The following is a 57,535-nucleotide window of genomic DNA, read 5'->3' as shown; positions in this document are numbered from 1 at the left end:
GCTGCGCGACATCGAACGCGTGCTGTACTTCGAAGCCTACGTGATCACCGACCCCGGCATGACCCCGCTGAAGAAGTTCGGCATCATGTCCGAGGACGACTACGACGCGAAGCGCAAGGAATACGGCGATGAGTTCATCGCCAAGATGGGCGCCGAAGGCATCAAGGACTTGCTGGAAGGCATCGAGCTCGACAGCGAGATCGAAAAGCTGCGCGGCGACTTGACCGGTTCCGAAGTCAAGGTCAAGAAGAACTCCAAGCGCCTGAAGGTGCTGGAAGCTTTCCGCAAGTCCGGCATCAAGCCCAACTGGATGGTGCTCGAAGTTCTGCCCGTGCTGCCCCCGGACCTGCGTCCGCTGGTGCCGCTGGACGGTGGCCGCTTCGCGACCTCCGATCTGAACGACCTGTATCGCCGCGTCATCAACCGCAACAGCCGCCTGCGCCGCCTGCTCGAACTGAAGGCGCCGGAAATCATCGCGCGCAACGAGAAGCGGATGCTCCAGGAAGCGGTCGATTCGCTGCTGGACAACGGCCGTCGCGGCAAGGCCATGACGGGCGCCAACAAGCGCGCGCTCAAGTCGCTGGCCGACATGATCAAGGGCAAGAGCGGTCGTTTCCGTCAGAACCTGCTGGGCAAGCGCGTCGACTACTCGGGCCGTTCGGTCATCGTGGTGGGCCCGACGCTCAAGCTGCACCAGTGCGGCCTGCCGAAGCTGATGGCGCTCGAACTGTTCAAGCCATTCATCTTCTCGCGCCTCGAAGCCATGGGCATCGCGACCACCATCAAGGCCGCGAAGAAGGAAGTCGAATCCGGTACGCCGGTGGTGTGGGACATCCTTGAAGAAGTGATCAAGGAACACCCGGTGATGCTGAACCGCGCACCGACGCTGCACCGCTTGGGCATCCAGGCCTTCGAACCCATCCTGATCGAAGGCAAGGCGATCCAGCTGCATCCGCTCGTCTGCGCGGCTTTCAACGCCGACTTCGACGGCGACCAGATGGCCGTCCACGTGCCGCTGTCGGTGGAAGCGCAGATGGAAGCCCGCACGCTGATGCTGGCCTCCAACAACGTGCTGTTCCCGGCTTCGGGCGAACCGTCGATCGTTCCTTCGCAGGACGTGGTGCTGGGTCTGTACTACACGACCCGCGACCGCATCAACGCCAAGGGCGAGGGCCTGATCTTCTCCGACATCGGTGAAGTCCAGCGCGCGCTCGACGCCAGCGTGGTCGAGCTCACCGCGAAGATCGCCGTGCGCATCACCGAGTACACCAAGGACAAGGAAACGGGTGAGTTCACGCCGTCGACCTCGCTGGTGGACACGACCGTGGGCCGTGCACTGCTGTCCGAGATCCTGCCGAAGGGCCTGCCGTTCGCGAACATCAACAAGGCGCTGAAGAAGAAGGAAATCTCCAAGCTCATCAACGTCTCGTTCCGCAAGTGCGGCCTGAAAGAGACCGTTGTGTTCGCCGACAAGCTGCTGCAGAACGGCTTCCGCCTGGCGACCAAGGCCGGCATCTCGATCGCCATCGACGACATGCTCGTGCCGGCCGAGAAGCACGGCATCATCGAGCGTTCCGCCAAGGAAGTGAAAGAGATCGAACAGCAGTACGTCTCGGGTCTGGTCACCTCCGGCGAGCGCTACAACAAGGTGGTCGACATCTGGGGCAAGGCCGGCGACGAAGTGTCGAAGGTCATGATGGCCAAGCTCTCCAAGGAGAAGGCCACCGATCGCCACGGCAAGGAAGTGGAGCAAGAGTCGTTCAACTCCATCTACATGATGGCCGACTCCGGCGCTCGCGGTTCCGCCGCGCAGATCCGCCAGGTCGCCGGTATGCGGGGCCTGATGGCCAAGCCCGACGGCTCGATCATCGAGACGCCCATCACGGCGAACTTCCGCGAAGGCCTGAACGTGTTGGAGTACTTCATCTCCACCCACGGTGCCCGTAAGGGTCTGGCCGACACGGCGCTGAAGACCGCGAACTCCGGCTATCTGACGCGTCGTCTGGTCGATGTGACGCAGGATCTGGTCGTGATCGAGCAGGATTGCGGCACCCACGACGGCGCGGCGATGCGCGCCATCGTCGAAGGCGGTGAAGTGATCGAATCGCTGCGCGAGCGCATCCTGGGCCGTACCGCGGCCGAGGACGTCCTGCATCCGGAAACGCGTGCAGTGCTGGCGAAGGCGGGCGACATGCTCGACGAGGACGTGATCGAGGCGCTCGAAGCCGAAGGCGTCGACGAGGTCAAGGTTCGCACGGCGCTGACCTGCGCGACCCGCTTCGGCATCTGCGCCAAGTGCTACGGCCGCGACCTCGGCCGCGGCGGCCTGGTCAACAACGGCGAAGCGGTCGGCGTGATCGCGGCGCAGTCGATCGGCGAACCCGGCACGCAGCTGACGATGCGGACCTTCCACATCGGTGGTGCGGCGTCGCGTGCGGCAGTGGCCTCGAGCGTCGAAGCCAAGTCCAACGGCGTGATCGGCTTCAACGCCACGATGCGCTATGTGACCAACAGCAAGAACGATCTGGTCGTGATCGCACGCTCTGGCGAGATCATCATCCATGATGAACACGGCCGTGAGCGCGAACGCCACAAGGTGCCGTACGGCGCCATCCTGGCGGTGAAGGCCGATCAGCAGATCAAGGCGGGCCACGTGCTGGCCAACTGGGATCCGCTGACGCGCCCGATCATCACGGAATTCGCCGGTCAGACGAAGTTCGAGAACGTCGAGGAAGGCCTCACGGTTGCCAAGCAGGTGGACGAAGTCACCGGCCTGTCGACCCTGGTCGTGATCGACCCGAAGCGCCGCGGCGCTGCCAAGGTCGTGCGTCCGCAAGTGAAGCTGATCGACGCCTCCGGCGCCGAGGTCAAGATCCCCGGCACCGACCACTCGGTGACCATCGGCTTCCCGATCGGCGCACTGGTCCAGGTGCGTGACGGCCAGGACGTGGGCCCCGGTGAAGTGCTGGCGCGTATTCCGGTCGAAGGCCAGAAGACCCGCGACATTACCGGCGGTCTGCCGCGTGTCGCCGAGCTGTTCGAGGCGCGTTCGCCGAAGGACAAGGGCATGCTGGCCGAGATGACCGGTACCGTGTCGTTCGGCAAGGAGACCAAGGGCAAGATCCGCCTGCAGATCACCGATCCGGAAGGCAAGGTCTGGGAAGACCTCGTGCCGAAGGAAAAGAACATCCTGGTGCACGAAGGCCAGGTGGTGAACAAGGGCGAAAGCGTGGTCGACGGTCCGGCGGACCCGCAGGACATCTTGCGCCTGCTGGGTTCGGAAGAACTCGCGCGCTACATCGTGGACGAAGTGCAGGACGTTTACCGCTTGCAAGGCGTGAAGATCAACGACAAGCACATCGAGGTGATCGTTCGCCAGATGCTGCGCCGTGTCGTGGTCGAGAACGTCGGCGATACCAACTACATCGCCGGTGAACAGGTCGAACGCAGCGAGATGCTCAACACCAACGACGCCCTGCGCGCCGACGGCAAGATCCCCGCGACGTTCACCAACCTGCTGCTCGGTATCACGAAGGCATCGCTCTCGACCGACAGCTTCATCAGCGCCGCATCGTTCCAGGAAACGACGCGCGTGCTGACCGAAGCCGCGATCATGGGCAAGCGCGACGAGCTTCGTGGCCTGAAGGAAAACGTCATCGTCGGCCGCCTGATCCCCGCAGGCACCGGCATGGCCTATCACCAGGCCCGCAAGGTCAAGGACGCCATGGACGAAGCCGAGCGGCGCGCGATCGCCGAAGCGGAAGCGGCCGAACTGTCCGGTGCCAGCGCCTCAACCGACGACGCAACCACGGTCGATGCCAGCGAAGGCGCTGCGACCGAATAACTGGTTAGCATCACCGGCAATGACCGGTATCCAGCGCCCCCCTTCCGCTCGCGGATCGGGGGCGTTTTTCTTCCTGGAGCAAGAGTGAGCGGTATGCCCGAATCCTTGCCTTACTGGATCGCTGGCGCCCTTGCGCTCTTTTGGTTTGTGGGCGCTTACAACCGGCTCATGCGTCTGCGAACGGCCGCATTGCAAGCCTATGCCGCGCTCGATGCCGCCTTGGTGCGACAGCTCGAGTTTGTTCACGCGCGCGTCGCCGAGGCCGAGACTCCGGCTGCGCCGCAGCCGCCGTCGGGCGCCTCGCTTGACGCCGCGGCCAGCCAGCTCTCGATCCTGCTGGCGAAGACGCGCCTACGACCGCTCGATCCAGCAGGCATTGCCGCGCTTGGCACGGCGATGCACGTCCTCCTCGGAGCCTGGCAGCGCATGCATCCCGATGCAGTCGTCAGCTTCGAGGCCGACGGGACCCTGTCTCGTCCCGCTCCACTCGATGGCAAGGACGAGCCGTTCGATGGTGTGGCCCCGATTGCTTGGCCCGAGCCTTCCGCGGCAGCGGAAATCGCCCGCAGCCAATTCAACCTTGCCGTCGCCCAGTACAACGCGGCGATCACCCAGTTCCCGGCCTTGCTGGTGGCGTGGATCATGCAGCTCCGACCGGCGGCCCCGTTGCACTGACCCCGGCGCATGCGCGGTCACCGCGTTCCCGCCATTACCATCGACCCAAGTTGCCAGATTCTTCAGACTCCATTCCAGTTTCGCCCGGTTCGCCCGGTTCGCCGCCTCTTTGGCGCCAGTTGCAGCTCACCGCCGCAGCGCTTGCCTCGATTCGCAGCGGCGTGTCGGGCTCCGTGGCCTTCGAAGCGGTCGATCCGCACCTGCGCCCCGGCGTGCAGGCGCTCGGTTTCCAGGTGCTGCGCTGGCTCGGCCGCGCCGAAGCGCTGCGCCGTCAACTCGCCAAGCGCACGCCGCCGCCCGCTGCCGACGCTCTGCTCTGCACCGCCCTCGCACTGGCGTGGGACGCCGAGCGCTCGCCCTACGAGCCCTTCACCCTGGTCGACCAGGCCGTCGAGGCCGCCAAGCGCAATCCGGGAACCCGCGCCCAGGCGAGCTTCATCAACGCCTGCCTGCGGCGCTTCCTGCGCGAGCGCGATGAACTCGTCACCGCCACCGAGCGCGAGCCGGTCGCGCAATGGAATCACCCGCGCTGGTGGATCGAGCGCCTCAAGCGCGAGCATCCGCGCGATTGGCAGCGCGTGCTGGCGGCCGACAACACGCAAGCGCCGATGACGCTTCGGGTCAACGTGCGGAAGACCGATGTCGCGTCTTTCCGGCGTGCCCTGGAAGCGGCCAGCCTTCAGGCAGTGCCTGTCGGCGCCACCGGGCTGCAGCTGACGCGCGCGCGCCCGGTCCAGCAGCTCCCGGGCTTCCTCGACGGCGAGTTTTCGGTGCAGGATGCCGCGGCGCAACTCGCTGCCCCCTTGCTCCTCGACGGCCTTCGCGCGCAAGGACCATCGCCTATGCGGGTGCTCGACGCGTGCGCGGCGCCAGGCGGCAAGACGGCCCATCTGCTCGAATTCGCGGCCCCCGCGGCGATCGAAGTCACGGCGCTGGAAGTCGACGCCGTTCGCAGCCGGCGCATCGACGAGACCCTGTCACGGCTCGGAATGAGCGCCAAAGTCGTCGTTGCCGATGCCTCGCGCCCGGCGCAGTGGTGGGATGGCGTGCCCTTCGACGCCATCCTGCTCGACGCCCCGTGCACCGCTTCGGGCATCGTCCGCCGGCACCCTGACGTTCGGTGGCTGCGCCGGGAAAGCGACATCGAACAGCTGGCGCTCCAGCAGGCGATGCTGCTCGCGTCACTCTGGCCGCTTGTCCGACCGGGCGGCCGGCTGCTCTATTGCACCTGTTCGGTGTTTAAGGAGGAAGGTGCGCACCAGATCGAGGCGTTCCTTGCACACAACACCGATGCCCGTTTGCTGCCTTCGCCGGGCCATTTGCTACCCCAAAGCGGGGTGAATGCCCGTGGCGTCCCGGACAATCCGTTGGGTGATCACGACGGTTTCTTCTACGCGCTGCTCGAGAAGCTCTAGCTCTGACCAACCCGGTCCGGCTTGGCGGGCCGTGTTGATGATGCTTGTCGGGCTCCTGGCGTGCCTCCCCGGATGGGCAGCTGCCGACCCCCACGGGGCGGCGGTGACGCAGATGCGTCTCGAGCAGGCGGACGACGGCGTCTATCTCACCGCGCAGGTCCAGTTCGAGTTGCCGCCCTCGATCGAGGAGGTGCTCGAAAAGGGCATCGCCATCTATTTCGTGGCCGAGGCCGAGCTTTACCGGGAACGCTGGTACTGGACCGATCTCAAAGTGGCACAGGCGACCCGGCACATGCGGCTCGCGTACCAGCCTCTCAGCCGCCGATGGCGGCTCAACGTGTCCCCCGTGCCCATTACCAACGCAGGCTTCGGCGTATCGCTGAACCAGAACTTCGACACCCTGGCTGACGCCCTTGACGGCGTGCGCCGGGTGGGGCGGATGCGCCTCGGCGACGCCGCCGAGATCGGGGACGAAGGCGCCCATCCCGTGACCTTCCGCTTCAGGCTCGATACCTCCCAGCTTCCGCGCCCCTTCCAAATCAGCGCCTTCGGCCAATCGGACTGGAATATCTCCATCGAGAAGAGTGCCCGGCTGGCGCTGGAGAAGGCCAAGTGAGCACGGATTCGCGCGGTGGCAACCGGCCGCCGCAGGCGGTGCGGCGCTCCCGTGCCCGCCGCTGGGCCATCGGCGCCGGCGCAGCGCTGGTGACGGCCATCGGCCTCGTGCTCATGTTCCTGCTGGCGCAGGCCACCAACAACCGCGCCTTCTACGAGCGCAACTACGCGCGCCTCTTCGGCATCAACGTCATCGTCGCGGTGGTGCTGGTACTTGTCATCGGATGGGTGGCGTTCAGGCTCCTGCGACGTCTGCGCCAGGGCAAGTTCGGCAGTCGCCTGCTGATCAAGCTGGCCGCCATCTTTGCCCTGGTCGGCGTGGTGCCCGGCGTGCTGGTGTACGTCGTGTCGTATCAGTTTGTCGCCCGGTCGATCGAAAGCTGGTTCGACGTCAAGGTCGAGGGCGCGCTCGATGCCGGCCTCAACCTCGGCCGTGCCACCCTGGATTCGCTGTCGGAAGACCTGATGAACAAGACCAAGGCGGCCAGCGGCCAACTGGCCAACGTCTCGGACGCAGGTGCCGGCCTGGTGCTAGAGCGCATCCGCGACCAGATCGGTGCCACCGACGTCGTCCTTTGGACAGGCAACGGACAGCTCGTGGCTGGCGCGGGCCTGTCGCGCTTCCAGCTCAACCCGGAACGACCTTCGCCACAGCAACTTCGGCAAGTACGGGCCGATCGCGCCGTCGCGCATATAGAAGGACTCGACGAAACGCCCGCCCCGGGTGCCGCCGCGCCGCCACCGGCCAACGTCCGGGCGCTTGCGCTGGTTCAGCGACAAGGCTTCGAATTCAACACCGAACCGCGCTTCCTCCAAGTTACGCAGCCGCTGCCACCTGCGGTCGTGGCGAACGCGCTCGCCGTCCAGGAGGCCAATCGCGAATACCAGGAACGCGCGCTCGCCCGCGAAGGGCTGCGCCGGATGTACATCGGCACGCTCACGCTGACGCTGTTCCTGGCGGTGTTCGGCGCCGTGCTGCTGGCCGTGCTGTTCGGCAACCAGCTCGCGCGGCCGCTGCTGGTGCTGGCCGACGGTGTGCGACAGGTGGCGGGTGGGGACCTGCGGCCCACGGCCGTGCTGCAGGGCAAGGACGAACTCGGCGGCCTCACGCGCTCCTTTGCCGTCATGACCCAGCAACTGGCGGATGCGCGTGGCGCGGTCGAAAAGACCATGGGCGAGCTCGACGCGGCCCGGTCCAATCTCCAGACCATCCTCGACAACCTGACCTCGGGCGTGATCGTGCTCGACACCCGGGGCGTTATCCACTCGACCAATCCGGGCGCGACGCGCGTGCTGCGCGCGCCGCTGGCCGCTTTTGAGGGCCAGCCGCTGGCCGAAGTGCCGGGACTCGGAGAATTCGCCCAAAACGTGCAGCAGCAGTTTGAGGACTTCGAAGTCGAGCGCATGCAGCATGGGCTCGACCATTGGCAGCATGCCTTCGAGCTGCACGCTGAAGGCGACGCCATGGACCAGGACGCCATCAACATCGTGGCACGCGGAGCCGAACTGCCCGACTCTGCCAGACTCCTGGTGTTCGATGACATCTCGGAGATCGTCTCTGCCCAGCGTGCGCAGGCCTGGGGCGAAGTGGCGCGCCGCCTTGCCCACGAGATCAAGAATCCGCTGACGCCTATCCAGTTGTCGGCAGAGCGCCTCGAGATGAAGCTCTCGGGCAAAGTCGCTTCGACGGAGCAGGCGATCCTCACCAAATCCGTCAAGACCATCGTCGACCAGGTCGATGCCATGAAGCGGCTGGTGAATGAATTCCGCGACTATGCGCGCCTGCCCGCCGCCGAATTGAAACCGGTCGACCTGAACGCGCTCGTGACCGATGTTCTGCACCTTTATCCGCCCGACCACCACCCGAGCGTCGCGCTGCGTTTCGAGCTGGACGAGCGGTGCCGGCCCATTCGCGCCGATGCCCAGCAGATCCGCCAGGTCATTCACAACCTGTTGCAAAACGCCCAGGATGCGGCAGAGGTGACGGCGCATCGCTCCGGACAGCAGGGCGAAGTCGTGATCCGCACGCGGCTGTCGGATTCGGGCCAGCGCGTGCGCCTCACCGTGCAGGACAGCGGAACCGGCTTTGCCGAGCACATCCTCAAGCGCGCCTTCGAGCCCTACGTCACGACCAAGTCCAAGGGCACCGGGCTGGGCCTGGCGGTCGTCAAGAAAATCGCCGACGAGCACGGCGCGCGAATCGAACTTTCCAACCGCATCGTCGATGGGGCTGTGGCTGGGGCACAAGTCTCGTTATCATTCGCGCTTGCAGCTGAGCCGCAGGGAGCAGTCGCTCACATAGAAGATTCGAAGTCATCCGTCACCTGAAGCCCCCGTTGGGCGAGGCGATGGGCCGGCAAACGGACCTCTCACTCCATACAAGACACACGGCGCACAACTAGCAAAAATGGCAAACATCCTCGTGGTCGACGACGAGCTGGGTATTCGAGACCTGCTCTTCGAAATTCTCAATGACGAAGGCCACAACGTGGAACTCGCCGAGAACGCAGCCGAAGCGCGCGCCGCTCGACAGCGTGCCCGTCCTGACCTGGTCCTCCTCGACATCTGGATGCCCGACACCGACGGCGTGACGCTGCTCAAGGAGTGGTCCGCAGCCGGCCTCCTGAGCATGCCGGTCGTCATGATGAGTGGCCACGCCACGATCGATACGGCGGTGGACGCCACACGTATCGGTGCCTTCGCATTTCTCGAAAAGCCCATCACCTTGCAGAAGCTGCTGAAGGCCGTCGAGCAGGGCCTTGCACGCGAAAGCGCGCGCCGTGCCGCGGCCAGCGTTGTGCCGCCCGCGAGCAGCTTTGCCGCGGTGGTCACGACGGTGGGCGACAGCGCGTTGGTGCCTGCTGTGCCACCGTTGCCGGCGGCGGACCTGGGACCACAGTCCACGCAGAGCTTCGACCTGGACCGCCCGCTGCGCGATGCGCGCGACGGTTTCGAAAAGGCCTACTTCGAATTCCACCTCGCCATGGAGAACGGCTCCATGACGCGCGTCGCCGAGAAGACCGGCCTCGAACGCACCCATCTTTATCGGAAATTGAAGCAACTCGGCGTCGATCTTTCGAGAGGCCGTAGAAGCGCTGTATAATCTAAGGCTGCACACCAAGGCCCGGTAGCTCAGTTGGTAGAGCAGCGGATTGAAAATCCGCGTGTCGGTGGTTCGATTCCGCCCCAGGCCACCAGTTTTGCCCGCATGGGGCATAGAAAGCCTGCTATCAAATCGGTAGCGGGCTTTTTTCTTTGTGTCCCGCGTAGCCACAGCGTAGCCGCCGGTACCGGGTTTCCGCGCCCGAACTGCCGACGCGAAATTCCGATTTGGGTCCCATCCAGCGCGATCCTCCCGCGCAGATCGCGGGCGCCGTTGTGGGCCGTGAAGCCGGGTACAGGCTGCTATGGCAGGTTCCATCAGATCCGCCGATGGGGCGCGGGTGCCCTTGGTATGAGACACGCCTTCCAGGGCCGCAGGCTCGCGCATGGCACGCGGCAAATCAGCCTGCAGCATGCAATGCAGACCCCCCACCCCATCGGACCGGACGGCGGCTCGCGATTCTTGGCGGCGTCGGATTTCAGCGGTTGAGCGCGGTGCGCGCAATGTTGGCGATGCGCTTGAGACTATTCACCTTGACCGGGCATTCGGCGATGGCCGCGATCAGCACAGAGCGCGGTCGCTCAGCGTTCGAGCGCCTTGGTTGCCTCTCGTGAGAATAGAACGTCCCTCTCCACTCCATCTGCGGCCCGGATGCTCATAGTCGTTCGTCAGGTGCACGCAGCCAACCTGGATGCAGGACATGTCACTGCGAGTCTTCTTATCCCCAGCTCGACTTTCGGTATACGCCATTCATTCGTAGCACTCACATATTCCCGTATACGGATTCACCTCCATTGATCATCGCTCGCTCGTTGATGGCGGTGATTTCTGCGTACCGAAAAGACGATGGTCTGCTCGAGGTGTCGCGGGCGGTCGCAGGAGCGTCTTGAATGCGGACTTCATTGCTGAACACCGAAATCTCGTCCGCTTGCCAGATGACGTATACGGATAACAAAAAATCCGTGCACGGAAATCAAGGGCATGAGGAAGTTGAGTGGATACGCCAGCAACGATTCTGAGCACGCCCGAGGCAAGCGAATCGCCGCATGAAAGTGGGCGGCAACGGGAAAAGATCACATCTCCACGCCACCGCCAAGCGAGCCTCGGGTGGATCCATCGCAGGACGGCCATTTTCGATGCGCCCTGCACTGTAGGATCGCGGTCCAGGAGGCCTGATGGCACAAAAAAACGCCCGGCTGGGCAAACTGATTGATGGATTTCGCGAGGCGCCTGGTACAGAGCGCAACCTGTATGACAGTTTGAAGAAGCTGCTGACCGACGCCGCCGCTCCCACCAGATGCGAGGCCCAAAGCATCGTTATCGATTCGGCAATTCCGGGCACAGCCTGTGCACCGGATCTAACTCTGTACCTCCTCGGAGACAACGGCAAGCCCGTGGTCACCGCATCCCATGTGTTCGCCTCAATCGAGGTTAAGCGGTTCAACAGGTTAGCCAGCGACGAGGAACAGATCCTCGCCGACAAATCCAAATACATCACTTCAACCACCCGGTTCTTGTTCCTCATCGACCAAGAACAGGTCATCCGATTTGTCATCTTGCCGGGCGGCACCATTGGGCCTAGAGCATCTTGGCGCTGGTCACAACTAAAGTCCGATGTGGAGTTTGTTGCGGCCTTCGGCCCGATAAGCGCTGAACACGCGCGTGTCTCAGCAGCCATCAGCGCCTTCAAGCGCGGCGAAACAGGCTTCGCGTATGTCGGTGTGGACGACTCATCAAGGCGAGAGTTTATCGACGCAGTGCGCGTTGGAGCCGCGGCTATTCGCGAGGCTGTCCTAACGGTTCTGCTCGACGTTGTGAAGGATCAGGTCCGTGTTGCGACTGCGGAACTAAACGCGTTGGTGCCCCGGTGGGGGGTGTGGTCGGTGGAGTGGTCAGACGCGGCATTGCCCTTTGTCACGTGCTCAGGAATGGCCGACCTATCCGGCGGCGCGTTGCTTGAATACGAGAACCATGTAGACCAAGTGATGTTGGCCATTGAACCCTACGCCGCCGCCCTAAAGCTGGAGACGGTGGTCCTGCCACGGACGGCGGCTCGCATGGGGTTGGAAGGCAAGGTCTCGCTACTGCTGCCCCCCAAAGACTCGAAGAACAAGCTCACTGACTCGGGCAAAGCAATCGAGTCGCTGGGTTACGAAACTTCTTCCATGATCCTGTCGCGCATGCTCATGATCAGATTCGCTGAGGACCATGGCCTCCTGCAGCGATACATCTGCAACGGCGGCATTGAGCAGTTCAGCAACTTCGCGGCGCACTTCAAAATTGGGGCGCAAGGCTTGCTGCGCGAGGTGTATCGCAAGGCTCGTGATCTGTATTCAAGCATCTTCTCGGCTGACCCTCTGGATTGGGCTGTGCAAGGCGACGATGCCGTGTTGAGCGAGGCGCTTCTTCATGCAATGTGGCTCCTGTCTCGATGGGACTTCACGACCGTAAAAGGCGACATCTTGTCAGGCGTGTATGACAAGTTCCTGGATGTGGCGAAGCGTCGCGCATTGGGCGAGGTGTACACCCGCCCAGAGATTTGCAGGTACATGTTGGCGCGCTGTGCACCATCCGCAGCTGCAACCGTTTTCGACCCTGCGTGCGGGTCGGGCACTTTCTTGGTGGAACACCTTCACGCGCAGCTCGAGCGGTTGCGCAGCTCGGGCGCGCTCAACCTGGAGGCTGTCCAAAGTGTGCTGCAACGCATCCACGGACTCGACCTCAATCCGTTCTCCGCAGTGCTGACCCAGATTCAGATCCTCTGGCAGCTCCTGGAGGTGTTCGCTGATCAACCGCCTGACCATCAGAAAAAGATTGCGAAGGCGCTGATTCCGCACATCATGGTGGAAGGCGGCCACACCTCGCTCGATCCCTTTGACCAGCCCATGGAGGTGCAGACCAACGCTGAGCTGGATTTAGGGCAGGCAGATACGGGGGGGCGCCGCCACTCTGGCGCTCGCGGGAGCCAAGTCCGTCGCCGCCTGAAGGCCTTTGCTACGGGGCGCTACGACGTGGTTGTTGCCAATCCCCCCTATGTGAGATACCACCGTCACACGCTCGACGAACGCACCCGAGCGGCGTATGGCCGAGTAATCGAAGGGCAGCCCGACCTGTACATCATGTTTCTTTACCGGGCGCTTCGCAGTTGGTTGAAACCAGGGGGACGGACTGCCTTCATCATCCCTATCGCTGTTCTGGAGGCAGACTACGCAGAAAAACTCCGCAGCGTCATCGCAGAGTACAAGTTGATCGAAGTAATGGACTTGGAGCCGCTTCGCAAGCTCACCTTTCGCGGTGTCAAACGGCAAACAGTGATCCTTGTGCTTGAGAACAGTCCGTCAAGTCCAGACGACTTGGTAACCGTCGCGATTGCTGGTACGGAATGCTTCGATGTGGTGAGTGACCGTATCGATCTGCAGCAAGCCGTGTCGTCGCAGATACCACGTCGCTTCTTGAACATCGAGACGTATTTCGGGGCGACAGAACAGATCGAGGAGACGGTATGACCTGGCTCACGAGCAAGATCCAGGCGGACGATGTACCTATCCTCGAAAAAATAGGACGAGCAGCACGATTGAAAGATCAAGTGGAGATGCTCTATCGAAAGAAAGGTGGCGCTGACAAGGGACTCGTTCTGCGCGAGTTGCCGCACGGAGCGCCGGCGGCGGACTGGACGCCCCGGCCGCTCTTCTACATGGGCTTGAAGCTTGGTAGCAAGGCAGCATTCACAGAGACCGGAAAGGGAGTCTACAAGGGACTCAACATTTTTCCCGGAGGCCTAAAAGGCGAACCGATGGGACAGTGGGACGGAGTGAAAGCGCCCCAAGATCTGAAAATCTACCGGTATAGCGACTTCTTCGCGCAGGATCGCCTTTTCGCGTCAAGAGAGATTGCGCAGCTACCTACCATCGCACCAGTACCTGCCGGCGCCGTCTTCAACAATACAGTCATTCTCATTCAGATGCGGGAGCGATTTCCGCTTAATGGATGGGTGCTCGCGAGACCCGTGATGTTCGCTGCAGCAACATGCTTGCGCGCCACCATTGTTGAGGATCTGGTGTGTCATTGGTACCCCAAGAACCTTAATCTGATACCAATGCCCCTGAGCCCGTCAGCCGAAGATCTGATGGCGCTCGAGACAGCGACTGAGCAACTCGTTCACGCCGACGAGAATCTTGCGGATCGATGGCGGCAAGTCGAAGCCGAGTTGAGTTCACAACCCACCATGTCGATTAGCCAACTTATCGCGAATGGCGCTCTCTTGGTGGAAGGTTTTGCGCTGCCACCACCCGCGACGGCGGATACAGTCCTGCAGGACTTGCTGATGAACGAAAGCGGGATAACCGCTGGCAACGGCTCATTCGTGCTCGCCGTTCCGAACGCGGATCTTCGGGCTGTTATCTGGTACCAGCTTGACAGGAAGATTAACGACGGGGAAGAGGTTCAGCCATCCTCTATTGGTGCACTAAAGATCCCAGCCGAACCTGCGGCCGTCGCGGCGATCATCCGTGACGTACATGGTTCTGATGCCGCTGAGGCGTTCGAGACGGCGCGGAGGACTCTAGATGCCATCGCAGCACGGCTGCTTGGCCTCTCGGACGATGATCTGGCGTACATCGAGCAGCGATTTATCACTGATCCGTTTTTGTCTCAGGTACGGCCGATGTGGGCACACCGCGGACTGCATGTGCAAAGCTACCACGACCATTCGGGCGGCGACCGCTTCGCGAGCTGAGATCCCTTCAGCTCTGAGTTCATCGATAGAGACCAACCGTATCCTTCCGCCCAACTACAGCTACTGAGAACCACAATGAGTACGGACTTTGCAGACCTGGAAATCGAGACCGAGGACGAAGACGAGGAGGTATCCGTTGTCTATGACATCGCGACGTATCCGTCTGACTTCACACTGGCTGGCATCGCGCAGATGTGGAAAGACGGCGACATCGAGATTCCGGATTTCCAACGGGAGTTTGTTTGGACTATCAAGCAGTCATCCGTATTAATCGATTCCTTCTTGTGCGGCCTTCCGGTGCCACCAGTATTTTTCTATATCGACGAAAAAAACAAAAACCTTGTCATAGACGGGCAGCAACGAATCTTGAGCGTTGTGTTTTTCATGGAGGGATACTTTGGAGAAGAAAGTACCCAAGGAAAACGAGTCGTGTTCCGTCTTTCGGGCTTGGAAAGCAAAAGCCCTTATTACAACAAGCGATTCGTTGACCTCGATGAAGTTGATCAAAGAAAGCTCAAGCAATCCGTTCTTCGCGCAGTAAATATCCGTCAATTAAATCCTACCGGCGAAGGGACGAGCGCGTATCACATTTTCGAAAGACTGAACACCGGCGGCACCCCGCTCAAGCCTCAGGAAATTCGCAATTGTGTATTCCGAGGAGCACTCGGCGCAAGACTTAAAGAGGCCAACCAAGACAAAAGTTGGCGGAAAATTCTTGGAAAAAAGACAATCGACAAGCACCAGAGAGATGTGGAGATCATTCTTCGGATTTTTGGACTTGCTGGCGCATCGGATAAATATGAAAAGCCGATGAAGGAATACTTGAATGCGGCAATGAAAAAACACGTGGACGGGCGCACCAAGAAGTCAGAACAGTTTTTTGAAGTATTCCCCAAGGCATGCGAGTTGATTGCTGGCGCCTTAGGTGAGAAGCCTTTCCACTTGAGGGGCCCACTCAACGTATCTGCGCTGGATGGGGTAATGTGCGTCGTAATAGAGAATCTAAACAATATCGACCCTTCCGAATTAAGCATCAGATACAAGAAACTTCTTGGGGACCCAGAGTTTCGCCGCTTAACTCTGCTGGCAACAACAGACACAAATACTCTACAGGCCCGTGTGAAACTGGCACGCGAGGTTCTGATCGGCTGAGTGATGGCTTACAAAAATCATTTCAAGCATGCTGATGACCTTGTTGGACACCTCAATGGGTTCGTGCCCGGACTTTCGGACCCATTGCTACGCGTTAAATACACGGGATTCGTTGCGGTCGCCGCAGTGACGGTATACGAACTTGCAATTAAGGAGATTTTCTGTGAGTTCGGTCGTCGTAAGCACAAGGTTTTGGGTAGCTTTACGGAAAGCTACTTTGAACGGATCAATGGCCGCATAAAGATAAAAAATATCGAAGACGACTACGTTGCAAGATTTGGAAAGAATTATGTAGATCGTTTTCGCAAAAATTTGAACGGTGCCGTGGCCACACATTTGGCAACTCATAAGCGCGATCTTCGCAGTGGATATTCAAATCTCATCTTGTGGCGAAATGACTTTGCGCACGAAGGTAAGGCACCGACAACTGCGACATATCCCGATGTGGTTATTGCCTATGAAGATGGAAAAGCTGTAATCGATTGTCTGGCCACCTCCATGGTCAGGTGATGGAATCGCCTCGAGCGTTGTCAGCAGAAAAACAAATCGCTCGCAACAGTCGCGGATACCGGCCCCCGCCGCCCCCGCCCGCAGGCCGCCCGCGTCCGCGCAGGCAGGCGGATTGTTCGGAAAAAACATGCAGCTTGCTCGGTGAAATTACCGTGTTCGTCGGGCGTCTGCAAGGCTTGCAGGGGGCTCCGGAGGGGCTAGAAACGCGTCGGGAGGCCTTTCGGGTTCCGCGCGACCCATGCGTCAGCACACGTACCCGCCCGTCCCTTACGCGTGCTCCCACGTCATGTCATCTCGGGTGAAAGATGCGCACGTGCTAGCACCTTGCTCGCGGGGTGCTAGCAAGGTGCTTGCGCCGGTCGCGGGCGGTCTCCGGGTCCGTGGAGCGCAGTGCCTCGCACGTCGGTGGATATCAGTCGCGGGCTCATGATTCCATCGTGCTCGGAGTGAATCGGTAGCGGGTGGCCTTGCCGTCCGAGCCCTTAGAGACGACCGAGAGCACGCCATCACGGTGCAGCACCGAAAGCAGCTTCCAGGCGTAGGTGTAGTGCACGTTCAGATACGCGCCAGCCGTTCGAACGTCAAGGAAGAACGGCTCGGGTTCGTTGTGCGTGGCAAGCGCCATGCAAAGACGGACCAAACGCGTCATCGTTTCACCGTAGCCGAACCCTTCAAGGACTCTGGGGAGCGCGGCGTCATGATCGATGCTGCGGACGATGCCGCGGAGGACATCGCCGTGCGGAATGCGCACCTTCTCGAACGCGCGGGCGAAGTCATCCAATGTTTCCGCAAGCTCTTTCGTCGCGATATGCGGCTGTGCAAGCACATGCCAACGGGTGGCGAACTCGCGCTTTTCGCTCCACGTTGCGTGCAGGCGCAGGGCCTTGAGATATCGAGCCAACTCGAACAGGCGGTGATGACGTTCTCCCTCGTGTCGGGGCAGCGTGCTCGGCGGAATGGCGATGGAGTCTACAGAGGAGAACAAAAGAGGACTTAAGAAATCCTCGGTTCTCTTCTGTCCACTTCCGTTCTCTTCTGTAGACCCCCTCTTCCTGATTTTGGTCGCGAACTCCGCGAAAGCCGGCATCTGAACAAACGGACCGGAAATGAGCGGACGGCCGGTGACGGTGAAGTATCGGGCGCCCGAGTACAACTCCACGCGCACGCCATCGATTGTTCCCCGCGTGCCGCTGGCGATGTCATCGCCGTAGCCAAGGCCATGGAGGCCCTTGGCGCTGGGGCTCAGTTCGATGTAGCCGCAGCCGATGCGATCCATCAGGCGCATTGCTTCGGGGGCGGCCTCACCGTGCGTGACGCACTTGTCCAGGTCGATGCCCACGATGGGGTCGCCGGCTGTCAGGACGAACCCAACGCCGGAAAAGCCGCCCGTGTTGTAGGCCGCTTGCGCCTGCTCGAACGTCGCCCAGGTGTGGGGGTCTACAACGCTGGCCGGCAACTTCGGAGCAGTCGCGCAGAAGGGGACTTTACGGCCCTTCGATAGCTTCCAGGTGACCCAACGATGACGCTCACGAAGCTCTACCGGCATGGCCTGAAAGTCGGGCGCGAGCAAACTGCCTATGCCGGAGCCGTCGTGGAGCGCGTCACGCATCATGATCGGCTTCCGATCCTGGCGACGAAGGCGCGCACCTGGGCGAGCGAACCGAAGTGCCGCACCAGACCCCAACGGGCGATGAAGTAGACGGGCCGCCCATCGGCGTGGTCGGTGCGACGCAGTTCGTGCCCTTGCAATGCGGCCACGGCGCGGAGGGTGGCAAAGGCTTTATCGGCGTCGGGCTGAGTAGAATTCGCGGTGCAATCTTGTGATTCTTGAGAGCCCTCGGCGCCGCAATCGCCTGGGGCTTTTTCTTTGTGGCTCATGGCACTATTCCCAGCAGGCGGCGGAGACCAACCACGGGCCACGCCAGCCGGCCATTGATGCGCAGAGGCCGCAACGGTCCGTCCTCGTTGCACGCCCAACCTCTCAAGGTCTGCGGGCGGCGGCTCAAATAGAAGGCGGCCGTTGCCGTATCAACGGCGGGACGGTTCTGCTTCTCCAGAGGAACTGGGCGATTGCCAGCAGCCGGACTTTTCTCCACGCGCGCGAGCGTTGTCGCGCTCGGATGAGTTGCGGGTTCCATGTTGGTCTCCAACACCGCCGAATTGCGATGCGTTGAGCCCCATCATTGGCACTTGAAGTAGAAAGAACAGCAGACCCTTAGTGCGAGTCGGACTCCAGCTCTTTCCAAGCCTTCCATCCGTCGAGGGCGCCCATCACGCTCCACGCCTTCTGCACGATTGCAAGGGTCATCTTCTTGTTGCTGCCCTCGTTCGTGTTCTTCCGAGCTACTGTCCTAAATGCCTCTCGGAGTGGCGCATCGGCCCGCGTTCGGCCGAGCGTCGTCAAGCGGTCGTATTCTTCTCCGACTGCGATAAAGAGTGCGAGGCGCACGTCCCGCAAGTCCTCTTTTGCCGGCGGCCTATGCGACGGATTGATGAGGTGAAGTGCCTTGTTGGCGTCCACACCCCCCTTGACCGTTGCTTCGAGCGATTCCAACACAGCGCGCAGGAACACCGCATCGCGCGGGCTGGGCTGCGCGCCACGGTCAAGGAGATTTCTCCAGGCAACGGTGGCTAGGAATAGAACCCGGCGGCCTTCGCTCGAGTCGCCCTTAGAGGCGTGCTCTACGTCTCGCGTCGCCGCCGCCACCAGCGCCGCCCATGGATCGGCCTCATCATCTGTTGCCATCTGCGCCCCTGGTGCAGCCCTGTGAAGGAGCCACGGCAGGCGAGCAGGGGACTCGCTTTTCGCTCCGTCGAGCTATCCGTGGCCGATGCCTATCTTGAAGCCGCCAACACTCGCAGCGCGCTGGGCTGAGCGTCGGCAACGAACACCACGCCGGCCTGCTCCAGCATCCATGCCTCGATGCGCTCATGGTGAACGCGCAGCAGATCAAGGGGCCGGCGAATGTAGTTCTGCTCGCGGACACCCTGGGGAGCGTGGCCTTGAATCTGCGCGCTTATCCCGCCAGGGATATCAAGCCACTCGCACAAGCTCGCGAAGCTGCGGCGCAAGCCATGCAACGTGAGGCCGCCCAGTCCTGCCGCTGCACAGGCTTGGCGATGCGCAATGCCGGGCTCCACGATGCGCCCGGACGCACTGCGTGTTGTCACATCCCCGGCTGGTGCCGTCTGCCCCTTGCGGGCGTGGTATTGCTCGCGGCGCCTTGCGTTCTTGTCGCTCAGGTCAATGGCCTGCGCGCTGGAGAAAACCCATTCGTTGCGGCGCGGCAGGGAAGTCATCAGGTTCCCGACATAGGGGGTAAGCGGCACGGCGCGCTGGCCCTCGATCTTGTCGCGCAGACTCATGCCCTTCCATTGAAAATTTACATCCTCCCAGCGCAGGGCGGCCAGTTCCTCGCGGCGCGCACCGGTCAATAGCAGGCACTGTAGGTAGGCGCTGATGATGGGGTTTGGAATGGCCCGAACATGCTTGAACCATGTGGCTAGTTGCTCGCGCTGGAGATAGTCATTCTTGGTCTGTGGCTTGCCTGCCGCCTCGCGGGCCTTCTTGGCGCTGGCGGCGGTTGGGTCGGCCTTGCCATTCATATCCGGCTCGGCGGCGGCCCATCGGAGAAACGCTTTCAGAAGACGCAGCGCCAGCCGGACGCGGGCCGGGCGGCCGGGTGCCTCCTTGGAGGCCCATTGCTCCACGGCAACGGGAGTCAGGTCTACCAGCCGCAAAGCCATCAATTCCGCCAGCGGACCGGCCTTGGTCTTAACTCCAGGCAGGCGCTTGCGGTCTTCACCGCCTTCATGGGTCATCTTCACGTGATCGACGTAGTTTCGCTCGCCCCAGTGGGGCCGGCGCTCTGCGATGTAGCGGCTCCATGCCTCGCCCACGGTCAGGGCGTCAGCGGCGAGGCGCTTTGCGTCGGCAGCGTTCCGCGCCTGCTTCTGAAGTTCCACTTCGCGTGGATCAATGCCGCTGTCCAGCATCACAGCGAGACGGCGCGCTTCGGTGCGAGCCTGCTCGATGGTCCAGGCGCGCACATCCCCGATGACGCGGCGAATGGTGTGGCGATTCAGCTTTCCCTCGAAGACGAAAGACTTCGCGCCCGTGTTGGACACGCGCACCCGCAGGCCCGGTGCTTCGCTGTCGCGTAGGAAGGCTTGCGCCTTGCGGTCGGTCTGGCAGGTCAGGCGCTCGATAACGCCATTGGTCAGGTTTACCCGCTGGGTGGTGTCGGGTGCTTCTGTTTTCTTCGGTCGGGCCATGTCGATGCTTTGGAGGAACTGGCTACGCCGGAATGCTGCGTAGCCACTGCGTAGCCAGATTCCATGAATTTAGACGAATAAAGATCAACAGATTGGTGAGCGCCTCACGTCGAGTGTGCAGCTAACGTGTTGATTTATATGGATTGTATCTACGCTGATCGATGATGGCAAACGCCATTATTCCCGGATTGAAAATCCGCGTGTCGGTGGTTCGATTCCGCCCCAGGCCACCAGATCCAAAGCCCCTGATCCTTTATGGTCAGGGGCTTTTTAGCTTCTGGCTTCGCGCCCAGTGGGCGCTTTTCTGTCGACAAAGATCATTCGATCAGAAGATGACCTTGTCGCCGATCTTGATGTCCCTGAACCAGGCCTTCTTGGCAGTGAGATTTCCGCTGCTGCCCAGCAAGAGCATCACCGCCGGCGTAGTCGTGGCAAGAGGAACTTCGGCATCCGGGTTCGGCCAGTTGTAGATGCACGCGTTCGGGTAGGCCTGGATGAGGGCCTGGAGGGATCCGCCGGTCGCCGTCTTGTTCGGCATCAACACAACCGTCGTGCCGTCGGTGGCGTAGATCGGGTCCTTGAAGTTCGACGACTTCCAGGCCTTGCTGCCCGCCGAGATGTCGGCGGTGTAGGTGTAGTAGCCGTCGGCGTCGGGGCCCGTCGGGCTCATGTCACTCAGGTTGGTGATCAGATTGGCCCAGCCACTGCCTACGCCGTCGCACTGCTTGCTAATGGAATAGTTGACGTAGGGAAAGCCTGCGCCAGTGTTCGGACCGGTGCCGTCGTCCTTCGACTTGAAGCTGATTCCGGCAAATTCCGATAGCTTCACGCCATGGAGGATATCCGTGCCCAGAATCGCCCGGTTGCCAGTGATCCCCGTGTGAAAGCTCTTCCGCGGGGCCGGTGATGTGCTGGCGAGCGTCTCGAGCAGAAGAGCGTTGGCGCCGCTGTCCTGGACGAGTGCGACCGATGCGCTGTTGTCCGAGAAATCCGTCGCGCAGGCCGGTAGCTTCGTGCCGTCGGTGGAGCAATCGGCGTCTCGCCAGGTGGCGAGCGCCACGGTCACCGTCACGCTCGCCCGCGCGCTGTTCGCCTTGCCATCGTTCACGATGAGGCTGAACACATAGTCGCCGGGTACGTCCGCGCTGAACTCCGGCTTCGCCAGCGTGGGGGACGCCAGTGTCGCTGCGCTCGTGGCCGGCTTCGTAGCCAGGGTCCACTGGTAGGTGAGGACGTCGTTGTCGGCATCCGAACTGGCGCTGCCGTCGAGCTTGAACGGCTTGCCCGTGATCGTGCTCTGCGCGGTTCCGGCATTGCTCACAGGCGCGTTGTTGCTTGTCGCCGGACCTGGTGCCGGCGCTTGCGATTGCGCAACCGCGGGGCCTGCCAGTGCTTCCGCAGCCGGGGTCGGTGCCAAAACGGGAAAGGAACCTGAACCTCCCCCGCCGCATGCGGTGAGGGCGAAGGCTGCCGCGGTTGCGGCAAGTGCGTCGATCAGCGGTTTCGGGCAGGGGGTCAGGGGTAGTCTCATTGGAGCGGGCGATGTTGCAGTAAGTATTAACTGTAACTAATTCGTTTGCATTTCGTCCCATCGCCGCGCACTCCAGACCGTGACTTAGTGCGTAGAACTGCGCTCAACTTGGGGCATACCGGTCCCAATGCCAGTCAACTGGTCGTGTTTTTCGGCGTCGTCGGCAGAGTCTTCGCGAAAGTTCAGGCCTCTTTCATCGAGCGAGGGCTTCGACAATGGCGAAGCCTCCGGCATCGATCACGCCTGCTGCCTGCAATCCCGCCGGCCCCAGCAATGCCTCCAGCTCCTCACGCGTCCGCTCGCGCCCACCCGGTGCCACCAGCATGTTCAGGTCCGAGAATTTCGCATCGCGCCCCTCATTGGGTGGCGCGACGATCCGCTCCAGCATCAACACGCGGCCATCAGCCGCCATCGCCTTGCGCACGGCCGTGAGAATGCGAACCGCATCCACGTCCTCCCAGTCGTGGATCACTGCTCGCAGAACGTAGGCATCAGCCGCTTCAGGCACCCCCTCGAAGAAGCTTCCACCCACGATCCGGCATCGGTCGGCAACACCCGCACGCTCCATGAACGCACCCGCCGCCGCGACGACGTGCGGCTGATCGAACAGGATGCCCTTGAGCCCAGGGTGCGCACCCAATATCGCCGCCAGCAACGCCCCCGTCCCGCCACCCACGTCAACCACCGTGCGAAAGCGACCGAAGTCGTAGGCGGCGATCAGCGCCGCACTCGATCGCCGCGAAAGCGCGGTCATCGCGCGATCGAAAAGCGCGCTCTCTTCGGGGCGGTTCGTGCGATAGCTCCATACATCGGCGCCATGAATGTGCTGAAACGCGTTCTCACCGGTGCGCACGCTGTGCAGGAGCCCGCTCCACGCCTGCCAATAGCCCGGACTGCCGACGAAGGCGGCCCAATCCGCTATCGAACCCTCAACGTCCGATCGAAGAGCCTGCCCGAGCGGCGTGAGTTCGAACACGCCGTCATTGCCTTCGCGCAACACCTCGATGCTCGCCAACGCACGCAAAAGCCGATACAGCGTGGGCGCATGCGTGCCGGTTTCCGTTGCCAGTCGGTCGGCGCTGCGGCCGCCGTCCGCCAGCAGGTCCGCAATGCCGAGTCTCGCGGCGACATGAATCGCCTGGGAAACCTGGTAGCCGTCGATCAGATGCCGCATGGTGATCGACGGATTCGAATCGCTTTGCATCGCATGTCCCCCATCGCGTTGGGCCGGGCAAACATTGTGAGCCTGGCGCGTCAGCAATTCGAGCCTCTGGCTGGAAGGCTGGAACATGGTGCAAGATGGCGCCTTCCTCGACTCGGTGCAACTCCATGCGTATTTCCTACCTGTGTATTGGCCCTGTTGCGGTCACCTTGTTGTGTGCCACGCAGGCGTTCGCCCAGCCGGCGCCAACGAAGGCCGAAGCCGATTGCTATGCGCAGCAAGCCGCGCTGGAGAAGGACATGCGGGCGGCGCGCTCCAGAGGGCAGATGCTGCGCCGGCGGCAGATCGAGGAGAACCTCCACGCCCTGCAGGCCCGTTGCGAGGAAGCCGCCAAGAAGGACACGCACGAAGCTCGCGTCATGCGCCAGAAGAACGCGGTGATGCAACTGCGAATCGACCTCGACCGTGCCGAGGAAGACCTGCGCAAGCTGCTGGCCGAAAAGAAGAAGTAACCTCGGCTAGCCTGGCGCTTTGTGTGCCCCTGTGCCACGTGGGCTGCCACGGAACCGGCTCCGCCGGGCCGCAGGCAGCGCCCCCTGCAAGGGGGTAGGCGAAGCGACACGAAGTGCGCGAAGCCTGGGGGTGTACTTAAAAATCCACCAGCGCCAGCCCGATGTTGAACACCGTCCGCTTGCGGTTGTAGTCGACCAGCGTGTCGCCGTAGCCGTAGAAGAGCTGCGCCTGGAATCGCAGGTTGCTCTTGACCGGGTCGCCGATCACCTTGAGCCATTCGAGCCGCACGGCGCCCTTGCCGCCGTGCGCCGAGATGGCGACCTGGTTGAGCCGGTCGACCTGCCAGGCCGCCCGGATATCGGCGTTGCCCAGGTATTTGGTGATATCGGGGTTGTCGTCGTCGGCCCCGTTTTCGGAGATGCGCTTCCAGACGCGCGCGGTGACGACGAACGTGTCGCCGAGCTCCATGCCGCCCATCAGGTAGACGCGGTTCCAACTGCGCGAGTAAGGCAGATCCTGGCCGTTCGACTGGTGCGCCAGGCCAAGGCCGGTGTAGCGCACGCGCCAGCCGCCCGGCAGTTGGTAGTCCGTCGGGTAGCTGTAGATCAGTTCCGGCTCGTGATCGGTGGTGCGGAAAGGCCGGGAGAGGTCTTCGTTGAACACCTGCCAGGTGGAAGCCTGCGAGTACGCAAACCAGAGGCCGTCCTTCTTGATCGGGTCGTCTCCGGTGAGCATCCCCTGTGCGAGCTTGGTACGCACCGACAGGCCGATGCGCATGTCCTGGGCCTGATAGGGCCGGTCGACGCCGTTGCGGCCCGGTGCCGGCGACATCGCAGTTTGAGGATCGTGGGCCGCGACGCCGAGGCCGACGCTGAGCGGGCGGTAGCCGCGGAAGCTGAAGGTGCCGCAACTGCTGCCGGCTTCGAGTTCCCAGAAGCGCGACAGATGCGAATACTGCCGGTCGCGGCAGCCATCCTCGGTGGCGATGGTGACCACGCGCGTTGCCGGTATTTCGGCGTTGACGGGCGGCAGGGTCTCGGCAAGCACCGGCGGGGCGGGCGGCACTGCTGCGGCGGGCAAGGTCTGCTGCTGCGCCCAACGGTCGAAACAGGCGAGCCGCGCTTCGTTGTTGGCGCCGCCTGCGAGCTTTTGGCACTGCTGCCAGGTCAGGTCCGACTCGGCCAGGGGGCTCGGCGGCTTGTCCACGGCCTGGGCCTGGGCGCCGGTGGTGGCGCCGATTCCGGTGAAAAGAGCGGTGAAGAAAAGAGTGTGTCTGTTCATCGATCAGTTCCCGAGTTGCCAATCTTGTTCAACACGAAGGGATGGGTGCTGTCGCTCGCGGCGTCGCGCCAGATGCCGTTCCACTCCTTGCCGCACGATGAAGCCTGCAATTCGCCCAGCCAGACGCCGCTGATGGCTCGGCCGTCCAGCGATTCGTCCAGGCTCAGCATGCCCTCGTCGTCGATGTCGCCGGCCACTTGGGCGACCGTGGCGGCGGCACCATCGCCGCCACGCGCGATTGTGCCGCGCACGCCGGCGTAATCCGGATGTTGACTGAGCTTGACAAGTGCAACGCCCTTCTGTCCGTCGATACGAGCCTCCCAGGTGCCGAACAGCGCTTCGAGCGGCATTTCGGTGCCGCGGGAGGGGCAGCCCGCGCCGGTCGACGCTTCCGGGCCGCCCGCGCCCACGGCGCAGGCGGACGCGACGCAGGCTGCGGCCAGGCAGGCCACCAGCGCGTGCTTCATGGCGCCGATGCGGCCGCCGCTGCAGCGGCGGCCGCGTTGTCCTGGGCCTTCTTGGCAAATTCCGCGCGCAGCGCCTTGAGCTTCTCGCGTGGGTCTTCCCTCATGGTCTTCTTGTCGAGCGCCATTTCGGCGATGAAACGGCTCGGCTGGGCCGCGATCATCTCGCGGCCCTTTTTCCGGCGCTTGGTCCAGCTCACGGCAAGGCTGCGCTGCGCGCGCGTGATGCCCACGTACATCAGCCGGCGTTCTTCCTGCAGGCGTTCCAGCGTGTTCTCGCTGACCTTCTCCTGCCGACCTTCGTCGTCGTCGAGCTTGAAAGGCAGCAAGCCCTCGGTCACGCCGACGAGCATCACGTGCGGCCACTCCAGGCCCTTGGATGCGTGCAGCGTCGACAGCGTGACCACGTTCTGGTCCTGCTCCCGCTCGCTGATGGTGGACAGCAGCGAGACGGTCTGCGCGACCTCGAGAAGACTCTTGCGTTCGTTCTCGACGGTCGCGCCCGACGCATCGTCGATCTGCCCGCCGCAGCGCTGCGACATCCAGTCGCAGAACTCCATGACGTTGGTCCACCGGCTCGCGGCGGCCTGCTCGCTGTCCTCGCCGTCGTAGAGGTGCTTCTCGTAGTCGATTTCCTTGAGCCATTCGGCCAGGAACGCTCGTGCGTCCTCGGCGCCCATGGTGCGACGGGCCCTGTACTCGAGATCATTGATATAGCGGCCGAACTCGTGCAGGCCTTCCTGCGCGCGCTTGGGCATCACGCTGGGCAGCGAGGGGCTGAACAAGGCCTCGAACAAGCTGAGCTTGTACTGGCTCGCAAACGTTCCGAGGCTGGCCAGCGTGGTGTGGCCGATACCACGCTTGGGCGTCGTGACTGCGCGAAGGAACGCAGGATCGTCGTCGTTGTTGACCCAAAGGCGGAACCAGCCGCAGAGGTCCTTGATCTCGGCGCGATCGAAGAAGCTCTGGCCGCCCGAGACCTTGTACGGAATCTGCGCCTTGCGCAGCGCCTGCTCGAACACACGCGCCTGGTGGTTGGCGCGGTAGAGGATCGCGAAGTCGCGGAACTCCTTGAACTGCGGGCCCTGTGTCGTGGCGTCGCCGGCGCGCAGGCTCTGGATGCGCGCGACGGTGCGCTCGGCTTCGTGCGCCTCGTTGTCGGCGTCGACGATGCGCACCGGCTCGCCTTCGCCGAGTTCGCTGAACAGCGTCTTCGGAAACAACTTGGGGTTGGGCCCTATCACGTTGTTGGCCGCGCGCAGGATCGCGCTCGTGCTGCGGTAGTTCTGCTCGAGCTTGATGACCTTGAGGCTCGGGAAGTCGATCGGCAGCTTGCGCAGGTTGTCGAGCGTGGCGCCGCGCCAGCCGTAGATCGACTGGTCATCGTCGCCCACGGCGGTGAAGCGGCCGCGTTCGCCGACCAGCGCCTTCAGCACCTCGTACTGCGTGGCGTTGGTGTCCTGGTATTCGTCGACCAGCACATGGCCCAGCGCGGCCTGCCACTTGCTGCGCACCTCGTCGTAATCGCGCAGCAGCTTGAGCGGCATGCCGATCAGGTCGTCGAAGTCCACGCTCTGGTAGGCCGCCAGCCGTTCTTCATAGCGGGCCATGATGCGGGCAGTGATGCGCTCGTTGTCGTCGGCAGCCTGCGCTTCCGCCTGCGCGGCGTTCAGGCCCATGTTCTTCCACTTGCTGATGGTCCACTGCCAGATGCGCGCGGTGGCCGCGTCGGTGGTGCCGCCCGCATCCTTCAGGATCTTCGTCACGTCGTCGCTGTCGAGGATGCTGAAGGCTGGCTTCAGGCCCAGCACGGCGCCGTCCTCGCGCATCATGCGCACGCCTAGCGCGTGGAAGGTGCAGACCACCACTTTCTTGGCGTCCCGCCCGATCAGGCCCTTGGCGCGTTCGCGCATTTCGGAAGCCGCCTTGTTGGTAAAGGTGATGGCCGCGATGCGCTGGGGCTCCAGCCCGGCCTGGATCAGGCGCGCGATCTTCTGGGTGATCACCCGGGTCTTGCCGGAGCCCGCGCCCGCGAGAACGAGACAGGGACCGTGCATGTAGTTGACGGCTTCTTGTTGCGCTAGATTGAGACCGGATGACATGGATGGGCGAACGGAGGCGCAAAGCGCGCAATGATACGGGGGCGCTGCGCGCGCCGAAGCCCGCCGATGTGCTAGGCAGGCGCAGATTGGCGTCCATTCGTCGATGTTGCGCGGCCAAGCACAATCGCCGCGTGCTCCAGATATTTCTCGTCACCGTCCCCTTCTTCGCATTGATCGCTGCCGGCTATGCCGCCGCCCGCAGCGGAGCACTGCCCCTTGCGGCGATCCCGGGGCTCAATGTCTTCGTCCTGTACTTCGCGCTGCCTTGCATGCTGTTCCGCTTCGGCGCGGGCGCGCCGATCGACCAACTGCTGGATGGCGCCGTCGCGCTGATCTGGGGCGTCAGTGCGCTGATCGTCGTCGGGGCCACGGTGGCGTTGAGTCGCAATGAGCGCATCGGTTGGAACGACGCGGCCTTCGGCGCGCTGGTGGCGGCCTTCCCGAACACGGGCTTCATGGGCGTGCCCTTGCTCGTGGCGATCCTCGGCGCACAGGCGGCCTCGCCGACGATCATCAGCATCGCGTTCGACATGATCGTGACTTCATCGCTGTGCATCTTCCTGTCGCGCCTCGACGGTGCCGACGAGCACGGCGCGGCCAAAGCGGTGCGGCAGGCGCTGCGCGGCATCCTCCAGAACCCGATGCCCTGGGCCATCCTGCTGGGGGCCGCGGCGTCCGCCAGCCGGCTGTCGCTGCCGGGTCCGGTGGATCGCACGGTCACGATGCTGGCCGAGGCCGCGTCCCCGGTGGCCTTGTTCACGATCGGCGCCGTGCTGGCACGCTCGGCCCTGCTGGCGCGCGAGCATCGCGCCAGCGCAGTGGTCGCCGAGGCCATGGGCGGCGCAACGTCGCCGACCCGGCAGGCGCCGTTGCGCGACGTGCTGCCGGTGGTGGCGATCAAGCTAGTGGCGCATCCACTGCTGGTCTACGGCGTCGCGAAGGGCGCGATGGCGATGGGGCTGCCGCTGGAGCGACAGGCCCTGGTCACCATCGTGCTGGTGGCCGCATTGCCCAGCGCGAGCAATGTGTCGATGCTGGCCGAGCGCTTTGGCGCCGACAACGGACGGGTCGCCCGCATCATTCTCTGGACGACCGTCGCGGCTTTCTTCACCTTTCCGCTGGCGGTCGGCTGGCTGCAGTAGCGGCTGGCGCTACGGCGTCAGCACGCCGAGCTTGTAGGGGTCCGCGTCGGACAGCAGTTCGCAGCGCGACATGTCGCGGCCCTGCGTGCCATCGCAGTAGAAGCTGTTGTAGACGCGGCCGAAGAGCGTCGGCGTGGAGGTGAAGAGCACGCCCTGGTTCGGCTGCCAACGCTCCTTGGGGGCTGAGGCCGGCATGGCGGCGGGCGTCGCATCGGCGGCCCCGGAGGCAGGGGACTCGGCGGACACTGCGGAAGCACCCGCCGGCGCTGTGAAGTCGGCCAGCGTCCTCAAGCCATCCTCTCCGCTCCAGCGGCTGACCAGATCGGCCGGCCTCGGACGCTGCGACACCGGAATCAGCAGGCCGTTGACCTGGAATCCGCGCCCGAAGCGATGCTCCTTGCCTGCCAGGAAGGCGTAGGCGCAGGCGGCGTGGCACTGCCCTTTCGCTTCGGTGTTGACGTTCGTGGCCCGGATCGCCTGCGCGAAGTCACGCGCGACCTCAGGCGATCCGCCCAGCGAGTTCTCGAACACCACGGTCCGGATCTTGCCGCTGGCCAGGTGGTCCTCGAACGCCCTGATGGCGCTACCGTCCAGCATGCCGCTGACCACGAGACGGCTGCCCTCTAGTTCTAGCTCGGCCGCATTCGCGCCTCCGGCCGTAAAGACGAACGAAAGAACCCAGACGATCCCGACCGGCGTTTTCACTTTGTTCCCCCTTATCGCGAAATTCGGTTGAATCCCGCCTTCTTGAAGATTGAACGGCGTCTCGGCCCAACGTCAACCACTGTTTCAGAGTATTTCCTACACACGGTTCTCGGAAAGCGGCCGATAGTGCTAACTATTGCTTTTAGTTAGTACTTAGGTTCTCGGAGGCGCTGATAAAGTGAATCCCTGTCTCGGGAGAGTGGCATGACGACTTGGTTGCGCGGGGTCCTGTGGGTGGTTTGGCTCGCCAGCACCTTCTGGCTTTGGCATGTAGGAGCCCTGGGCGCGGGTAGTGCGCTGGCGGCAGGCATGCTGAGCCTTGTACTTCTGTTCTGGCCAGGCTCGGCTGGCCGACGACGGCGCTCAGCCCTTCAATACGTCGAAATGGGCAAGGAGCCTGTCAGCCTGCGCTGATCCGCTGGCCTTCAGATGCTGTGCGGGTCCACGTCGACCAGCCAGCGAATCACTCCCTTGCCTTCCGGCACGCGCCGCAGTTCGTGCAACAAAGGTTGCCAGCCGGCGAGTACGCGCTGAAGCGCGGCGCGCGATGCGCTTTCAAGCAGCATCTGCGCGCGCTCCACATTTGCCACGCGCTGAATTGCCAGCGGAACGGCCGGATAGCGAGTGACCCGGTCGGCACCTTCCAGCGCATCGGCCGACACGCTCGCGGCGTTCAGGAAAGCCTGGGCCGCATCCTGCGTTCGGGCATCGGCTCTCAGCAGCGCCTGGAAGGCGAAGGGCGGCATGCCGGCGGCCGCACGATCGTCGAGTTCCTGTTGCGCGAAAGCCGGATAGTCATGCCGACGCAACGCCGCGAAGAGCGGATGCTGCGGGTGATGGGTCTGGATCCACATCTCCGCCGTGGCACCCTGAGAGGACAGATACGCCGCATCGCGGCCCGCGCGACCCGCCGATTGCATGAGCAGGCTGAACAGGCGCTCGGGCGCGCGAAAGTCGCTCGAGAACAGTGCCCCGTCGGGATTGATGGCCGCCACCAGCGTGATGCGCCGGAAATCGTGGCCCTTGGCGATCATTTGCGTGCCGACCAGCACGTCGACTTCGCCGGAATGTACGGCCGCAAGCTGCGATTCGAGCGCGCCTTGCTTGCGGGTGCTGTCCGCGTCGATGCGCGCAATACGCACCTCGCTGCCGTCGGGCCGCTTGACGGCAGCGAACAGCTCGCCCAGATGTTCTTCGAGCCGCTCAGTGCCGCGGCCTACCGGCGCGACGTCGAGATTCCCGCAGGCCGGACAGGCGCGCGGCACACGTTCGGTGAACCCGCAGTGATGGCAACGCAATGTGCGGTCGATCTTGTGGAACACCCGGTAGGCACTGCAGTGCGGACATTCGCTCTTCCAGCCGCAATCGCCGCAGGCCAGCACCGGCGCGTAGCCGCGCCGGTTCAGGAACACCATGCTCTGCTCGCCGCGCGCGATCCGCTGGCCGATCGCATCGAGCAGCGCGCCCGACAGCACCGTCCTGGGCGGCTGCAGATTCATGTCGACCAGCCGCACCGCCGGCAGCGTGCTGGCGCCGATGCGCGAAGGCATCGCCAGCCGGACATAGCGGCCTCCCGCATCCACGCCCTGCGCCGGACGGCTCTGGTGCCAGCTTTCGAGCGACGGTGTGGCGGATCCGAGCATCACCTTGGCGCCTTCGCGCTGCCCGCGCCACACGGCGAGATCGCGCGCCGAATAACGCGCGCCTTCCTGCTGCTTGTAGCTGGGGTCGTGCTCCTCGTCGACCACGATCAGCCTCAGGCCCGGCATCGACGCGAACACCGCCATGCGCGTGCCGAGCACGATGCGCGCCGTGCCGCTGTGCGCTGCGAGCCAGCTCGCGAGGCGCTGCGGATTCGTCATGCCGCTGTGCAGCGACACCACCGCAGCCGCGCCGAAACGGCCGTCGAAGCGCTCCTTGAAGCGCGCTTCGAGCTGGGGCGTCAGGTTGATCTCCGGCACCATCACCAGCGCCTGGGCGCTCGGGTCGCGTTCCAGCAAGGCCGCGACGGCGCGCAGGTAGACCTCGGTCTTGCCGCTGCCCGTGCTGCCGAACAGCAGGAAAGGGCCGGTTTCGGCATCGAAACGGGCGAGTGCGCTGGTTTGCTCGTCGGTGAGCGCCACAGGCTGGGGAATTTCGCCCGTGGCCGCCGGTGTGCCGGCAGCCCCTTGGCGCTTAAGTCGCCGGGCCAGCTGGACCGTGCTCAGGTCCCGGAGTTGCGGCGGCAGGGCGGCGAGCGCGATTTCCCCCAGCGAGCGCTGGTAATAGCGCGCCGCGAAAGCGACCAGGTCGCGCCAGGCATCGCCCAGCGGCGGGAGCCCGTCCAGCACCGCGCCGACGGGCTTGAGTTCCATCGGGGCAGCCTCGTCCTCGTCGGGATGCACCGCCCATGCGACGCCCAGAACCTCGCGACGGCCCAGCGGCACCCGCACCAAGGCCCCGGGAAGCATCGGCACAACACTTGCGTAGCTAAGGACATCCCCTAATGCGCTGTGGGCCGGGGTCTGGACCGCGACGTCCACACGCCATTTCAAAGCAGGCTCCCGCTACGGGCGTTTGTTAAAGCGACTTTGAGCAAAACGACCTAAGTTGTTGATTTGTCTGCGCTTTGCAGTCCATCCAGATTTTCTGTGGATAACTTTGTTGATATCAGGGCTTGACTCGCTGCGAGCCCTTGAGAATCAAGGCTCCGGCTGGAATGCACGCAAAAAAAGCAAAGTTCGAAACCTATATAAATCAATGACTTAGCCGCGCTATCGCTTTAGGAGCAGGGGTGCATGGGCAAAATAAAGTTTTGCGCACCGCAACAGGGGTTTTGTGCATAAGTCAGTCCCTCCTCACGCTTTTTCGTCCTTGACAAACGCTTCGGACTCGTTCTCGTTGCTTACAAGTGATAACAATACGCTCATGCACGCAGTGCGCGGGACTGGGCATGCACCGCTGCAACGAGTGCGGCAACGTGATCCGGCGGTGTGAACTGGCTGATGCCGTGGCCCAGATTGAAGATGTGCGTGGGACCGCTCGTGGCGTGATCGGTGTGCGGCCGGCCGAAGCTTTGAAGCACCTTCGCCACTTCCGTCTCGATCTGCGCGGGCTGTGCGAACAACACGTTGGGATCGATGTTCCCTTGCAGGGCCTTGCCGTCCGGCCCCTCGCCCACGAGTGAGCGGGCGCTGCCCAGGTTGACGGTCCAGTCGAGTCCGAGCACCTCGCAATCGAGCGAGCGCATGTCCTGCAGCCAGAGTCCGCCGCCCTTGGTGAACACGATGCGCGGCACGGGCAATCCGTCGGCGCCTTCGCGCTTCAGTTGCGAGAGCACGCGTGCGGTGTAGGCGAGGCTGAATTCCTGGAAGGCGCCATCGGCCAGTACGCCGCCCCAGCTGTCGAACACCATCACGGCCTGCGCGCCGGCGTCGATCTGGCCATTGAGGTAGCTGGCCACTGAATCGGCGTTCACGGTCAGCAGCTTGTGCATCAGGTCTGGGCGGCTGTAGAGCAGCGTCTTGACCTGCCGGTAGTCGCTCGATCCGGCGCCTTCGACCATGTAGCAGGCGAGCGTCCACGGGCTGCCCGAAAACCCGATCAGCGGCACGCGGCCATCCAGCGCGCGCCGGATCGACGCGACCGCATCGAAGACGTAGCGGAGCTTGTCCATGTCGGGCACGGCCAGCGCCGAAATCGATGCCGCGTCGCGCACCGGCCGCGCAAAGCGCGGACCTTCCCCCGCTTCGAACGAAAGTCCCAGGCCCATCGCATCCGGAACCGTCAGGATGTCCGAGAACAGGATGGCCGCGTCCAGCGGGTAGCGCTCCAGGGGCTGCAGGGTCACCTCGGTCGCGTAGTCGGTGTTGGTGGCCAGGCCCATGAAGCTGCCGGCCTTGGCACGCGTGGCCACGTATTCGGGCAGGTAGCGCCCGGCTTGGCGCATCAGCCAGACAGGGGTGTGATCGGTGGCCTGACGCCAACAGGCGCGCAGGAAGGTGTCGTTCTTCAGGGGTGCGAAAGGCATCCTGCGATTGTCGCAGGGGCTCGCCGCGCGCCGGCCCCTTCTCCCTTCCTAGAAGAGCCTGCTGTGCTCCACCATGATGCAGCGATCCTGCACCACCTCCAGCCCGGCCGCGCGAGCCTTGGCGGCCGCTGCGTCGTGCCGGATGCCGAGCTGCAGCCAGACGGCCGGTGCGCCGATGGCAATGGCTTCGTCGATCACTGGCGGCACGTCCTCGGCATTGCGGAACACGTCGACGAGGTCGATCTTCTCGACCTTGGCCGCCGCGGTGAGGGTGGGGTACGCCTTTTCCCCGAAGACCTCGCTGGCGTTCGGATTGACCGGAATGATCCGGTAGCCGACCGACTTCATGTACTGGGCCACCCCGTGGCTCGTGCGGTGCGGCCTCGGTGAGAGGCCGACGACAGCGATGGTGCGGCTCCGCTTCAGCAGCGGGACGATGGGGGCGTTGGGGATGGCGGTCTGGTCCATGCGGACATGGTGGCCCGGCCATCGCCGAGCGCCAGCCATCGCTGTCCTACGCAGGTAGGCCGGCGGCCGACAGCCTCAACTCTTGTATTTGATCGAGCAGCCGTAGGGCCGGGTGGCCGCGGCGCTGATAGTCTTGCCGTCGAAGGCCTCGCCCAGCGCCTGGTTCACGTAGTTGGTGGCGGACTTGATGTCCTCCGCGCGCGACGAGGGAATGCTGTCGATGCCCCCCGCGTAGACCAGCGTGCCCTTGGGGTCGACGATGAAGATGTGCGGGGTCGTCCGCGCGCCGTAGGTTCGGCCGATCACGCCGTCCTCGTCCATGAGCACGGCCGTGGGGGCGCCGGACTGGTCCTTCATCCAGGCGTCGAGCGCCGGTGGCTTCAGGTAGTCGCTGGCGGCACGTTCGGTGGAATTGATGGCGAGCCACACCACGCCTTTGGCGGTGGCGGCTTTCTGGGTGGCAGGCATGTTGCCGCTGCCGTAGTGCTTGCGCACGAAGGGGCAGCCCGGGTTGGTCCATTCGAGCACCACGAACTTGCCGGCGAAATCGGAGAGACGGTGCTGCTTGCCGGCGGTGTCGACGCCGATGAAATCGGGCGCCGGTTGTCCCACGGCCGGTGCGGCGAGGGCGTGGGAATTGATCAGGAACGTGGCACCGAGTGCCACCGCGGCTGTCATGACCGCCCGGCGCGAAGCCCGGTCGAGCGCGGCGCGGGCGTTGCGCGCGGCACGACGGGAACGCGACTCGGAAGACGACGATGAAGACATGGTCAGCTTGATCTCCTGTGGATAAATCTCAATAACCACCGCAGCTTAGAACGGTTTCTTCATCTGCTTGTGACAACCCGTACCGCTGCATGGTCAAAGATTCTTCAAAGGGCGGCGAGCGCCGCGCGCACCTCGTCCTTGCTGAGTATTTCCGTCAGCACCACCGGCGCCTTGCCGGGCGCCTGCAGCACATAGACCGGCACGCCGCTGCGGCCCAGCGCCATGAGGGCTGCGGTGATCGCGGGGTCCCTGCGCGTCCAGTCGGCGCGGAGCATCGCGACATTCTTCGCATCGAAATCGGCCAGCACCGCGGCGTCGGCCAGTGTGCTTCTCTTGTTGTATTGGCAAGTTACACACCAGGCGGCCGTGAAATCCACGAACACTGGCTGTCCGGCCGCTGCGAGTTCGCTCGCTCGCGCGGCGGACCAGGGCTGCCAGCGCTCGCTCGACGCAGCCGCGACGGGTTCGACGGGCCGGACCACGTTGCCGCCGATCGCGCCGGCCAGCGCCGCGGTGGTCGCGAGCACCAGACCGGTCACCACCATGCGGGTGCGTCCACGCAAGGTCAGCGCCCAGACGATGGCCGCCAGACACACCAGCAGGCCCAGCAGTGCGCCGGCCCCGTCGATGCCGCTTTGCTGGCCCAGCACCCAAACCAGCCAGGCGACCGTCGCGAACATCGGGAACGCCAGCAGGCGGCGCAAGGTGTTCATCCAGGCGCCGGGCTTCGGCAGCAGGCGGGCGACCGCCGGAACGAACCCTGCTGCGATATAGGGAAGCGCGAGCCCCAGGCCAAGCATCGCGAACATCAACAGTGCCTGCGCTGCGGGCAGCCCGATCGCGAAACCCAGCGACGCACCCATGAACGGAGCCGTGCAGGGCGAGGCGATGACGACGGCGAGCACCCCCGACAGGAAGTCATTCGCCACCGGATGCCGTGCCTGTGCCCCGCAGAGCGAGGCCGGTGCCACGTTGCCGAACTCGAAGACGCCCGCCAGATTCAGCCCGATCAGCGTGAACAGCCCGGCCAGCACCGCGACCACCGCGGGCGACTGGAGCTGGAAGCCCCAGCCGAGTTGCGCGCCCGCCGCGCGCAGCGCGAGCATGGCGCCCCCCAGCGCCAGGCAGGAGAGGATCACGCCGCCCGCATAGGCCATCGCGGCCAGTCGGTGGCCGCGCCGGTCCTCCGCGTGCCGGGTGAAGCTGAGCACCTTGATCGCCAGCACCGGAAACACGCAAGGCATGAGGTTCAGCAGAAGGCCGCCAATCAGAGCGCCCAGCAAGGCGGCGACAAAGGTGCCGGTGGTCCGAGCCGGCGGCGGTGCGGCGGTGTTGGCTTCGAGCGCGGCCTTCAGCGCCGGCGATACCTGCGCTTTGGGCGCCACGGTGGGCCAGTTGCCGCTCACCGGCGCCTCGGCGCGCCAGGCGATGGGCTGGCCGGCTTGCCGATCTGCCGCCGCCAGCGCGACGACCACAGGCATCACCAAGGGGCTGGCACTGCGCTGGTCGGCGAGCGGCACGTTCGCGGTCCATGTGTCGCCTTGCCACGATTGCGTCCAGTCTTTGCCGAGCACTGCGGCGGTGTGGACCACCTCGGGCGTTTCGGGGAAGAACTCCAGCGTCTTGCCGCGGACAGATGCGGGCAGGCCGTCGAGCCGGATCTGCAGCTTGTCGCCGGCAATGGCGATTTCACCGGGCTTCGAAAGCGCAGCGGGCTGCGCGCCCAGTGCGGCATCGAACTCGGCCTTGTGCAGCGCCGTCGAACCTTGCAGCGGCAGCTTGAGCTGGAACTCGCCCTCCTCGGGGATGCATTCCTTGCGGCAGACCAGCCAGGAGGCTTTGAGGCGCACGTCGAGTTCGGCCGCGCCCGTGAGGGACGTGGGCGCCTTGAAGTCGGGCGCGATGGTCAGCGGCACCGGCAGCAGCACCGTGCCTTCGTAGCCGTAGTTGGCGAGGTTGCCGATCGGGATCTTCCTCGGCACCGGCCACGCGATGTCGCCGTTCGATACGCCCGGCGGCAGCGACCACGTGAGGTCGGTCGGCAGGCCGGAGTCGCCGGCGTTCTTCCAGTAGGTGTGCCACTCGGGCTGGTGCGTAATCTGCAGGCCGACCCAGACCGGCGCGCCGGGGGAGACGCCGTCCGGCGCATGGGCCATCAACTCGGCCCGCACATGGGGCGTCGTGACCACGGACCCGATGCGGGAGGACAACTGCGCGGCCGCCGGCATACAGGCTGCGAGGGTGGCGAGCAGAAGGCCCGCGAGACGAAGAGGGGAGAAGAGTGCCATGCCGTTCAGTCGGAGCGGGTCGGTCGGGTGAAGTTCCGGCCTGCGCTCACACCGCCCACCCAAGCACCACGCGGCGGCTGTTGGCGCTCTTCTTCTCGATCTTGGTCACTACGACCGTGCCGATTTCGCGCGTATTCGCCACGTGCGTGCCGCCGCAGGGCTGGAAATCGATCGATTCGGCCTCGCTGCCGATGCGAATCGTCCGCACCGTGCCCGTGCCGCGCGGCGGCTGCACGCTCATGCTCTTGACCAGCGCCGGGTTGGCGTCCAGTTCGGCATCGGTGATGGCGCCCACGACCAGCGGATGGCCAGCCTCCACCAGGCGGATCAGGCCGGCGGTGAGAGCCTCCTTGTCGAGCGGTTCGGTCATGTGGAAGTCGAGCCGCGCGTAGTCGGGCGTGATCGAACAGCCGTTGACCGGTTGCGGAACCAGGTGGCACAGCAGGTGCGTGGCCGTGTGGAAACGCATCAGCTTGTGGCGGCGCTCCCAGTCGATGCGCGCGGTCACCGTGTCTCCCGGCTTCAGAGCACTCAGCAGGGGGGCTTGCTCGGGCGCCGGGACATGAAGGATCTCGTCGGTCGGCCTGCCCTCGGCATCCTTGGCCTTGCGGGTGTCTGCAATGGCAATTTCACGCCCGTCGGGGAGCGCCAGCCGGCCGCTGTCCCCGGCCTGCCCGCCTCCCAGCGGGTAGAACACGGTGCGGTCGAGCACGATGCCGTCCTCGTGGATGCGCACGAAGCGGGCTTCGCACTCGCGCAGGTAGGCGTCGGAACGGAACAGGTCGTCGGTCATCGCCCGATGGTAGCGGCGACGCCACACCGGGGTGCGCCCACGCCAGAAAGCGCCCACAGCCGACAGCCGCCACCCGCTGCGACCCGATCATCGGGAAAGACGCGATCCCCCCGCCCCAGCCATTGAAGGACTTGGACCATGACACCCGCCATCCGCATCCTGCGCTGCGCTTCGTTGACCGCCGCCGTGCTGATGGCCGCCTGCGGGGAGACTGCCCGGCTGCCGCCGGAGGCCGGCATCGGCCCCACGCCGCAACTGCCTGCGCCCAACAAGACCCTGATTCCCACGGTGAACATCGCGCCCGCCGTTGGCTGGACCGACACCGCGGGGCCGAATGCGCCCGAGGGCTTCACCGTGACGGCGCTGGCGCGGGGGCTGGACCATCCGCGCTGGGTGTACGTCCTGCCCAACGGCGACGTGCTGGTCGTCGAGAGCAACAAGCCGCCCAAGCCGGAAGGCGCCAAGGACGGCGGCGACGGCCTCTACGCGCGGGCCCGCTCGATGGTGATGGGCTCCGTCATGAAGCGCGCCGGCGCCCAGGTGCCGAGCCCCAACCGCATCACCTTGCTGCGCGATGCCGACGGCGACGGCGTCGCCGAAGTGCGCCAGCAGTTCATGCAGAACCTGAATTCGCCCTTTGGCGTCGTGCTGGTCGGCAACGAGCTGTTCATCGCCAATGCGGACGCCCTGGTCAAGGTGCCTTATGTGGCGGGCCAGACTTCGATCACCGCCTCGCCCGCCAAAGTGACCGACCTGCCCGCCGGCGTCAACCACCATTGGACCAAGAACGTCGTCGCCAATCGCGAGGGCACCATGCTCTACGTGACGGTCGGCTCCAACAGCAACGTGGGCGAGAACGGCCTCGCGGCGGAAGAGGGGCGCGCATCGATCTGGGAAGTCGACGTGGCCAGCGGCGAGAGAAGGCTCTTTGCCGGCGGTCTTCGCAATCCCAACGGCATGGGCTGGGAGCCCGACACCAACGTGCTCTGGACGGTCGTGAACGAACGCGACGAGATCGGCAGCGATCTCGTGCCCGACTACCTCACCTCCGTGAAGGAGGGCGCCTTCTACGGCTGGCCCTGGAGCTACTACGGCGGCCATGTCGATGCGCGCGTCAATCCCCAGCGGCCGGACATGGTGGCCAAGGCCGTCGTGCCCGACTACGCGCTCGGCTCCCACGTGGCGCCGCTGGGCATGGTCTTCTCCAACTCTCGGGGCATGCCGGCCGAATTCGCGAGCGGCGTCTTCGTCGGCCAACACGGCTCGTGGAACCGCAAGCCGCTGTCGGGCTACAAGGTCGTGTTCGTCCCTTTCATCGGCGGCCGGCCGAGTGGGGCCCCGGTCGACTTCCTCACCGGCTTCCTCGATGCCGACGAGAAGGCGCAAGGCCGCCCCGTCGGCGTAGCGCTCGACAAGAGCGGCGCTCTGCTGGTTGCGGACGATGTCGGCAACACCGTCTGGCGCGTCAAGAGAAAGTGACCGTGGTCAGAACCCGTGATCTGCTCGGACCACTAAGATCGCCGCATGACAGCTCATGCCAGCCGCTTCTGGTCTCAACTCACGACGCGCGATTTCGGTGCGCTCGATCCGGCGACGACGGTTGCGGTGCTGCCGCTCGGCGCCACTGAGCAGCATGGTCCGCATCTGCCCCTCAACGTGGATTCGACCCTGGCCGATGGCATCGTGGCCGCCGCGCTGCCGTTTCTGCCCGCGGAGTTGCCTGTGCTCTTCCTGCCCACGCAGCAGATCGGCCTGAGCCCGGAGCACGTGCGCTTTCCCGGCACCTTGACCCTTTCGTCCGAGACCCTGATCCGCCTCTGGAGCGAGATCGGGGCAGGCGTGGCGCGCTCGGGCGTGAGAAAGCTCGTGCTCTTCAATGCGCACGGCGGACACACCGGCGCCATGGACATCGTCGCGCGCGAGTTGCGCGCGACGCACGGCCTGATCGTCTACAGCGTGAGTTGGTTCAACCTGCCGCTCGGCGATGCGGGCGCACAGTTCAGCGCCGACGAGCATCGGTTCGGCGTGCACGCGGGCGACATGGAAACCTCGATGATGCTGGCGCTCGCGCCGGACCAGGTGACGATGGACGCCGCGCGTGACTTCGGGTCGACCTCGCGCCAGCGTGCCGCCGACTACGCCATCCTCGGCAACGGCCGAAGCGCCAAGCTCGGCTGGGCGATGGAGGACTACAACCCCGATGGCGCCGCAGGCAACGCCGCCGCGGCCACGGCGGAAAAGGGGCATGCGCTGGTCAATGCCGCCGCCGTGCAATTGGCGGCATTGCTCGCCGAGGTTTCGCGGCTGCCGCTGAGCACGGCCCACACGGACCCCTTGCAGCCGCCACGCTGACAGGCCACGCAGTTCAGCCCGCGATCAACGGACCCGAAGGTGCGGCTTCTTCGATCTTGATCGAACCGTCCGGCCGCTCGCACGTGCCGATCAGCAAGCCGCTCGCAATGGCGTGCGCCTTCAGTGCGTCGAACACCTCGTCGCGTCCCGGCGTTGCAGAGAACTCGTGCGCCGTGCCCAGCGCGAAAACCTGGAACGCGTAGCGGTGCACGCCGTGGCCCGGCGGCGGATCCGGTGGCATCCAGGCCGACTGGAGAAAGGAATTGCGGCCCGCATGGAGCCCAATCCCTTCGTGGTCGGCGCTTGGAAGCGCCCCTTCCTGCAGACTGCCGTCTGCCGCGGGCAGGTCGACAGCGATCGCATGCACCATCGGGTGCGGCGTCGGCGAATCAGCGTCCTCCACCATCAACACCAGCGAGGCGGCGCCGGGCGGCACGCCGATCCACTGCACGGGCGGCGATACCCCTTCGCCGTCGGCCGTGTAGCGCGGCGGTATTGGCGCGTGATCGGCAAAGGCCAGGCTGGCGACCGTGATGGAAGCCATTCCTTCGCGCAGGCCCAGCGTGTTGAATGCGATTTCGTCCAGGCCCGCGCGCACGTCGTGCAACGCGTGGCCGATGGCGTCAGGGAGCTTTTCCAGCATGGTGCTGGTATAGCGTGGGCGCTTCTAAATGTGTGTAGGACGGGAGCAGGAGCGGCCTGCGCGCAGGCGGGCTCCGCTATCATGAAAATCGCGCCTCGATCACAACCAAATACAAAGGGAACCTATGAGCATCGTCTGGACCATTCTGATTGGCTTCGTTGCGGGCCTCGTGGCGCGCGCCATCAAACCCGGCGATGACTCGGCCGGGTTCATCGTGACCACGCTGATCGGCATTGCCGGTTCGCTCATCGCGACCTACCTCGGGCAGGCCATGGGCTGGTACACGGCAGGCCAGGGGGCGGGATTCATCGCGTCGGTGGTCGGCGCGATCGTGCTGCTTTTCATCTACGGGCTGATCAAGCGCAAGTGAGATCGGCAGGCAGCGTTCCGGATGCCGGTTCGCAAGACGCGCAGCCGTCACCATCACTATGTGTACGTGGTCGAGCTGGACGACCGCGTCTGGAACGTGGCGCGCTTCCGGCGGGCCAATCCTGACTACCGCCTGGGCATGCCATTCGTCTACGTCGGCATGACCGGACTGGACCCGGACGTGCGCTTCGACAAGCACAAGGCCGGCATTCAGGCCAACGGCTTTGTGCGCGACTACGGCCTGCGCCTGTTGCCGGCTCTCTATGCGATGTACAACCCCATGCCGTACGAGGCTGCGCGGGACATGGAAGTCGAACTGGGTATTGCGCTGCGCGAGGCCGGTTACGGCGTATGGCAAGCCTGATTCTCCGGAGGTGCGCATGAACCCCATTGCCTGCATCGTGATGACCAGCATCGGCACCGAGGACGAAGCCGAGGCTCTGGCGACCGCCATCGTCGAGGCGCAACTGGGTGCTTGCGTGCAGATTCAGCGCGTGCGCAGCGTCTATGCCTGGCAGGGCGAACTGCGCCGTGAGCCCGAGTGGGTGCTTCACATCAAGACGCTCGCTGCACGCTACGCGGTGCTGGAAGCCTTCATTCGCGAGCGGCACAGCTACCAGACGCCGGAGATCGTGCAGGTGCCGATCACGGCCGGCTCGGCCGACTACTTGCACTGGCTCGCGGCGGGCAGTGCGCCGCCCGCTCAGGAATAGGTGACCCAGCCCTCGTACGCCGGCCCGTCCAGGTGCGGCAGCGTGTTGTAGGTCACAAGCATGTGGCGCTTGGGCGTGAACGCGAATTCCGTGACCGCGGTGTTGCGGATGCGAAGGTTCAATTCGATTGTGGTTTCGGGACGGGTGCCCAGCACATGCCCGACCGCGGTGCTGATCGGTCCGCCGCTCGACACCACCAGCACTTTCGCGCCGTGGTGCTTGTCGCGCACGTGGTCGAGCGCAGTGGTCACGCCGGCCAGGAAATCGACGTAGCTGGGCATGCCCCGGGGTTCCGTGCGGCCTTGCATCCAGGCGCCGAGGCCGTCGCGCAGCAGCCGGAAGTGATGGCGGTACATCTCCGGCGTGTCCGGCTTCTGCAATTTCTCGGGGTGGATGGTCGCGATCACGGCCTCGCTGTCGTATTCGTTGAGGCCGGGCCAGGGCAGGACATCGTCGCGCTGCAGGCCCAGTCCTTCGGCGATTCCCTCCCAGGTTTGCCGGTGCCGCTTCAGGGTGCCGGTGATGACCGCGTCGAAGGTCATCCCGCGTTCACGCCAGTACTCGCCGAGCCGCACGGACTGCTTGCGGCCTAGTTCGCTGAGGTTGTCGTAGTCGGCCGCGCCGAAGCTGGCTTGGCCGTGGCGCACAAGATAGAGGGTTCCCATGCGCGGGATTCTGCCAACGGACTTGGCTTGGGTCCGTCGCGGCGGCGACGGGTGCTATCGATTTCGTAGCAAATTTGCCGTTGCGTGCGGCACGGGCAACAGAAGTGTAAGAGCATGAGCCATAAAGTTCTCAATATGTAAGAATGAACACTTTAGTTGACGCAAGATGTTGCGCGCCGCGCACATATACGTCCGGCATGGAGCCCAAAAAAGGACCGCAGGAGCATGAACAAGTCATATCGCAGCGTCTGGAATCACGCCCTCGATGCGTGGGTGGCCGTCTCGGAGATCACGGCCACGCGGGGCAAGCGCTCCGGCGGCCTCGTCGCTACGACGCTGATGCTCGGACTGGGCGCCTTCCCCGGCCTCGGCGCAGCACAGACGCGCGACTACGCCAATGGCGACAACAATGCGACGCCGTTGGTCGTCACCACGTCGTCAGCCACGCTCAACACCCTCGGCGACGACACGGCCGTTGCGACGCAGTCAGGCGACATCAGCGGTGCGGGCGGCATCACCAAGACCGGCGCCGGCACGCTTGTGTTGGGCGGGGCCAATACCTACCGAGGCACGACCACGATCAACGCCGGCACGTTGCAGGTCCGCACCGACGCTGACCTGGGCAATACCGACCCGGCCATCGCAACGGTTGGCACGATCGCCATCGACAACGGCACGCTGCGCATCGGCACCCCGACTCCCAGCCCCGCGCCCTTCATCACGGCTCGCGCCATCACGCTCGGCGCGGGTGGCGGCACGATCGACGTCAAGGACTCCACGTCGAACGCGTTGAATGGCGCGATCTCCGGTGCAGGACAGCTCAGGCTCGTCAACTCCGGCACGAGCAACGCCGAAGACCAGCGTCTGCGCATCGACAACGCGGGCAACAGTTACCTGGGCGGCACCCTCATCGAGGGCAAGGCTGCGGGCGGCCGCATGAGCGTGTCCACAGGGACCACGGGCTCGCTCGGCACGGGCCCAGTCGAGATCTACTCGAACGCGCAACTGGAGTTCCTCGGCGCAAGCGCGGGCAATCTTGCGATCACCGTGAAGACCAGCACGGATTACTTCGGCACGAACAGCGGCATCCAGTTCAACACCGACGTGCTGGGCAACGGCTCCAGTGCCGGCGCGTTGAGACTGGAGCTCAACGGCGCCGGGTCGTACCTGATCTTCGGGCGGAATGCGACGGCCGCCGACTCGACGATCCAGAACAACCACGGGCGCGTCTACTTCAACGTCAACAGCAACGGCGGTAACACCGTCGTGCACAACAACGCCGGACAGGTCTACCTGGCGAACACGCCCGACCTGAGCGGCGCGACGATCGACAACGGCTTGGGCGGCAGGCTCTACGTGCACGAAGTGGCCACGTCCGTGTCGGTCGGTTCGCTGTCCGGCGCCGGCAACGTGACCCTGGGCTCGAAGAACCTGACCGTCGGGGCCCTGAACCGGCCGGACGACGTGATCAACGGAGTGATCTCCGACCAGGGGCCGGCCAACTTTCCCGTCAATCCTCCGCTCGACCCGGCGGCCCCCGTCATTCCGTACAACTACGCGGTCTTCGACACGGGCGGCTCGCTGACCAAGGTCGGCACCGGCACGCTCACGCTGGGCGGTGCCAACACCTACACCGGTCCCACGACCGTCGACGCGGGCACCTTGCGCGCCGGAGCACCGAACGTCCTGAGCGCGCGGTCGGGGCACATCGTGGCGACAGGCGCCACCCTGGACCTCGCGGGCCACAACCAGACCGTCGCCTCCCTGTCGAACAGCGGCACGGTCTCGCTCGTCGGCAATACGCCGGGTACGGAGCTGCGCGTGACCGGCGGCTACGTCGGCAACAACGGCACGCTGCGCCTGGCTTCCAGGCTCGACGCCGCGGGTCCGTCCGACCGCCTGATCCTCGACGGCGGGGCTGCGACCGGAAGCACCAATGTCCAGATCACCAACATCGGCGGCCTCGGTGGCCTGACGTCCGGCAACGGGATCGAGGTGATCTCTGCCATCAACGGCGCCACCACGACCGCGCAGACGACGCGCAGCGCCTTCGCGCTGAGCGGAGGCCATGTAGACGCAGGCGCCTTCGAGTACCGGCTGTACGCGGCGGATGCGGCAGGCGCGGGTGAGAACTGGTATCTGCGCTCGCAGGTCATTCCGCCGCCACCACCGCCACCACCGCCGCCGCCTCCGGCACCGCCAGCACCGCCTGCACCCCCGGCTCCGCCCGCACCTCCGGCTCCGCCCGCACCTCCGGCTCCGCCGGCCCCGGTACCGGCCACAGCATCGCCCTCGGTTGCCGCGCCTTCGGCATCGGCGCCGCTGCCGCCAGCGCCGGCACCCCGGCCAGTGACGGCCTATCGAGCCGAGGTGCCCATGCTCGCGGCGATGCCGGCCCAATTGCGCCAGAACGACATGGCGATGCTCGGAAACGTGCATACCCGCCTGGGCGACGACGACGCCAGCGCCCCAGCTGTCGCGAGCCTGACGCCGGTCGGAGGTGCGTTGACGACCGATCGCCACGCCTGGGCGCGGGGTGTCTACAGCGACGTCGATATCCGCCAGGACGGAACCGTGTATCCATCCACCCAAGGCCACGTCAGCGGCGTGCAGGTCGGCACCGATCTCTACGTGTCCCCGCTCGGCGACTGGCGCGCCGGCGTCTATGTCGGCACGCTCGACGGCAATTCCGACGTGAGCGGTTTGGCCAGCGGCCTGTGGCGCGCCGTCGGAAGCACCGACACGCGCTCCCGCTACTTCGGCGCCTATGCCACCTACGCCAACACGACCGGCTTCTACGCGGACACCGTGCTCCAGTACGGATCGCAGCGCTACACGATCCAGCCGCTCGGCGGCTTCGAGGCATCGGGCAAGGGCAACAGCCTGCTGGCTGCGATGGAGGTCGGGCAGGCCTTCGCGCTCGGCAATGGCTGGACGCTCGAGCCGCAGGCGCAGCTGGTCTACAGCCACGCAAACCTCGATGACATGGTGATCCAGGGCGCACTCGTGCAGCAGGACAACCTGGACAGCTGGACGGGCGGGCTCGGCGTTCGAGTGAAAGGCGACTTCGCGACTTCGGCCGGTCGTCTGCAACCCTATGGCCGCGTCGCCGTGATCCATGGCACCGGCGGCAACACCATCGCGCGCTTCATCGGGCCTGCCGCGTTCACCGACATCGCCAGTGCGGCCAGCTACACCTCGATGGAGTTGGCGGGCGGCTTCACGCTGGCGCTCTCGCGGAGCGTGAGCGTCTACGGCGAAATCGGCAGGCTGTTCAGCACCAGCGGCGACACGGAGGTGAAGGCCTCGGTGCAGGGCGCGGTCGGGATGCGCGTGCGCTGGTGAGCTACTTGCGATCGGTCATCGCGATGCGAACGGCCAGTCCCGCGAGCACGCTGCCCATCACGTAGCGTTGCGCGCGCAGCCAGCCCTCGCTCTGCGAGAGAAAGGCCGTGATGCTCGCCGCGGTCAGCACGAGCATCGCGTTGACGGCGCCGCTCACGCCGATCTGCACGGCCCCCAGCGCGAGGCTCTGCAGCAGCACGGAGCCGCGTTCCGGATGGAGGAACTGCGGGAAGAAGGACAGGTAGAACATCGCCACCTTGGGATTCAGCAGGTTGGTGAGGAAGCCCATGCTGAAGAGCTTGGCCGGCGGGTCGTCTGGCAACAGCCGCGCTTCGAAAGGCGCAGTGCCGTTGGGCTTTACCGCCTGCCAGGCGAGCCAGAGCAGATACGCCGCGCCGGCCAGGCGGATCGCATCGAATGCGAAGGGCACCGCGGCCAGCAGCGCCGTCAGCCCGAGCGCCGCCGCCATCAGGTGCACCACGAAACCCAGGAGCACGCCCGACAGCGAGATCAGTCCGGCCGCGCGGCCCTGGCACAGCGTGCGCGACACGCAATAGATCATGTTCGGGCCAGGTGTCAGCACGAGCACCAGTGCCGCAAGCGAGAACCAGGCGAGTTCGGTGGCGCTCAGCATGTTCAGATTCCTCCGGATTCGAGTGTGACGGTGCCGCGCGGCGTGTCGAACACCGCGCGGAGACGGGGTGCGCCGGTTGCCAGCGGCACGCCCGACAGGCCGATGGCACGGAGCGCGACCTCGAGATCCGCCTTGCGCGGATGGGCAAGATCGAGCGAGCGCAGCGTGACTCCGGAGTCGGCCATGCTGTCGGTCGGATGCACCGGACCCCATTCGATGAGCGTCGGCAGCGCACCGTAGAAAAGGCGCTGGCCGTCGTCGCGCACCGTGATCTGCCATGACAGTCGGCCGGCCGACGTGTCGCGCGATGCCTCGAGCACCTGGCCGCGATCGATGCGCACATCGGCCAGTGCCTGAACGGCGGCTCCGGCATCGGGCACCTCGGCGACGAAGTGGACCAGCCGCGGACCGCCGCGCGCCAGCGCCGTTTGCAGCAAGGCGTCGTCCAGGTCGAACCAGCGATGGGCGCCGGCCCCCCGGGTGGGTCGGGCGTTCGGATCGATGGCGATGATTTCCAGATACGCGCGCGGAAAGTCCGCGGTCGCCACCTTCATCAGGCGGTTGTGCGTGCCCATCAGCGGATGCGCGCCGCCGGGGCCTGGCTCGATGCCGAAGGTGGCCTGGCACCAGCGCACGCCTTCGTCGAGGGTGCGGGCTGCGATGACGAGGTGATCGAGACGCGCTTTCATGACAGCGACCTCAGATCGCCACCGTTCCGTCGATGCAGGTCACCGACGATCCGCCGATCCAGACCTGCCCGTCGGCATCGCGCGTGACGTGCACGCGTCCCGACCGGCCCAGCGTCTGGCCTTGGGCGGCAACATAGCGTTCCGGCATCTGGCCGTCGGCGATGAGCCACTGCGCGAGGCTGGCGTTGAAGCTGCCGGTGACCGGATCTTCCTCGATGCCGACCGGCGCAGCGAAGACGCGCACTTCGATCCCGGCGGGCGCTTCCTCGGTGCGCGCAAAGGCGCGGGCCTCGCGGTTCGAGCGAACGATCAGCGGGGGCGAATCGTCCGTCGACCAGATCCCCGCGACGCCGACCTTCTGGCCCAACTCGCGCAGCATGCGATGGTCGGGCTTGAGCGCGAGCACGGTGTCGGCGTCTTCCAGCAGGAGACCGAGCCACACCGGGCCGTTGTCGAGCAATTGCGCCGCGGTGATCTGCTGGGCCTTGAGGCCGAGTGCGGCCGCGACCTTGGCCAGCAGCGTGGGGCTCGGCGCGCTGCGCCGCAGTGGCGGAGCGGCGAAGACCAGTCGTTCGCCTTCGCGCTGGATCAGCACCAGTCCCTGTGCGCACTGCTGCACGATGCAGGCGCCTGACTTCGGCTTGCCGCCGGCCTGCAGCCAGGCGTGGCAGCTTCCCAGCGTGGGGTGGCCGGCAAAGGGCAGTTCGCCGCCGGGCGTGAAGATGCGCACGCGGTAGTCGGCGGTCGGCTCGGTGGGCGGCAGCAGAAAGGTCGTTTCGGAAAGATTCGTCCACTTGGCGAATCGCTGCATCTCGGCGTCGTCGAGGCCGGTGCCGTCGAGCACCACGGCGAGCGGGTTGCCGAAGTAGGGCGTCGACGTGAAGACATCGACTTGCTTGAAGGGGCGGTTGGTCATCGACGTCATTCCAGTGCGAGGTCGAGCACGCCGCGCGCGCCCGCGCGGCTGCGCAGATCGCCAAACCAGCGTTCGACATTCGGCCAGATGGGCCGGGTGTATTCAGTTTGCGGCAGGCCGAACCAGCGGTGCGCTTCGCAGCCGACCGGAATGTCGGCCATCGTGAAGTTGTCGCCCAGCATGAACGTGCGCGTGGCGAGATGGGCGTCGAGCATCGCGAACAGCGGTTCGGTGGTGGTAACCGATTGCTCGATGACTTCGAGGTTGCGCTGCGCCGCCGGCGTCCGCACCCATTGCCTGAATGCGCCGGCACTGGCCCGGTTGAGCGTGGTCTGCTGCCAGTCCATCCAGCGCTCGGCATCGAAGCGCTCGGACAGCAGATCGGGGTAGAGCCTGCCCATCGAATGCTTTGCGCAGAGATAGCGCACGATCACGTTCGATTCCCAGAGCGTGACGCGCTCCTCGCCCTCGCCGTCGTCGATGGCCGGTACCAGGGCATTCGGGTTCAGCCGCTGGTACTCGGGCGTCTGCACCACGCCGAACTTGCCGCCGGCCTCCGTGCGCTGGAAGTCCAGCCCGAGTTCCTGCGCGCACCACACCACCTTGCGAACGTTGATGGAGCTGATGCGCCCCCAGATGTTGAGCATGTCAGAGTCCTTTGGATGGACGGTCGATGAACAGAAGACGCAGCGCCAGCGCGACCATCACCGTGGCCAGCAGGCCGCGCTGAAATCCCGCGGCGTGACGGCGCTGCAACCAGCGACCGATCTGGCCGCTGCACGCGCCGAGCATGGTATTGAACAGCAGCCCGGCGAGCGAAAGCGCAATGCCGAGTTGCAGCAATTGCATCGGCACACTGCCGCGTGCGGGCGAGACGAACTGCGGCAGAAACACCATGAAGAACAGCAGTGCCTTCGGGTTGACTAGGTTGTTGAGCCAGGCCATGCGCACGACGCGCCCGAAGCTCACGACATCGGCCCTGCCGTGCAGGGCTGCATCGCCGGAGCGGAGGGCCTGCCATGCAAGCCACAGCAAATAGAGCGCGCCCGCGTAGCGCAGCACGTCGAAGGACGGCGGCCACGCAGCCACGAGCGCGGTGACGCCGGTCGCCGCGCAGAGCGTGTGCACCAGATCCGCGCCGGCAATGCCGAGTCCGGCGGCCAAGCCAGCGCGGGGCCCCATGGCGATGCCATGCGAGAGGACGAAGGCCATGTTCGGCCCCGGCGAGAGGAACAACGCCTGCACAGCGAGCAGGAACAGCGAGAGCGTGCCGCCGTCGATCATGGCGTGAAGATCTCGATGTTGTGCACCGCCGCTCCGTGATGGGGCCGGTTCAGGTGGGGCTGGCGGCCAGCAGCCGCTGCACGTCGGCCGCTGCGTTGTGCGCCAGTTGCTCGCGCACGACCTCGGCCAGCGCGGCGATCGCGGTGTCGATCTCGTCGACGCTCGCCGTCACGAAGGACAGCCGCATCGTGCGCGGGTCGCTGGCGCCGGCATAGAACGGTGCGCCCGGCACGAAAGCCACCCCGCGCTCCACCGCCTTGGGCAGCAGCGCGACCGTGTCGATGCCTTCGGGCATGCGCACCCACAGGAACATGCCGCCGGCCGGCTGGGTGAACTCGACCTGCAGCCCCTTCATTTCACGCGTGAGCGCCGCCAGCATGGCGTCTCGCTGGTGCTTGTACAGCTTGCGGATGGTGGGCACGTGACGAGCCAGGAAGCCGTCCTTCATCACTTCGGAGACCATGCGCTGGTTGAAGCTCGGCGTGTGCAGATCGGCTGCCTGCTTGGCCTGCAGCAGCTTGGGGTAGATCGACTTGGGCGCGACCATGAAACCCAGTCGCAAGCCCGGCGCCAGCACCTTCGAGAACGAGCCGAGATAAATGCAGCCCTCGGGATTGCGTGCCGTGAGCGGCGGGGGAGGCGCTTCGTCGAACCAGAGTTCGCCATAGGGGTTGTCCTCGACGATCGGCAGCCCGGCCTTCGCCGCCGCCGCGGACACGGCGGCGCGGCGTTCCTCGGTCATGGTCCGGCCGGTCGGGTTCTGGAAGTTGGGCAGCAGGTAGACGAAGCGGGCGTCCGGGGCCTTGGCGATCAGGTCGTCGACCATCACGCCCTCGTTGTCACTCGCCACGCTGACCGGCTCGGGTTCCATCGGCGAGAAGGCCTGAAGCGCGCCGAGGTAGGTCGGCGTCTCGACCAGCACGCGGCTGCCGGGGTCGAGCAGCACCTTCGCGATCAGGTCCAGGCCCTGCTGCGAGCCAGTGGTGATCAGCACCTGGGCGGGGTCGACCGGCCAAGGCAGCATCTCGGCCACGGCTTCGCGCAGCGGGCCGTAGCCTTCGCTAGCGGCATATTGGAGCGCCGCCTGGCCGTCCTTGTGCAGTACCTCGGCGCAGGCGTCGGCGAAATCGCTGATCGGGAAGGTCTTGGGCGAGGGCAGGCCACCGGCGAGGCTGATGATGCCGGGGCGTTCGGTGACCTTGAGGATTTCACGGATCACCGAAGGATTCATCTTTTCGGCGCGGGCGGCGAGTTTCCAGTTCATGTTGTTTCCTTAGAGTGCGATGGGTTATCGCGAGACCGTGGCGAGCGCGGCCGGATTGCGCGGCTGGGAGAGCTTCTTCCCCGCGACCACCGTGGCGACCACGGCGGCGGCGAAGCCGAGGGTCACGGTATCGAGAGGCTCGCCGAGCAGCGGCACCGCGGCGAGGATCGAGAGAAAGGGTTGCAGCAGCTGGGTCTGGCTGACACGCAGCGCGCCGCCCATGGCGAGGCCGCGGTACCAGGCGAAGAAGCCCACCCACATCGAGAATACGCCGACATAGACGAATCCGACCCAGGCGGATACGGCCACCGGCTGCTGCGGCCACAGCCACAGCGTGCCCGGCAGCGAGACGGGCAGTGCGAGCACGCAGACCCAGCAGATCACGCGCTCTGCGCCCAGTGCCGGCGTGACCTGCGCGCCGTAGATGTAGCCCAGCGAGGCGGCAAAGACCGCGCCGACCAACAGCACGTCCGCCCATTCGAAGCCGAAGCCGCCGCCGTGGGACCCGGCGCGCAGCAGCGAGAACACGACCACCAGCAAGCTGCCGGCGATGGCGCAAAGCCAGAAGCCCAGCCGCGCGCGCTGGTGCAGCACCCAGGCGGCGCACGCTGCCGTCACCAGGGGCAGCAGCGCGGTGATGACCGCCGCGTGGCTGGCGCTGACCACACGCAGCGCAAAGGCCAGGAGCAAGGGGAAGCCGATCGCGTTGCCGAGCACGGCCATGCCCAATGGCTTCCACTGCGGGCGCTTCGGCAGGGGCGAGCGCGTGGCGAGCAGGAAGAGGGCGGACAGCACACCGGCCAGCGCCGCGCGGCCGAGCGTCAGGAACCAGGGCGAGAGTTGCGGCGCGGCCTGCGTGCCCGTGGCGAGCCGCGTCATCGGCAGCGTGACCGCGAAGAAGGCCACGCCGAGCACACCGAGCCACATGCCAAGCGTTTCGTCCTTGATCTTCATACGCTGACCATCCACCAAGCCGTCAGCACGAGAACGGCCGCCATCGCACGGTTGAACCACAGAAGGCGGCGCCCCTGGGCCAGCCAGTTGCGCAGCAACGCCCCGGCGAGTGCGTAGACGAAGTTGCTCGTGAATGCGTACACCAGCATGACCGGTGCGACGATCGCGAAACGCCGCAACGCATCCGGCTGCCCGGCAATCCAGCCCGCGACCAGCGTCAGGGCCAGCAGCCAGGCCTTGATGTTGAGAAACTGCAGCATCACGCCTTGCTTGAAACCGACCCTGAGCTGTTCGCCGTCGGCCTGGCCGAGCGCTGCGCTGCCGCTGAGCTTCCATGCCAGCCACAACAGGTAGACGATGCCGAGCGCCTTGATGATCCAGCGCAGCGACGGCACGGCGACGACGAGTGCGCCGATGCCTGCCGCGCACAGCGCAAGCAGCAGCGTCCAGCCCACCGGCACCGCGATGACGAAACGCATCGCGCGAGGCAGGCCGCCGTTGGCGCCTAGGGCAGTGGAAAGGGTGGTGTTCGGCCCTGGCGAAAAACTCATCGCCGTGGCCAGCACCAGCAGCGCAGTGAATTCTTGCCAGTTCATGGGACACACTTTAAACTGAGGACCATTACAGTTGCAGTACAGATTGCCGAACAAGAGCTGACACTGTATCGGCTTGATGATCGACACAGAGCAGGGACAAGACGCGCATGCTGACACGCACCTCCACCCAGTCGCTGACGGAGCAGCTCGCCGACCGCTTCGCCGAGCGTATTCGCAACCGTCTGCTCGCGCCCGGTGCGCGCTTGCCCTCAGTGCGCGAATGCGCGCGGCAGCAGGGCGTAAGCCCGCACACGGTGGTCGCGGCCTACGACCAGTTGCTGGCGCAGGGGCTGGTCGAAGCGCGGCGCCAACGCGGCTTCTTTGTGCGCGACTCGGTCGCGGTCCACGGCGGTCCGGCCTTGTCGAGCATGAACCTGGTCGTCCAGCCGCCGCCCCCCCAGATCGTGGCGGCCGATGCGAGCACCCTCATCCGCGGCATGTTCCACCGCCCGAGCGACAAGCCGCAACCCGGCATGGGCGTTTTCCCGCCCGAATGGCTGGAGTCGACCTTCATGCCGGCCGCCGTGCGCCGCGTGACCAACACCAAGGCCTTGCAGGAGTTCTCGCTGCAGTACGGCGAGCCCGAAGGGGACAGCGGGCTGCGCCGCAGCCTCGCCACCAAGCTGGGAAGCATCAACGTGCCGGCGGGTCCGAAGCAGATCCTGACGACGATCGGCGCCACCCACGCGCTCGATATCGTCAGTCGGACCCTGCTGCGTGCCGGTGATCCAGTCATGGTCGAGGAGCCCGGCTGGGCACTCGAATTCGCGCGCCTCGAAGCGCTCGGCATGCGAATTCTTCCCGTGCCGCGCAAGGCCGACGGGCCCGACCTCGAGGTCATGGAGCGCTACTGCAATGCAGGCGAGGGCCACAAGCCCAAGCTCTTCGTGAGCGTCAGCGTGCTGCACAACCCGACCGGCTACAGCCTCACGCCGGGCAGCGCGCACCGTGTGCTTCAGCTTGCCAATCGGCACGACTTCCACATCGTCGAGGACGACACCTACAGCCACCTCGCGCCAGAGCACGCGACCCGGCTCAGCGCGCTCGACGGCCTGCAGCGCACCATCTATGTCAGTGGCTTCGCGAAGATCCTCGCGCCCAACTGGCGCATCGGCTTTCTCGCGGCATCGCCCGAACTGGTCGGGCGCCTGCTCGAAACCAAGCTGCTCGCCACCTTGACGACGCCCTCGCTATTCGAAAAGGCCTTGGCCTGGTGCATCGACCAGGGGCAGTTGCGCCGGCATGCCGAGCGCGTCCGGCTGCGGCTCGATGGGGCGCGAGGCCGCACCGTCAAACTGGCGCTGGCCGCGGGCTGCAAGCTCGCCTCGGAGCCGGCGGGGCTTTTCGGCTGGGTCGACACCGGCGTCGATACCGACGCGCTTACGCAGCGCATGCTCGACGAGGGCTACCTTCTGGCGCCCGGCTCCCTGTTTCATGCCCGCAGGCCGCCCAGCACCTTGATGCGCATCAATTTCGCGACCGCGCAGGACGCGACGTTCTGGAAAGTGTTCGCGCGGGTCAGGGATCAGCAGGCCTGAGGTCTGCCGCGCGGGCGGTCACAACAGTCGGTCGGGTGCGAGCGGCCCGAACAGCTTGAGCATCATCCGGAGACTGGTGCTGGCGTCGGGCTCGGTGGTCGTGTCCTGGAGTCCGCTGCCTTGCGGGGCGCGCCAGACGAGTTGCCCATCGTTGCGTTCTACGCGCCAAGCGCCCTCCCGCAGCGCGGTCTCTATCTTGCCGGTCGCCACGCGGGAGAGCTCATCGCTGCGGATCAGCAGCGCGATCTCCGTGTTCTGCAACTGCGAGCGCAGGTCGAGATTCATGGAGCCCACCACCAGCATGCGGCCGTCCATCACCAGCACTTTGGAATGCAGCATCGAGCGCGATTCGCCTGACATGTTGCTGCCGGAGCTGCCGGAGCTGCCGAAGGCGCTGCTGAGGCCAGCCTGCTCGCTGCGTAGTTCGTAGAGCTCGATGCCCATCGCGAGCAGCTCTTCGCGATGCCGAGCGTAGCCGACGTGAGCCACGGGTGCGTCGTTCGAGGCCAGCGAGTTCGTCAGCACCTGGATCCTCACGCCGCGCGCTCGCGCCGAGGCAAACGCTTGCTTCATGTCGGGACCGGGGACGAAGTACGGCGAGATGATCAGGAGGTCGCTGCGGGCCAGGCCGATCAGTTGAAGCAGGCCTTCGACCACGGTGTCACCGCCTGCGGCCGTATCGGCGGCGGCGTCGAGCGAATTTCCGGGGCGCGCGCCGGGCGGTCGCCCGGTCTGTCGTGTCACCACGAGGCCGGGAGCTTTGCCGGTGCCGGCGCTCGGGCCAGCGTCATCCGCCGCGATCTTTCCCGGTCGGTCGACCAGTACGACGGCGGGCGCCCATACGAAGGTCGCAGTGCTCAGGTCCATCGCCTTCTGGTCCCACGCGTGGGCGCGCTGTTCGGCGGTGGGGGCTTCGCCTTGCGGACGCTGTTCGCCGTTTGCCGCCCGCGTCCCGTCTGCGGCCGAGGCGGCACTCTGGGCCGCATCGGCCTTTTTCGCCCGAGCCCGCATTTCGTCGAGTTCCTCGCGCGTCACGAGCGATTGAACCGGATAGGCACGCTCGTTGTTCCAGTAGGCGTCGAAGCTGCGCGACAGGTCCTGCACGAGCGGTCCCGCAACCAGGACGTCGAGATCGATGAAGTTGGCCTTGCTGGCGTTGCCGAAGTACGCGTCGCCCAGGTTGCGCCCCCCCGTCACGGCCAGCACGTTGTCGGCGATGAAGAGCTTGTTGTGCATCCGCTGCTGGATACGCGGTGCGTCGTCGAGCGAGTTGAAGAGGCGCCCCACGGTGGACGCCCGCGCGCCGGCGAGCGGGTTGAACATGCGCATCTCGATGTTGGGCTCGAAAGCGAGGCGCATCACGAGCGCGTCGCGGCCGGTGCTGTGGAAATCGTCGAGCAGGATGCGCACGCGCACGCCACGCCGGGCCGCATCGCGCACGCCGATGAGCAGGCGTGCAGTGCTGGCGTCTGCGTGGATCGCGTAGTACTGGAGGTCCAGCGTCTTCTGTGCGCCCTCCACAAGGGCGAGCCTGCTGCCGTAGGCGGCGGGGGGGCCGTCCAGCAACATGAAGCCGGATTCGAAGCGTCCCCTCGCTGCGTCCCGGCGTTTCTGCACCACGGTCGCCAACGGCGTGCCCGATGGCGATGTCAGCGCGGTGGAAACCGGCCGGTCGACATTCTTCGGAAGCTCGGCGCACGCGGTGAGGCAAAGCGCCACTCCTCCGATCGCGAGGGAGCGTTGCAACAGGAGGGCAAGGTGCCGGAGGAATGAGGACATGCGGCGGGGGGTGAGCCTGGGTACCGCATGTATAGCGCGACCCGCGTGCGCCCCGCGTCGGACAAAGGCGCCGTTAGCCCTGGCGCGCTGAGCCGAGTTCTTCCCAGCGCTCGAGTGCGGCAAGCAGTTCGTCGTCGATGCGGGCGTGGCGCTCGCCGAGTTCGGCCGCGCGCGATGCGTCGGTGGCGTAGATGGCGCCGCCGTCGAGTTCGAGGATTTCGGTGATGCGCTTCTGCTCGTCTTCCAATGCGGCGATCTGCGCCGGCAGAGTTTCGAGTTCGCGCTGTTCCTTGTAGCTGAGCTTCTTGCGGATCGTGCGGGCAGCGGGTTCCACCGCAGGCGCCGGCGCGGGCGCCGGGGGCGCGACCGGCGCCGACGCGGCCGCGCGCTGCTCGGCGAATTCTCGCGCGCGCTTCGATTGGGTCAGCCAGTCCTGCACGCTGCCTTCGTATTCGCGCCAGTGGCCGTCGCCTTCGAACGCGATCGTGCTCGTCACGACGTTGTCGAGGAAAGTCCGGTCATGGCTGACGAGGAAGACCGTGCCGTCGTAGTTCTGCAGCAAGTCTTCGAGGAGCTCGAGCGTGTCGATGTCGAGGTCGTTCGTCGGTTCGTCGAGCACCAGCACGTTGGCGGGGCGCGCGAAAAGACGCGCGAGCAGCAGCCGGTTGCGCTCACCGCCGCTCAGCGATCGCACCGGCGAGTGCGCACGGGCGGGCGAGAAGAGGAAGTCTGCCAGGTAGCTCTTGACGTGCTTGCGCTGGCTGCCGATCTCGATCCATTCGCTGCCGGGGCTGATGAAGTCCTCCAGCGTGGCGTCGAGGTTCAGCGCATTGCGCATCTGATCGAAATAGGCGACTTGCAGGTTGGCGCCGCGGCGGACCTTGCCGCTGTCCGGTTCCAGTTCGCCGAGGATCAGCTTGAGCAGGGTGGTCTTGCCGGCGCCGTTCGGCCCGATCAGCCCCACCTTGTCGCCGCGAAGGATCGTCCCGCTGAACTTCCGGATGACCGTCTTCTCGCCGAACGCCTTGGTGGCGTCCGTCAACTCGGCAACGATCTTGCCGCTGGCCTGGCCTGAAGCGACATCCATGTTCACGCTGCCCAGGACTTCGCGCCGCGTGGACCGGTTGGCACGGAGCGCCTCGAGCCGGCTGATCCGGCTTTGGCTGCGCGTGCGGCGGGCCTCGACGCCCTTGCGGATCCAGATTTCTTCTTGCGCCAGCAGTTTGTCGGCCTTGGCGTTGATGACGGCTTCCTGGGCCAGTTGTTCTTCCTTCTGGATGAGGTACTGCTCGAAGTTCCCTGGGTAAGAGCTGAGCTTTCCCCGGTCCAGCTCGACGATGCGTGTAGCCACCCGATTCAGGAAGCTGCGGTCGTGGGTGATGGTCACCACGCTTCCCTTGAAGTCGATGAGCAACTGCTCCAGCCATTCGATGGAATCGAGGTCTAGGTGGTTGGTGGGTTCGTCGAGCAGCAACACGTCAGGCGCTGCAACGAGCGCCTGAGCGAGTGCGACGCGCTTGCGCGTGCCGCCAGATAGAGAGCCGATGCGGGCGGTGCCGTCCAGATGCAGGCGATGCAGTGTCTCGTCGACGCGCTGCTCCCAGTTCCACGCGTCGAAGGCTTCAATCTGCGACTGGAGCGCGTCCAGGTCGAGCCCTGGAGCGCCGGACAGGTACTGGTCGCGAATCGCGATCACCGCTGCAAGCCCTGCACTTGCCGCGGTGAACACGTCGGCATCCATATCCAGAAGAGGTTCCTGCGCGACGTAGGTGACGCGCAAGCCCTGCTGGACCTGCAGCGTCCCGTCATCGGGCTTCTCCAGGCCCCCCAGGATTTTGAGGAGCGATGACTTGCCCGCGCCGTTGCGGCCGATCAGGCCGATGCGCTCCGATTCAATGAGAGAGAAGTCCGCATGATCGAGCAGCGGGACGTGACCGAACGCGAGTTGGGCGTCGAGGAGTGTGATGAGTGCCATGTGGCACGAATTATCCGGTCGAGCACTGGATTCTTGGCATATACTCGTAGGCTCGGCTGAGAACGCGAAGGCGTCTCCTTCCAGGCCAGCCCCTCGGGGCCGCCTGGCGAAGTCAAGAAAAAATCCGAGGAAGTTTGACGAGCTTTGAAAAAGCTAGCCATAATCCAAGGCTCAGCAGAAAACGACTCGCTGAGTGGCTCCTGAAGAGGGGGTTGCGGGGAGTCGGAAGAGGTTGAGAAAAAGTCCTTCGGGCTTGACGGGATTGAAAA

At 65.0% G+C, this 57,535-nt stretch carries 47 protein-coding genes and 1 tRNA gene (1 of these 48 cut by a window edge); 20 read left to right on the top strand and 28 right to left on the bottom strand.

Annotation, left to right across the window (positions count from 1 at the left end):
* The 11 genes from rpoC to QTI24_RS29160 form a co-directional block, all read left to right on the top strand.
* Positions 1–3,844 carry the 3' portion of a DNA-directed RNA polymerase subunit beta' gene (gene rpoC / locus QTI24_RS29210; RefSeq protein WP_286605257.1) on the top strand. It extends 392 nt beyond the left edge of the window, so 3,844 of the gene's 4,236 nt are visible here — the last part of the coding sequence; the start codon falls outside the window, past its left edge; its stop codon occupies positions 3,842–3,844.
* Positions 3,845–3,937: 93 nt separating this feature from the next.
* Entirely contained in the window at positions 3,938–4,519 is a 582-nt protein-coding gene (locus tag QTI24_RS29205) for a LemA family protein (RefSeq protein WP_353506120.1), read from the top strand.
* Between the two features lie 71 nt (positions 4,520–4,590).
* The gene (rsmB, locus tag QTI24_RS29200; protein WP_286605271.1) at positions 4,591–5,934 is read left to right on the top strand and encodes a 16S rRNA (cytosine(967)-C(5))-methyltransferase RsmB; all 1,344 of its coding nucleotides are present in this window, start codon (positions 4,591–4,593) and stop codon (positions 5,932–5,934) included.
* Positions 5,935–5,971: 37 nt separating this feature from the next.
* The gene (locus QTI24_RS29195; protein WP_286605269.1) at positions 5,972–6,550 is read left to right on the top strand and encodes a DUF4390 domain-containing protein; all 579 of its coding nucleotides are present in this window, start codon (positions 5,972–5,974) and stop codon (positions 6,548–6,550) included.
* A complete protein-coding gene (locus tag QTI24_RS29190) occupies positions 6,547–8,877 on the top strand; it encodes a sensor histidine kinase (RefSeq protein WP_286605254.1) in 2,331 nt (776 codons plus the stop codon). Before QTI24_RS29195 ends, QTI24_RS29190 begins: the two co-directional genes overlap by 4 nt.
* 79 nt (positions 8,878–8,956) lie before the next feature.
* Positions 8,957–9,652 (top strand): response regulator, encoded by a 696-nt coding sequence (locus QTI24_RS29185; protein ID WP_286605252.1) that lies wholly within the window; start codon positions 8,957–8,959, stop codon positions 9,650–9,652.
* A gap of 18 nt (positions 9,653–9,670) precedes the next feature.
* Positions 9,671–9,746, top strand: a tRNA-Phe gene (locus tag QTI24_RS29180).
* Between the two features lie 1,081 nt (positions 9,747–10,827).
* Positions 10,828–13,158: an HsdM family class I SAM-dependent methyltransferase gene (locus tag QTI24_RS29175; RefSeq protein ID WP_286605251.1), complete on the top strand. Its 2,331-nt coding sequence runs from the start codon at positions 10,828–10,830 to the stop codon at positions 13,156–13,158.
* Positions 13,155–14,387 carry a hypothetical protein gene (locus tag QTI24_RS29170; protein ID WP_286605249.1) on the top strand — a complete coding sequence of 411 codons (1,233 nt, stop codon included), beginning with the start codon at positions 13,155–13,157 and terminating at the stop codon, positions 14,385–14,387. Before QTI24_RS29175 ends, QTI24_RS29170 begins: the two co-directional genes overlap by 4 nt.
* 75 nt (positions 14,388–14,462) lie before the next feature.
* Positions 14,463–15,539, top strand: coding sequence for a DUF262 domain-containing protein (locus tag QTI24_RS29165; protein WP_286605247.1), 1,077 nt, complete (start codon positions 14,463–14,465; stop codon positions 15,537–15,539).
* A 3-nt stretch (positions 15,540–15,542) separates the two neighbouring features.
* A complete protein-coding gene (locus tag QTI24_RS29160) occupies positions 15,543–16,049 on the top strand; it encodes a HEPN domain-containing protein (RefSeq protein ID WP_286605267.1) in 507 nt (168 codons plus the stop codon).
* Between the two features lie 424 nt (positions 16,050–16,473).
* On the opposite strand, the gene QTI24_RS29155 is transcribed toward QTI24_RS29160, so the two are convergent.
* From QTI24_RS29155 to QTI24_RS29125, 6 genes are all read right to left on the bottom strand, one after another.
* Entirely contained in the window at positions 16,474–17,661 is a 1,188-nt protein-coding gene (locus QTI24_RS29155) for a hypothetical protein (protein WP_286605245.1), read from the bottom strand.
* Positions 17,658–17,927: an immunoglobulin domain-containing protein gene (locus QTI24_RS29150; RefSeq protein WP_286605244.1), complete on the bottom strand. Its 270-nt coding sequence runs from the start codon at positions 17,925–17,927 to the stop codon at positions 17,658–17,660. Before QTI24_RS29150 ends, QTI24_RS29155 begins: the two co-directional genes overlap by 4 nt.
* Positions 17,928–18,264: 337 nt before the next feature.
* A complete protein-coding gene (locus QTI24_RS29140) occupies positions 18,265–18,795 on the bottom strand; it encodes a hypothetical protein (protein WP_286605243.1) in 531 nt (176 codons plus the stop codon).
* Positions 18,796–18,884: 89 nt separating this feature from the next.
* Complete coding sequence (locus tag QTI24_RS29135) at positions 18,885–20,324, bottom strand: integrase arm-type DNA-binding domain-containing protein (protein ID WP_286605242.1); 1,440 nt, start codon at positions 20,322–20,324, stop codon at positions 18,885–18,887.
* 325 nt (positions 20,325–20,649) lie between these two features.
* Positions 20,650–21,645: a PKD domain-containing protein gene (locus tag QTI24_RS29130; protein ID WP_286605241.1), complete on the bottom strand. Its 996-nt coding sequence runs from the start codon at positions 21,643–21,645 to the stop codon at positions 20,650–20,652.
* Positions 21,646–22,048: 403 nt separating this feature from the next.
* Positions 22,049–23,059 carry a methyltransferase gene (locus tag QTI24_RS29125; RefSeq protein ID WP_286605239.1) on the bottom strand — a complete coding sequence of 337 codons (1,011 nt, stop codon included), beginning with the start codon at positions 23,057–23,059 and terminating at the stop codon, positions 22,049–22,051.
* Between the two features lie 125 nt (positions 23,060–23,184).
* Between QTI24_RS29125 and QTI24_RS29120 the strand changes: the two genes are divergently transcribed.
* Positions 23,185–23,529, top strand: a complete 345-nt coding sequence (locus QTI24_RS29120) for a DUF1090 family protein (protein WP_286605238.1) — start codon at positions 23,185–23,187, stop codon at positions 23,527–23,529.
* 136 nt (positions 23,530–23,665) lie between these two features.
* On the opposite strand, the gene QTI24_RS29115 is transcribed toward QTI24_RS29120, so the two are convergent.
* From QTI24_RS29115 to QTI24_RS29105, 3 genes are read right to left on the bottom strand one after another with little or no spacing between them, the layout of a single operon-like run.
* The gene (locus QTI24_RS29115) at positions 23,666–24,811 is read right to left on the bottom strand and encodes a phospholipase A (RefSeq protein WP_286605237.1); all 1,146 of its coding nucleotides are present in this window, start codon (positions 24,809–24,811) and stop codon (positions 23,666–23,668) included.
* Positions 24,808–25,278 (bottom strand): hypothetical protein, encoded by a 471-nt coding sequence (locus QTI24_RS29110; protein WP_286605236.1) that lies wholly within the window; start codon positions 25,276–25,278, stop codon positions 24,808–24,810. Before QTI24_RS29110 ends, QTI24_RS29115 begins: the two co-directional genes overlap by 4 nt.
* On the bottom strand, positions 25,275–27,377 hold the full coding sequence (locus QTI24_RS29105) for an ATP-dependent helicase (protein WP_286605235.1): 2,103 nt from the start codon (positions 27,375–27,377) through the stop codon (positions 25,275–25,277). Before QTI24_RS29105 ends, QTI24_RS29110 begins: the two co-directional genes overlap by 4 nt.
* 131 nt (positions 27,378–27,508) lie before the next feature.
* On the opposite strand from QTI24_RS29105, the gene QTI24_RS29100 reads away from it, so the two are divergent.
* Complete coding sequence (locus tag QTI24_RS29100; RefSeq protein WP_286605234.1) at positions 27,509–28,519, top strand: AEC family transporter; 1,011 nt, start codon at positions 27,509–27,511, stop codon at positions 28,517–28,519.
* Positions 28,520–28,528: 9 nt separating this feature from the next.
* Here the strand turns inward: QTI24_RS29100 and QTI24_RS29095 are convergent, their stop codons facing one another.
* The 7 genes from QTI24_RS29095 to QTI24_RS29065 form a co-directional block, all read right to left on the bottom strand.
* Positions 28,529–29,224, bottom strand: a complete 696-nt coding sequence (locus QTI24_RS29095; RefSeq protein ID WP_286605233.1) for a hypothetical protein — start codon at positions 29,222–29,224, stop codon at positions 28,529–28,531.
* A gap of 425 nt (positions 29,225–29,649) precedes the next feature.
* Complete coding sequence (priA, locus tag QTI24_RS29090; protein WP_286605232.1) at positions 29,650–31,758, bottom strand: replication restart helicase PriA; 2,109 nt, start codon at positions 31,756–31,758, stop codon at positions 29,650–29,652.
* A 371-nt stretch (positions 31,759–32,129) separates the two neighbouring features.
* Entirely contained in the window at positions 32,130–33,233 is a 1,104-nt protein-coding gene (gene hemE / locus QTI24_RS29085; RefSeq protein WP_286605231.1) for a uroporphyrinogen decarboxylase, read from the bottom strand.
* 48 nt (positions 33,234–33,281) lie between these two features.
* Entirely contained in the window at positions 33,282–33,701 is a 420-nt protein-coding gene (locus QTI24_RS29080; protein WP_286605230.1) for a CoA-binding protein, read from the bottom strand.
* 75 nt (positions 33,702–33,776) lie between these two features.
* Entirely contained in the window at positions 33,777–34,469 is a 693-nt protein-coding gene (locus tag QTI24_RS29075; RefSeq protein WP_286605229.1) for a redoxin domain-containing protein, read from the bottom strand.
* A 104-nt stretch (positions 34,470–34,573) separates the two neighbouring features.
* Complete coding sequence (locus QTI24_RS29070; RefSeq protein WP_286605264.1) at positions 34,574–36,697, bottom strand: protein-disulfide reductase DsbD family protein; 2,124 nt, start codon at positions 36,695–36,697, stop codon at positions 34,574–34,576.
* 106 nt (positions 36,698–36,803) lie between these two features.
* On the bottom strand, positions 36,804–37,550 hold the full coding sequence (locus QTI24_RS29065; RefSeq protein WP_286605228.1) for an alanyl-tRNA editing protein: 747 nt from the start codon (positions 37,548–37,550) through the stop codon (positions 36,804–36,806).
* 138 nt (positions 37,551–37,688) lie between these two features.
* Here QTI24_RS29065 and QTI24_RS29060 point away from each other — a divergent pair, with 138 nt between their 5' ends.
* On the top strand, positions 37,689–39,029 hold the full coding sequence (locus QTI24_RS29060; RefSeq protein ID WP_286605227.1) for a PQQ-dependent sugar dehydrogenase: 1,341 nt from the start codon (positions 37,689–37,691) through the stop codon (positions 39,027–39,029).
* Between the two features lie 45 nt (positions 39,030–39,074).
* A complete protein-coding gene (locus QTI24_RS29055) occupies positions 39,075–39,902 on the top strand; it encodes a creatininase family protein (protein WP_286605226.1) in 828 nt (275 codons plus the stop codon).
* Between the two features lie 13 nt (positions 39,903–39,915).
* Here the strand turns inward: QTI24_RS29055 and QTI24_RS29050 are convergent, their stop codons facing one another.
* The gene (locus tag QTI24_RS29050; protein WP_286605225.1) at positions 39,916–40,545 is read right to left on the bottom strand and encodes a YbhB/YbcL family Raf kinase inhibitor-like protein; all 630 of its coding nucleotides are present in this window, start codon (positions 40,543–40,545) and stop codon (positions 39,916–39,918) included.
* Positions 40,546–40,669: 124 nt separating this feature from the next.
* On the opposite strand from QTI24_RS29050, the gene QTI24_RS29045 reads away from it, so the two are divergent.
* The 3 genes from QTI24_RS29045 to cutA are packed head-to-tail and all read left to right on the top strand — an operon-like array spanning position 40,670 to position 41,627.
* Positions 40,670–40,915, top strand: a complete 246-nt coding sequence (locus QTI24_RS29045) for a GlsB/YeaQ/YmgE family stress response membrane protein (RefSeq protein ID WP_286605224.1) — start codon at positions 40,670–40,672, stop codon at positions 40,913–40,915.
* 21 nt (positions 40,916–40,936) lie between these two features.
* Complete coding sequence (locus tag QTI24_RS29040; protein ID WP_286605223.1) at positions 40,937–41,278, top strand: hypothetical protein; 342 nt, start codon at positions 40,937–40,939, stop codon at positions 41,276–41,278.
* A gap of 16 nt (positions 41,279–41,294) precedes the next feature.
* Complete coding sequence (gene cutA, locus QTI24_RS29035; protein ID WP_286605222.1) at positions 41,295–41,627, top strand: divalent-cation tolerance protein CutA; 333 nt, start codon at positions 41,295–41,297, stop codon at positions 41,625–41,627.
* On the opposite strand, the gene QTI24_RS29030 is transcribed toward cutA, so the two are convergent.
* Positions 41,618–42,292 (bottom strand): histidine phosphatase family protein, encoded by a 675-nt coding sequence (locus QTI24_RS29030; protein WP_286605221.1) that lies wholly within the window; start codon positions 42,290–42,292, stop codon positions 41,618–41,620. The two genes, cutA and QTI24_RS29030, sit on opposite strands and share 10 nt — an antisense overlap.
* Before the next feature lie 225 nt (positions 42,293–42,517).
* Here QTI24_RS29030 and QTI24_RS29025 point away from each other — a divergent pair, with 225 nt between their 5' ends.
* A complete protein-coding gene (locus QTI24_RS29025; protein WP_286605220.1) occupies positions 42,518–45,637 on the top strand; it encodes an autotransporter outer membrane beta-barrel domain-containing protein in 3,120 nt (1,039 codons plus the stop codon).
* 1 nt (position 45,638) lies between these two features.
* Here the strand turns inward: QTI24_RS29025 and QTI24_RS29020 are convergent, their stop codons facing one another.
* The 8 genes from QTI24_RS29020 to QTI24_RS28985 are packed head-to-tail and all read right to left on the bottom strand — an operon-like array spanning position 45,639 to position 51,974.
* A complete protein-coding gene (locus tag QTI24_RS29020; RefSeq protein WP_286605219.1) occupies positions 45,639–46,271 on the bottom strand; it encodes a LysE family translocator in 633 nt (210 codons plus the stop codon).
* 2 nt (positions 46,272–46,273) lie between these two features.
* Positions 46,274–46,960: a VOC family protein gene (locus QTI24_RS29015; RefSeq protein WP_286605218.1), complete on the bottom strand. Its 687-nt coding sequence runs from the start codon at positions 46,958–46,960 to the stop codon at positions 46,274–46,276.
* 10 nt (positions 46,961–46,970) lie between these two features.
* Entirely contained in the window at positions 46,971–47,876 is a 906-nt protein-coding gene (locus tag QTI24_RS29010) for a PhzF family phenazine biosynthesis protein (protein ID WP_286605217.1), read from the bottom strand.
* A 5-nt stretch (positions 47,877–47,881) separates the two neighbouring features.
* A complete protein-coding gene (locus tag QTI24_RS29005; RefSeq protein ID WP_286605216.1) occupies positions 47,882–48,523 on the bottom strand; it encodes a glutathione S-transferase family protein in 642 nt (213 codons plus the stop codon).
* Position 48,524: 1 nt separating this feature from the next.
* On the bottom strand, positions 48,525–49,160 hold the full coding sequence (locus tag QTI24_RS29000) for a LysE family translocator (protein ID WP_286605215.1): 636 nt from the start codon (positions 49,158–49,160) through the stop codon (positions 48,525–48,527).
* Between the two features lie 49 nt (positions 49,161–49,209).
* Positions 49,210–50,424 carry an aminotransferase-like domain-containing protein gene (locus QTI24_RS28995; protein WP_286605214.1) on the bottom strand — a complete coding sequence of 405 codons (1,215 nt, stop codon included), beginning with the start codon at positions 50,422–50,424 and terminating at the stop codon, positions 49,210–49,212.
* 24 nt (positions 50,425–50,448) lie between these two features.
* Positions 50,449–51,378, bottom strand: coding sequence for a DMT family transporter (locus QTI24_RS28990; protein ID WP_286605212.1), 930 nt, complete (start codon positions 51,376–51,378; stop codon positions 50,449–50,451).
* On the bottom strand, positions 51,375–51,974 hold the full coding sequence (locus tag QTI24_RS28985; RefSeq protein ID WP_286605211.1) for a LysE family translocator: 600 nt from the start codon (positions 51,972–51,974) through the stop codon (positions 51,375–51,377). Before QTI24_RS28985 ends, QTI24_RS28990 begins: the two co-directional genes overlap by 4 nt.
* A gap of 107 nt (positions 51,975–52,081) precedes the next feature.
* Here QTI24_RS28985 and QTI24_RS28980 point away from each other — a divergent pair, with 107 nt between their 5' ends.
* Positions 52,082–53,512 (top strand): aminotransferase-like domain-containing protein, encoded by a 1,431-nt coding sequence (locus QTI24_RS28980; protein WP_286605209.1) that lies wholly within the window; start codon positions 52,082–52,084, stop codon positions 53,510–53,512.
* 18 nt (positions 53,513–53,530) lie between these two features.
* On the opposite strand, the gene QTI24_RS28975 is transcribed toward QTI24_RS28980, so the two are convergent.
* Together QTI24_RS28975 and QTI24_RS28970 are read right to left on the bottom strand one after the other, a co-directional pair.
* Positions 53,531–55,291, bottom strand: coding sequence for a phospholipase D family protein (locus tag QTI24_RS28975; protein ID WP_286605207.1), 1,761 nt, complete (start codon positions 55,289–55,291; stop codon positions 53,531–53,533).
* A gap of 73 nt (positions 55,292–55,364) precedes the next feature.
* On the bottom strand, positions 55,365–57,266 hold the full coding sequence (locus QTI24_RS28970) for an ATP-binding cassette domain-containing protein (protein ID WP_286605206.1): 1,902 nt from the start codon (positions 57,264–57,266) through the stop codon (positions 55,365–55,367).
* Positions 57,267–57,535: the final 269 nt, after the last annotated feature.

It is taken from the genome of Variovorax sp. J22P240, from assembly GCF_030316855.1.
Classification (GTDB): domain Bacteria; phylum Pseudomonadota; class Gammaproteobacteria; order Burkholderiales; family Burkholderiaceae_C; genus Variovorax.
This window is presented reverse-complemented; position numbering and strand designations above follow the sequence as displayed.

Bases quoted from the DNA above. Each gene is read 5' to 3' on its own strand.
- QTI24_RS29170 (WP_286605249.1), top strand. From the start codon at position 13,155: ATGACCTGGCTCACGAGCAAGATCCAGGCGGACGATGTACCTATCCTC.
- QTI24_RS29050 (WP_286605225.1), bottom strand. From the start codon at position 40,545: ATGCTGGAAAAGCTCCCTGACGCCATCGGCCACGCGTTGCACGACGTG.
- QTI24_RS29120 (WP_286605238.1), top strand. From the start codon at position 23,185: ATGCGTATTTCCTACCTGTGTATTGGCCCTGTTGCGGTCACCTTGTTG.
- QTI24_RS29030 (WP_286605221.1), bottom strand. From the start codon at position 42,292: ATGGGAACCCTCTATCTTGTGCGCCACGGCCAAGCCAGCTTCGGCGCG.
- QTI24_RS29205 (WP_353506120.1), top strand. From the start codon at position 3,938: ATGCCCGAATCCTTGCCTTACTGGATCGCTGGCGCCCTTGCGCTCTTT.
- QTI24_RS29115 (WP_286605237.1), bottom strand. From the start codon at position 24,811: ATGAACAGACACACTCTTTTCTTCACCGCTCTTTTCACCGGAATCGGC.
- QTI24_RS29075 (WP_286605229.1), bottom strand. From the start codon at position 34,469: ATGTCTTCATCGTCGTCTTCCGAGTCGCGTTCCCGTCGTGCCGCGCGC.
- QTI24_RS29155 (WP_286605245.1), bottom strand. From the start codon at position 17,661: ATGATGCGTGACGCGCTCCACGACGGCTCCGGCATAGGCAGTTTGCTC.
- QTI24_RS28995 (WP_286605214.1), bottom strand. From the start codon at position 50,424: ATGAACTGGAAACTCGCCGCCCGCGCCGAAAAGATGAATCCTTCGGTG.
- QTI24_RS29160 (WP_286605267.1), top strand. From the start codon at position 15,543: ATGGCTTACAAAAATCATTTCAAGCATGCTGATGACCTTGTTGGACAC.
- QTI24_RS29185 (WP_286605252.1), top strand. From the start codon at position 8,957: ATGGCAAACATCCTCGTGGTCGACGACGAGCTGGGTATTCGAGACCTG.
- QTI24_RS29150 (WP_286605244.1), bottom strand. From the start codon at position 17,927: ATGAGCCACAAAGAAAAAGCCCCAGGCGATTGCGGCGCCGAGGGCTCT.
- QTI24_RS29140 (WP_286605243.1), bottom strand. From the start codon at position 18,795: ATGGCAACAGATGATGAGGCCGATCCATGGGCGGCGCTGGTGGCGGCG.
- QTI24_RS29135 (WP_286605242.1), bottom strand. From the start codon at position 20,324: ATGGCCCGACCGAAGAAAACAGAAGCACCCGACACCACCCAGCGGGTA.
- QTI24_RS29020 (WP_286605219.1), bottom strand. From the start codon at position 46,271: ATGCTGAGCGCCACCGAACTCGCCTGGTTCTCGCTTGCGGCACTGGTG.
- QTI24_RS29005 (WP_286605216.1), bottom strand. From the start codon at position 48,523: ATGCTCAACATCTGGGGGCGCATCAGCTCCATCAACGTTCGCAAGGTG.
- QTI24_RS29125 (WP_286605239.1), bottom strand. From the start codon at position 23,059: ATGCAAAGCGATTCGAATCCGTCGATCACCATGCGGCATCTGATCGAC.
- QTI24_RS28970 (WP_286605206.1), bottom strand. From the start codon at position 57,266: ATGGCACTCATCACACTCCTCGACGCCCAACTCGCGTTCGGTCACGTC.
- QTI24_RS29105 (WP_286605235.1), bottom strand. From the start codon at position 27,377: ATGTCATCCGGTCTCAATCTAGCGCAACAAGAAGCCGTCAACTACATG.
- QTI24_RS29110 (WP_286605236.1), bottom strand. From the start codon at position 25,278: ATGAAGCACGCGCTGGTGGCCTGCCTGGCCGCAGCCTGCGTCGCGTCC.
- QTI24_RS29065 (WP_286605228.1), bottom strand. From the start codon at position 37,550: ATGACCGACGACCTGTTCCGTTCCGACGCCTACCTGCGCGAGTGCGAA.
- QTI24_RS28975 (WP_286605207.1), bottom strand. From the start codon at position 55,291: ATGTCCTCATTCCTCCGGCACCTTGCCCTCCTGTTGCAACGCTCCCTC.
- QTI24_RS29055 (WP_286605226.1), top strand. From the start codon at position 39,075: ATGACAGCTCATGCCAGCCGCTTCTGGTCTCAACTCACGACGCGCGAT.
- QTI24_RS28980 (WP_286605209.1), top strand. From the start codon at position 52,082: ATGCTGACACGCACCTCCACCCAGTCGCTGACGGAGCAGCTCGCCGAC.
- QTI24_RS29070 (WP_286605264.1), bottom strand. From the start codon at position 36,697: ATGCCGGCGGCCGCGCAGTTGTCCTCCCGCATCGGGTCCGTGGTCACG.
- QTI24_RS29195 (WP_286605269.1), top strand. From the start codon at position 5,972: ATGATGCTTGTCGGGCTCCTGGCGTGCCTCCCCGGATGGGCAGCTGCC.
- QTI24_RS29025 (WP_286605220.1), top strand. From the start codon at position 42,518: ATGAACAAGTCATATCGCAGCGTCTGGAATCACGCCCTCGATGCGTGG.
- QTI24_RS29000 (WP_286605215.1), bottom strand. From the start codon at position 49,160: ATGATCGACGGCGGCACGCTCTCGCTGTTCCTGCTCGCTGTGCAGGCG.
- hemE (WP_286605231.1), bottom strand. From the start codon at position 33,233: ATGCCTTTCGCACCCCTGAAGAACGACACCTTCCTGCGCGCCTGTTGG.
- cutA (WP_286605222.1), top strand. From the start codon at position 41,295: ATGAACCCCATTGCCTGCATCGTGATGACCAGCATCGGCACCGAGGAC.
- QTI24_RS29175 (WP_286605251.1), top strand. From the start codon at position 10,828: ATGGCACAAAAAAACGCCCGGCTGGGCAAACTGATTGATGGATTTCGC.
- QTI24_RS29010 (WP_286605217.1), bottom strand. From the start codon at position 47,876: ATGACCAACCGCCCCTTCAAGCAAGTCGATGTCTTCACGTCGACGCCC.
- QTI24_RS28985 (WP_286605211.1), bottom strand. From the start codon at position 51,974: ATGAACTGGCAAGAATTCACTGCGCTGCTGGTGCTGGCCACGGCGATG.
- QTI24_RS29080 (WP_286605230.1), bottom strand. From the start codon at position 33,701: ATGGACCAGACCGCCATCCCCAACGCCCCCATCGTCCCGCTGCTGAAG.
- QTI24_RS29060 (WP_286605227.1), top strand. From the start codon at position 37,689: ATGACACCCGCCATCCGCATCCTGCGCTGCGCTTCGTTGACCGCCGCC.
- QTI24_RS28990 (WP_286605212.1), bottom strand. From the start codon at position 51,378: ATGAAGATCAAGGACGAAACGCTTGGCATGTGGCTCGGTGTGCTCGGC.
- QTI24_RS29015 (WP_286605218.1), bottom strand. From the start codon at position 46,960: ATGAAAGCGCGTCTCGATCACCTCGTCATCGCAGCCCGCACCCTCGAC.
- QTI24_RS29045 (WP_286605224.1), top strand. From the start codon at position 40,670: ATGAGCATCGTCTGGACCATTCTGATTGGCTTCGTTGCGGGCCTCGTG.
- QTI24_RS29040 (WP_286605223.1), top strand. From the start codon at position 40,937: ATGCCGGTTCGCAAGACGCGCAGCCGTCACCATCACTATGTGTACGTG.
- QTI24_RS29165 (WP_286605247.1), top strand. From the start codon at position 14,463: ATGAGTACGGACTTTGCAGACCTGGAAATCGAGACCGAGGACGAAGAC.